The sequence below is a fragment of the Paenibacillus plantiphilus genome (assembly GCF_927798095.1).
GTDB lineage: Bacteria > Bacillota > Bacilli > Paenibacillales > Paenibacillaceae > Paenibacillus_Z > Paenibacillus_Z plantiphilus.
In genome coordinates this window covers 1-57,671 of record NZ_CAKMMF010000008.1, presented here as the reverse complement: position 1 = coordinate 57,671, position 57,671 = coordinate 1, and the positions used below count along the sequence as shown (strand labels likewise).

Here is a 57,671-nt window from a genome sequence, read left to right as displayed (position 1 = left end):
AGGCTGATGCGCTTCATGCTCTGAAAGCGTGTTTTGGGCGCTTACAGCTGACTTCTCGCAGCTCAGATACGCTGTAAAGCGGATTTTCGTGCTTACAGCTCATTTTCGGGCAGCGCACCAGGGCATCGAGATATGAATCGCTTCTCGATACGGCACTGAATTCGTTACTGTTTTCACTACTAGGTTCGATATTCGATTCGGCCAAAATGTGCTAGGCTCTCGGTGGTTCGCTCTTGGTTCGCTCTCGGTTCGCTCTCGGTTCGCTATTGGTTCGCTCTTGGTTCGCTCTCGCTGGGCTCTTGGTTCGCTCTCGTCCCCTCACACGCCCGATACGTGTGACAGCGGAACATCGACAAACTTATTAATCGGCCTGTTCAGGCCGTAATGCTCACGCAGTGTTCTCCCTGTGTACTGCGTGCGGAACAGCCCTCTACGCTGCAGCTCGGGAATGACTTGCTCTGCAAATTCCTCCAGCCCTGCCGGCAAATACGGCGGCATTACATTAAAGCCATCGCTGCCGCCTTGCGTGAACCATTCCTCCAGCTCATCTGCAATCTGCACGGCTGTACCGGCAAAGGTGCGATGTCCCCGTCCGCCAGCCAGACGCTGGATCAATTGGCGAATCGTCAAATTATCGCGCTGCGCCAGATCGGCAACTAATTGAAACCGGCTTTTGTTGCCGTTTATATCCTCAACATTCGGCAGCTCAGGAAGCGGTCCGTCCAGCGGATACGTGAACAGATCCACCTTCAGCATATTGGAGAGCTGGTTCAGTCCATACTCCGGGATGATCAGCTCATTCAGCTCCTGCTCTCGCTCCTTCGCCTCGGCCTCAGTCTTTCCAACAACTGCGGATATGCCCGGCAAAATGGCCAGCTCATCAGGATGGCGTCCGTATTTGCCCAATCTTCCTTTCACATCGGTGTAGAACCGCTGCGCTTCACCCAACGTCTGCTGAGCTGTGAAGATCGCTTCCGCATAACGGGCCGCGAATTCCTTGCCATCCTCAGAGGAGCCCGCTTGCACGAGAACAGGATATCCCTGCGGCGAGCGCGGAACGTTGAGCGGTCCACGCACCTTGAACGATTCTCCGGCATGATTGATCTCATGAACCTTCGCGCTATCGGAAAATGTGCCGCTGCCCCGATCAACAACGATCGCATCATCCTCCCAGCTGTCCCACAGACTTGTCGTAACCTCCAGAAATTCAGCAGCGCGATCATAACGCTTGCTATGCTCAAGATGCGTGTCTTGATTGAAATTGTTCGCTTCAATCTCACTGCCGGAGGTGACGATATTCCATCCTGCCCGCCCCTTGCTGATATGATCCAGAGAGGCGAATTTGCGCGCTACATGGAACGGTTCATTGTAGGTCGTCGATACGGTGCCGATCAATCCGATATGCTCGGTAACTGCTGCGAGAGCGGATAGTAAGGTGAAGGGCTCCAGCCCTGCCAAGGCCGCGCCATGCTTCACATTTTTGCCTACTGCCAATACATCTGCCAGAAACAGCGAGTCGAACTTGGCTTCCTCTGCGATCCGTGCCAGCTTGGTGAAATAACTAAGATCGGTAATATGACGGGGCTCCGTATCGGGATGCCGCCAGGCCGCCTCATGGTGACCGACATTCATAATAAATACATTCAAATTCATTTGCCGTTTATGTTTACTCATCGTCATCGTCATCGCACTCCCTCTCGTTATGTTCGAATTACTCACTCTGGAATTGTCGAATTACTCGCTGTACGATTGCTTCCATGATGTCAGCCTCTTCTCAAGCAGCACTAGCAGAAAGTTGATGATGACCCCAATGACAGAGATCGAAATAATGCCAGCATACATCTCCGGAATTTGAAAGCTGAATTGTGTATATTGAATCAAATACCCAAGACCTTCTTTGGCCCCGACCATCTCGGCCGCCACCAGCACCAGTATCGAGCTTGCGCCTGCCTGCCGAATGCCGACGAAGATCGTTGGGACGGAAGCAGGCAATATCACTTTGCGAAACAGGCTCAGCGGCGACAGCCCCATCGAACGCGCCGACTTGATCAGCAGCGGATCAACATTCCTCACCCCACTGATCGTATTGAGCAGAAGCGGAAAGGCGCAGGCATAGAATACGATGGCTATCTTCGACGTTTCTCCAAGTCCGAGCAGCAGGATGAACACGGGCAAAATCGCCAGGGCAGCCGTATTGCGGAACAGCTCCAGCAGCGGGTTCAAATATTGCGCCACCGGCTTCCACCAGCCTATCGCCAGCCCGATCGGAATACTGGCGGCAATGGCGAGGAGGAAGCCCCCAATAGATCGTGTCAGACTTGCACCTGCATGATCCGCCAAATCGCCTGAGAGCAGCAGTCGCCACCAAGCCTGCAGAACCTCGCTCAATGGAGGCAGGAAGGTCGTATTGACCAAGCCGAGCCGGGGCGCAGTCTCCCAGAGCAAGAGAAACACGAGGATCGCCACAGAAACCTTGAAGCCTCTGCTCAATTGAAATATCGACCATCTCAGAACATTAGCGCTATTGCTGCCCGCCCGCTTGTCGTTGTCTAGCCGAACGAGAATCTCTCCTGTGCCCCAGTTAGCCATCGGAAGCCACCCCTTTAACTTTGGATTTCGAGCCTGTTGCCTTTAAGCTTTTATCCTTTTCCTGCTCCTGCGCACGATGCACCTCATCCTTGAGCAAATCCCATATCTGATGCCTGATCCTCACAAATTCTGGGTTGGAGCGCAAATCCTCCTCCGTCGTTCGCGATTCGAACGGAACCTCGATTACTTCTTTAATTCGCCCCGGACGCGAGGTCATGACCGCCACCCTTTGCCCCAGATAGACGGCTTCCTCGATCCCATGCGTGATGAAAATAATCGTCTTCCTCGTCGTCTCCCATATGCGGAGCAGTTCACTCTGCAGCGTCTCCCGCGTCTGTGCATCCAGGGCGGCGAACGGCTCATCCATCAGCAGCACCTCAGGGTCATAGGCGAGGCTGCGCGCAATGGCGACCCGCTGCTTCATTCCGCCTGACAGCTCATGCGGATATCGGTGCTCGAAGCCGGCCAGACCAACGAGGTTGATATATTCCTGCGCAATTTGCTTGCGTTCCTTCCACCCGACACCCTTCGTCTCCAGACCGAATTCGACATTGGCAAGCGCCGTCTTCCATGGAAATAAGGCATACTGCTGAAACACAATTCCTCTGTCCAGATTCGGCCCGGCAATCGCTTTGCCGTCCAGCAATATTTGTCCGCTGTTCGGCTTCGTCAATCCGGCTAGCAGGTCGAGCAGAGTCGATTTGCCGCAGCCGCTCGGTCCAACGATAACCATAAATTCTCCCTGCTTCACATCCAGATTAATATCCTGAAGTGCGGATACCGGCTGAAGAACCTCCTTCAGATGGCCCAGATTGCGTTTAATCCGAAACGTCTTCTGAACGTGTTGAATGCTTATTTTCGCTGTCATTGTGAAGCACCTCTCCCCGATTATTTCTTTTCATTCAGAAATGGGTTGAACTCATTCGTAAACAGCTTCTTGCCGTCCAGCTCGCCTTTCGTGATGGTCTCCTCTTTCACCAGCCAGTTCACCCAGGTGTCGAACTCCTTGTCATTGATCAAGCCGCCCTTGCCCGCGATCCCTGTACTTTTCCAGTACTTAATGTTGCTGGCGTCCTCTTTCCGTCCGCGCTCTGCGATGATTTTCTCGAAGCGGGCCACAACCTCATCACGAGGCGTTGTCCGCGCCCATTCGATCGCTTTGGCCGTCGCTTCCACAAATTTGCGCGCCGCATTGGGATTATCCTCGATGAATTCATTCTTCAGCACATAGCTGCCTGCGCTAAATATGCCGAACAGATCCTTGTCCGTGAACAGCGGTTTAATGCCGCCCCGTTCCAATGCCTTATCGCGAAGCACGCCGCCGAGTGTCGCCACATCCACCTGATTGGCTCGAAGCGTCTGCTCGCCGGTAATCGGCGGTACGACCACCAGGGTTACCTGCTTGATCTCATCAGCCGTCAATCCGGCACGGTGCAAATATTCTTTGATAACAAACTCATGATGAGCGCCCAGCGTATTCACCGCTATTTTCTTGCCGATCAGATCTCTGGCAGACTTGATGGGGCTGCCCTCCAGCACGTAGTAGCCATTCCACGTATTCTCATCAACGCCGTAATAAGAAATAACTGGTGTAATCGGCGCCTTGGCTGCCAGCAGCTTGACGATGGCCCCATTGAACGCCCCGCCGAAATCCGTATCGCCCGTCACAACCGATTGGATATCCTGTGGTCCACTTATAGTCGTGCCGATAAAATTAAGCTTCAAGGGCGCCAAATACCCCAGATCTTCCGCCAGCTCTGGATAAGTTACCGTTCCGACGCCGCCTTGATAACGCAGCTCCGTTACCTCCAGCCCATCTTTACTGGCTGAGCCTGCTCCTGATGCTTCTTTATTGCCGCATCCTGTCAGAAGGATGGATGTAGTGAGAATAAGTGCTGCCGCTGCGCTTAATAGCAATGAAGCTGATTTCTTCATAATTGACGACCTCCCGAGTGTTCATGTATTGGATGCGGGATAGATAATCCCGGCTGCTGGGCCGAAAAGGGTATAAAAAAAGACGCATGCATCTCTACGATGATCGTCTCTCCGGAAGTCCGGTCGGTTTATTTTTATAATTCCTATCGACTTACTTTGATTTAATGAACATCCTACCTTTACAGGAAGGTCATGTCAACAGTTTTTTTCATGGCTTTGTCCCTCTTTTTCCCGAGTGTACAGCCTTGCTTTCGTTCCAAAATTGCGCATTAATGAAGGGATATATTGAGGTTGACACCTCAAATAAGTGTGCTATGATAAAATCCACAGTTATCCAATTGCACCAATTGGAATTAATAATCGACCGGTCTACTGGAGACATGACATTGTCAATGATGACATAGCTATGTCTCTTTTTGCATGCTCATCAAGGGGTGATCTCACTGACTGCGAATACGATGCGCGCCACCAAAGATGCTGCGGAGGCCAGCGCCTGGCCTCTATTAGCGATCTTGATTCTGGGGTCCTTCATTTCCATTTACAACATCTGCTCGATGAACGTCGGACTGCCGGCCTTCATGCGGATATTCGATTCCGATCTGGCGACCGTGCAATGGCTAATGACAGGCTTCACGCTAACGACCGGCGTCATTACGCCAGTTGCTGGCTATCTCGGCGATCGTTACAGCAACAAAAACTTGTTCTTGTTCTCGATTGCCAGCTTGTTGATCAGCTCGATTCTGTGCGCTGCTGCATGGAACATTTACAGTCTGATCCTCTTCCGAATGCTTCAAGGTCTGTTCTGCGGCTTGATTCAGCCTGTTACGCTGACCATTATTTTTCAGGTGATTCCGGCAGCCAAACGGACGATGGCCATTAGCTTATGGTCGGCTTCCACCATATTGGGACCTGCTCTTGCCCCTACGATTAGCGGCTGGCTGATGGAGCATAACTGGCATTGGATGTTTCTAGTGCTTATCCCCGTCTGCCTGTTCACCTTGTTCATGGGCTGGAGAATCATTCCTTATTACCGTTCCAACGCCGCACGCCGCATGGATAGTCTGGGATTGGCATACGCAGTAATCGGAAGTCTTGCCTTACTATTCTTCTTGGGGAAAGTCCATGACTGGGGGTGGACTTCGTGGCGGTCAGCCTGTTTGCTGGCTTTCGGTATCGGAGCGCTGTTCCTGTTTATTCGACATGAACTGCGTATCAAAGAGCCGCTGCTGCAGCTTCGGCTTTTTCGCAATCGCATCTTCACGGCAAGCATCTCTGTGTCTGCGGTCCTAATCGTAGCCCTATACTCCGGCATCTATTTCATACCGCTATATTTGCAGGAAATACACGGGATGTCCCCGTTTCATGTCGGCTTGCTGCTGCTGCTTCCTTCGTTGACGCTTGGCGCGGCTACTCTCTTATCCGGCTATTGGTATGATCGGATCGGCCCGCTTCGGCTAGTTCTGGCAGGGGCTTCTCTCGTTGTGCTGGCCTCGTGGAAATTCAGCTTCCTGGAGCTCGACACGAGCCATGGCTATGTAGCCTTGTGGATGGCGGTCAGGTATATAGGCATCGGTCTATCCTTGACCCCTGCTATGAATGCAGGGATGCGGGCTGTTCCCGCTGAGTTCTACAGCCACGCTTCGGCATTGATTAACTGGCTTCGCCAAATATTCGGCGCATTAGCGCTCGGTCTGTTCACCTCCATCTTCTACGCGCGAATGGATTCGCATACCGCGACTTTGCAGCAATCGACAGAATCCGAGAGCGTGCAATGGATTCATTCGACAGCCTATACACTCAGTATTGATGATGCTTTTCTGTTCGCAGCTGCCTTTGCCGTTGTAGGGCTACCCTTGGCATTGCTGCTGAGAAGGGGTTTGACTTCGTCTTCTTAATATTTTTCCGCGGGGAGTTGGGGGATAGCATTATCGTGAGACTGACCGGATATATTGCTACTGCAATTCAACTATTTTCTCGCCGTCTTTCGTATTAAACTTAACTGTCGATTCATTCAGCCATATGGGTTCCCCAATCTCATTGGGGGCTAACTCTTCATCATATGAAGTCATAATTTTAAAATCTTGTCCCTCGATTCTTCTCATTAACAAGCCTAGTGAATCGACTCTCTTATAAAAACTATACATGTGATCGCCTCTTAACGATGCCACTCGACTTTTTACTATTAATGTTTCTTGTTTGTTGGGAGAATCCATGAACTCGTAATCGGATTGAGCAAGCTCAAAATAAAAATAAGCCGCCCCAACCGCGAACATAAGAGGAGCAATTAAAATTACAGCTCCCATAAATATCAGTTGACGGGGTATTCTGAGAAGAAAGATAAGCAGAAAGATAAAGGTTATATTCACCACACTTAAATAAAAGTAACCCCCCGACTCCAAGGGTATGATGTAATAGTTATTATTGCTCATTAGAATAAGAGCTGCATCAATGAATAGAAGCAGCGCGAATAATAGAAGATAGATCACTTTTAGTTTTTTGTAGGGACTTGTCTTCTCCATGTTTATTTGATCCCCTTTCTGGAACATTACACGACTTTCTTGAGTATAAGTATCGCCCTAATTTGTCCATCACTGAGCAGAGATCAGAAAAAGACCTTGAGAGATAGATACCTCAAGGTCAAAGTCTCAATCACGTTAATTTAATAAAGTTGAGAAATGAATTCATCACGTTTCAGTCTATCAATATCAAATATTATAAGATTAATTCACTGCTTCATATTCAATTAGCCCGGTATTATCAGTAAAAAAACAACTATACGTAGTCGAACTGATAAATTTCATCTCCTGTATGTCGATCCACATAAATGTACTTTTCCCCCAATTGAAATCTAATTAACTTCTGTTTAGAGGATTGGGTATCGGTTCCTGTATATTTCGGCTCAATAATATACTCACCAAGTTTGTTAATGATCCCATACTGTTCTTTCACAACAACGTAGGCTGTTCCTTCGTGAAATTTTGAAGCATAGTCAAAAAGCGGTGGAATGACTACATCACCCGTTTTATTGATATACCCTGTCTTTCCATTTCGTTCAAAGGTACATAGACCCTCCGAAAAAAAACCAATCGAGTCATAAACAGGTTCGATGACAATGTCACCGCTTGTGTTAATGACGCACTGTTTGTCGGCGGAATAATGCCAAGCAGGGGCCAGCCCCTCGGTGAACTGATAACCTGAACTAAATAATGATGAGGAGATAACCAATTCTCCTTCTTTATTAATATAACCATTACGTTCAGTCTTTTTATCCGTAAAAAAAGCTAATCCGTGTGAAAAATGGCCCACACTGACATCAGTGTACTGAAGCTGCACAACCCCTTCTGCATCCAAGAACTGAATGACATTTTCGATTGTTTTAGCCTGCACCCATCCTTCTGAAAAATGCCAAACACGTTGATAAATCGGTGAAATAATAACTTCATCCCTCTTATTAATGGCTCCCCAAAGATTATCGATCTTAATTGGACAAAGACCTTCGTTAAACTCTCCTGCAGCATCATATTTTATAGGAATATTACTATTTTCAATTGATAAAAAACCTTCTTTATCATTTTTCTTAACTCCAAATAACCCCTCGCTACCGTAGTAAGCATTATCAAACTGTGGGGATACAACTACATTTCCTCGTTGGTCAATATATCCCCAGGTTCCATTCTCATGTATCGGAAACATACTTCTCACCTCGTCAATAATACTAGTTAGATTGCTGCTTGTATAATTTTTATTATTACTCCGGGTACTCTAGCTATTCCTCCAGGTCCAGGAGTAAAATTTGGCGTAGGTAAAGATGGTAGAGTTTTTCTTACTTCCTTATAAAAAGATGCCGCTTGGACAATATTCTTAAAGGATTTTCTTTTTTTATTTTCATCATCATAATACACCGAATACTTAACATCACCACCCGAGTATGAGTAAACACTCATTTTGAACTCGGCTTTACCAAATCTATCTATAGTCTCATCTCTTGCTACTATACCATAAGGAGTCCCATTTTTTTGAACTTGTTGTTTACCAACAATTTTACCGCCTTTTAAATTCCCCTCCTTCTGATAAAGTGTCAGTTGAGGGAACGGATCCTGACCAAACGGCTTAATCTCCCACACTTGCCCATCAAGTACAACATCAGCCCTATAGCTTCCTATTTTATATTCCAAAGTTGCATGTTTCCCTGTTTCTTCGTACAATTGCGCAGCCAATAGTAGTTGAGCAACTTGGTGAAAGCCAAGACTTATATTCTCTCCTACTGAGTTCAGTACTTTCCTTGCAGCCTTAATTAGATTGGTTTTTCCTGTATTTAGTTCTTCTGAAAGCTCATTAAGCTTCTCATATCCCATATGTCCGCTAGGGTCTATATAACGAAGCGGGTTGTTATATACATACGTATAAAAATTCTGACTCAGCGGATTCGTCAATTCCCCCTCATACGAATCCTCATTAATAAACCGTCCCATTGAAGGGTCGTAATATCGAGCACGCAAGTAGATGTACCCCGACTCGTCATCCTGTATCTCTCCGGTGTAGCGGAACGGATTGCTCATCCCCTCGCTCTTCTCGGTCACATTGCCCCATATGTCGTACGCATAACGGTTGATCTCGGTTCCGCTGGCGTCCGTGATCTGTACCACATCTCCGTGTCCATTATACCAATAATAACCAGACTTTTGCGACGCATTGTCCTGCCGCCACAGCAGCTCGTTCCCCCAGATGTTCCGCGCCTTCACATTGCCGCTGCCATCGAGCTCCTCAATCACGCGACCGTTCACATATACATAGCGTGTCAGCGTCCCGTTCACCGTCTTCGTCGCCCGAAGACCGTCGCCGTAATACGTATACGAGGCTTCTACCGTCCCGGTCGAGGTTCCCGTTTGCTCGAAGCTGCTCAGCATATCCATCGCATTGTACGTCAGCTTCCGTTCTCCCATCGGCAAATGCGATGGCTGCGTCGTCGCATTCGTGACTCGGTTGCCCTTCCCGTCATAGCCGTACTCGCTTGTTCCCTCAGGCGTCACTTCCTTCTGAATCCGGTTCAGTGGATCGTAGCGGAAACTGGATTGCTTCGTTGCCGCTCCCGTCGTCTCTGTTAGCGTGGTGATGTTGGAGAACCCGTCATGGGCAAACGTCTCTACCTTGCTGGCAGCGCCGTTGTTCGTATGCTCGGTACGCTTGATTTCGCCAAACGCATTGCGATTAAAGGTTTGCTTCAAGGCGCTGCTGTATGCCACGGTGTAGCCATTGCTGTCTGCCCCCTTCGTATACGTGTAGTTCACCGTATTCATGCCGGGGTATTGCACCGACTCGATCCGGCTCAGTGGATCATACGTATACACCTGCTCCTTCTGATCCGGGAACTGGATTCCCTTCAATCGATCATAGGCATCGTATCGAAATGTATACGTCCGACCAGCCACTTGTTTCGTGCGAGGACGATTCCATTCATCGTACCCGTAGGTTAACGTTTCGTTCTCACTGGTGCGGGTTTGCGTGAGTAACCGCGTCGTTGGCGCATAGTCATTTTCCTGCCAATAGATCTCTCCCGTTGCATCGGATACGGAGACACGGCTCGGCTCCATATACGGCGTATACGTAAATGCCTTCGTCTGCCCGTTCCGGTCCACTGTGGATGTCAATAAACCGTTGCTGTTATAGGCGAATGTTTCCTTTTTGCCGTCTCCGTCCAGACCGGTCAACTGCCAGCCCAGCTCATTGTAACCCTTCTGGCTCTGAAGCTTGCCGTTCACCAAGGTCATCACTACCTGGCCTTGATGGTTATATACGTACTGGGTTTTGTGACCTGCCGCATCCTGCACATACGTCAGGTTTCCGAGTGCATCATAGCGGTAATGCGTCGTTTCCGTCTGTTCACTGCCGCTGCTGCCCAGCGCCTTGACATCTTTCCGAGCCAACTCTCCTGCTGGTGAATAGGTGAAGGTGGTGGTGCGGGTTTGCGAGGTGCTTTTCTCCAGCAAGCGTTCCAGCTGTCCAAATCGATTATAGTAACTCGTTTCGGTTTTTCCATCGGGATAGCTGACTTCCACTGTATCTTTCATTTCGAATACGCTGCCCGTTTGGACACCGTTCGAATACGCGTAGCTTGTCACTTGACCGATGCTGTCCGTAGCCGTTTTCGGCCTTCCACTGGAATCGTAGGTATACGCGGTCTGCAAGGTGCTTTCTCCATAAGGCAAGCTCGCCCGCACCTGCTGACCATCATTCGTTTCGTTCTTCATGATGACTCGTGTCGTTCCGTTCACCGTTCGCTGCTGTTTCAGCGCAAGCCCAAACGGCGAATAGAAGGACTCCAGCAGCTCACCATCCGGCGTCGTAACTGCTACTTTTCGCTTGGCATCGTCATACTGGATCGAATAAGCTTTATTAGCGCTTACACCGTCTCCTGGGATAAACGTACTGGAGCGAATACGGTCAAGATGATCGTACGTATACTCCGCTTTTCCCGAATCTGGATACGTCTCCTGCTGCAAACGCCCAGTTGCATCGTACTGGTACGACAGCGTAACCGGAGCCGGCTGCTCATTTTCCTTCAAACGAACCCATATCGTCTCTTGCTCCAGCTGTCCCTTGGACGTGTAGGCAAAGGTGCTTTTCATCGTGCTGCTATCCGTATTCACACTGCCCTGTGCCCGTTCTTCCACAGCAGCCACTTGATGCTCCGCCGTATAGGCGGTAAAAGCTTTCGTGACCGTCTCGCTCTGCTGCTCAACGGGATTGGCAGGATTCGGATACTGCTGCACCTGCGTGACGGTGGTGGGCAAATACTGGTACTTGTGACCAGCAGGGTAGTACGCCGTCTCCGTCTTCACGGTCGTCTTCTGATCGGCGCTTCGTGTCGTTTGACGGCTCACTTGGTGGAAAGGTCCCCCGTATTCCATCGTCGTCGTTGTGTCCAGCGCATTCTTGACGGTCAGCGGCTGCCCCCAGTTGTCATAGCTGGTCTGCTGAATCCAGTCTGTCGACTTGTAAAGGGGCGGATTCTGGTTGTCTGTGACGTTCCCCGCATAGCTGTACACTTTGCTTGGCTGCGAGAGCATGAGTTCGAGGGCTGGATCGGCAGCCATCGGGTATTCAAATGCGCTTAGTACATGGTCTTTGTTGGTATAGGTGGCTCCTGATCCGGTTCCTTCCCACTGCAAATAGTTCCATGGCTGCGTCCAGCTGAACTTCAGCAAGTATCCGGCTGCATGCGGCTCGATACGGTACTGCTGATACGAGGCCTCAGTCGATTCTCCCTGCTGGATATCTTTGCGCAGCGTCTGCTTGTCCCCGAACCGCGAGCTGGTCTTCAGGCGCGGTAGCTCTTGCTTAGGTACTTTCCAGTACTCGTTAAACTGCCAGCCATGATCGGGATGCTCGTTCGTGTAGTAATCCGACAGCAGCTTCGTCGTCCCGTCCTGTTGATACAGGTAATCGACCCGTTCCACCGCATGGTAGCCGAAATATTGTAGGGCGTGCTTATCCTGATACAGCCTTGTCGTGCCTCTATACTGCTCGCGCTGGGTCAGATTCGTATTCATTCCCCAGCTAGCGTTGTAATTCTGGTAGTTGAATTTCATCGTCAGTCCATTGGTGGTGTTCACTTTGTTCAGCAGCAGGTAGGCGATTTCTCCGTAGCGCTCCCCATTCTGCTGCACGACATCGCCCATTTCCGCAAGCTTGCCGTCCCCCCAGCTCCATGCTTCTCCGAAGCAGGTTTTGAGCGGGTCTGTACAGGTGCCGGTAACCGGCACGCCCTGCGCATCGGAGCTGTAGGTGACGCCATCTGGCTTGAAGTTGAAGTCGGCCATTTTCGTGCTGTCTACCGGATAATAGGTATACGATTCCAACGTGTGATTGCCTGCGGTCACATCCCGCACTCGGTCCAACTGCCAATAACCGATATGTTTATCAACAACGCCAACGGCTCCGTTATTCTCGGTCCAGGTTCGAATGATGAGGTCCGCTGCGGCACGCGTCACATCGTATTGTATCTTTTTAGTAACGATGCCACCCTCGCGTACTTCAAACCCCGTCACGACCCACTTGTTAGCGGTACTCGATAGGGAGGTGTCCCGCGTACGGAATATCGTAATGGTCCGGCCGTAAGAATCCGTGATGATGATATTCGGATTTCCCTCGGGGTAGGTATAGGTGACCGACTCTCCGAAGGCATTTGTTTTTTTCAAAATCCGTCCGTCAGGCGAGAAGGTATAGGTGAGCCAACCGCCCTGAACGGCTAGTACATAGTTTCCTTCTGCATCTAAGGTGTAGGATGCATCCTTGTACGGGTAGCGATAGGGCTCTCCGTTGCGGAATTCGATGCTGCTGCCATCGTCAAGGGTAAAGGCGACTTTCAGGTAAAAGGTTTCCAGCAGTTCCTTCGCATAGGTCGTTTGATAGCCACTCGTTTGCACGTTAACATTGCCCGCTGTTTGGCAAGGGTTGTTCGTTGGCGAGCACGCCACTGTTGTCGCTTTCACTTCTTCGATAATCGGCTCCGCATGAGCATAAGGCAGGTTTAAATGCCAGCCTGTGGCGATAAAGCCTGTCCGATACGGTTGGTCCGGTTTTTCACCGAAGTTCCCCCGGTCGCCTTCGCCTCCGTTCTCGCCGCCAAACAGGTTTTGGCTGATGTATTGCGGCTCCAGTATGTTGCTGTCCAGCGAGTTGTACGAGCGGGCGAGGTTGATCGCCAGTCCCGTCTTCCCAGATAAGGACAGGTCGGTGACCGCCTGATTCGCCGTTCGGTAGAGCGGGTCGACCAATTGATCGGTGTTGACACGGTAGCTGTACTCGTTCGTAAAGGGACTGTACACGTACTTGTCATTGGCTGGGGTCGATAAGACAGAGACTGTGCTTTTGCTCTTCGGTTTGTTCGATGCTGGCGCTTTCTCGGCTTCGCTGCGCTCTTCCTCCGTTGTCTCGTACAGGGGCGCATGCTTGGCTTTGTACCCCTTCTTATTCTGATGAAAGTCCCGGTGCTCGATAGCAATGGGCGCAAGCGCTTCGAGCTGCTTGAGTTGGGCTGCGGTGAGGGAGTTAATCGCTAGATTGACCTCCTTCGTCTCCCAGCTTAGGACGATCAGCTTTTCACTGTTCTGCAGTTCGTTCAACCACTCGGGATAGAAATAAGCCACGATTTGTTTCATGATGGCTGGAAGCTTCTCGATGGCTTTGGACCGTTCGGAAGGCAGCAGGTCTTCTTTCTTTAGCAAATCCTTCCGATCTACCTGATCTTCGAACGATTGCAAGGCATCCCCGCTTTTCATCCGTGATTCCTTCTGCTGCGCGGATTCCTTTTGCTGCTTGGTCGTTTGTTTCTTCTTGTTGTCTTCCACGGTCTTGCTATCTTCTACGGGCTGGGCTGGTTTGCTTGCTTCCTGCTGCTGTCCCACTGCCTTCCCTTGGGCATCGGCCACTCCGGCAAAGGAAGGGACAAGGAGCGTGATCGCGAGTATGATAAGTGCAACTCTTCTGAACATAATGAGCCTCCAATATGGGAGAAAGCAGCTTGATTCCTGCTTTCTCCGTTTCTATGTGCGTGGATGTTGTTCATTTAATTATGGATAGGTGCAAGAAACCAGCCCGTGAAGGGATTTGAAGCCTCTTTATTACTGAAAGCAGCAGGCATTCTCCAGAAAGGATGGAGGATAGCGCTCGCTTCAGTCGCCCCGTGGGGAGCGCTGAACGTCTGAGGGTCAGCGGGACTCTGCGTGAAGCTCATCGCATCTACTTCGAAGCTGCCTGCGCCGCCTGCTCCAGTTCCCCGAAGGATGGCGTATACCTTCGCTTTGACAGCCGTTGTCGGGCTCACGCCGGATTTCTCAAGCGTGATGTAGCCGCTTGTGGTAGCCAGTTGTTCCACTCTGGCTGTTCCTACAATGGCGTTGCCCGCATCCAGGAAATCGACATAGAGCTGAACCTTGGTCGCCGTCAAGCTGCCGACCATGAACTGACCGCTGACGGTGTATGGCGAATTCGGTTCTATGGCTGTGATCTGGTGGATCTTAACGGTGTCTCCACTCGCCAGACCAGAGCCGGTTATTTGCTGTGCCTGACCGCCTTCGGCAACAGGTGTACTCACCATTTGGAAGGATGCCGTGACACCTGCGGTGAAGGATTTGATCCAGTTATCCCCCACACCGCCGCTTCCTGTATAGGTTTCAAACCCGCCGTTAAGAAGCAGATTAGGATTGCTCGGCGCAGCCGCTGTCGTGACACTTAGTGGATCACTTACTGCCGAGATGTTTCCTGCCGCATCCTTCGCTTTTACGGTAAAGGTGTACGGTGTGCCTGCTGTCAGATTCGTAACGGTAAAGGTAGTTGCCCCGCCATTCACACTGCCTGTAAGCGTGCTGCCATTGTAGATGTCATAGCCGGTCACGCCGATGTTGTCGGCCGATGTCGTCCAGGACAGATTCACCGTCGATTCGGTTGTTTCCATGGCGATCAGGTTCGTCGGAGCGCTTGGAGCTTGAGTGTCTCCTGACGGAGCCGCTTGGATGAAACGCATATCATCCACGATAAAACTGCCCGTGCCGCCTGCTCCAGTTCCTCGAAGGATCGCATAGACTTTCGCTTTGGCCGTCGACGCCGGGACAACGCCGGATTTTTCAAGGGTGATGTAGCCGCTTGTCACAGCGGAATGTTCGGCTCTGGCTGTGCCAACGATGGCGTTGCTTGCATCCAGAAAATCGACATAGAGCTGCACCTTGGCCGCCGTCAGGCTCTCCACTTTGAATTGGCCGCTGACTGTGTACGGCGAGTTTGGCTCAATAGCTGCGATCTGATGGATTTTGACGTTGTCTCCGCTCGCCAGACCAGAGCCGGATAGCTGCTGCGCCTGACTGCCTTCGGCAACAGGTGTACTCACCGGCTGAAAGGCTGCCGTAACACCAGTGGTAAAGGATTTGGTCCAGTTGTCTGCCACACCGCCGCTTCCTGTGTAGGTTTCAAACCCGCCGTTGAGTAGCAGATTAGAGTTGCTCGGTGCGGTCGTTGTTGTGACGCTGAGCGGCTCACTCGCTGCCGAGACATTGCCCGCTGCGTCTTTGGCTTTGACGGTAAAGGTGTATGACGTGCCTGCCGTCAGGTTCGTGACGGTAAAGGCCGTTGCCGCACCATTAACACTGCCGACTACCGTGCTTCCGTTGTAAATGTCATAGCCAGTTATACCGATATTGTCGGTCGAGGCCGTCCATGATAATTGAACGGTCGTTTCGGTTATCACCGCTGCGGTCAGGTTCGTCGGAGCGCTTGGCGCTTCGGTATCCACCGTATCGCCCCCAATATGCAGCGCCGAGCTAGAAGCCGACCAGTTGCCTGCGGCATCTTGCGCCCGAACGGTGAAAGAGTACGCCGTTTCTGCGTCTATCTGGTTGAAGGTAAATCGGTTTGTCGCGCTCGTACCGAGCAGCGTTGTTCCATCGTAAATCTCATAGCTGCTAACGCTAACATTGTCCGTGGAAGGCAGCCAGACGAGATCAAGGCTTGACTCCGTCCGATTCTCGACCGCCAAACTTTGCGGGATGGACGGCGCTTCCTGGTCGGCTACGGCATCTCCCCGTGTGGAGACTGTCACACCTGGACTAACAGGGGACAGGTTGCCTGCCATATCCTTCGCCTGCACGGTGTATGTGTAGGCCGTTCCGGACTGCAAGTCCACATCGGTGAAGGTCTCGATACTGCTTGTGCCCACTTCCTCGTTGTTTCGAAGGATGGTGTAGGACACCACACCAACATTGTCTGTCGCTGGCTGCCAGCGCAAAGTCACTTCCCGTTCGCCCCGCACGTCGGCCTCTAGCTCGTTCGGGATGGACGGTGCTTCGGTATCTGGGATGATGTGGGCCGTGAAAGGCTCGCTGAAAGCTGAGCTATGGCCAACGGCATCTTTTGCCTTGATCGTAAAAGTGTAAGTCACATTCGGCTGCAACCCGACGACGACATAAGTCGGCAGCAGGCTGGACCCTGCCAGCACGCCATCCCGATAGATATCATAACCCGCGACTACGGTGTTATCTGTCGAAGCCTTCCAAGTGAGGCTGATGCTATCCGTGGTGTAGCTGTTAATTTGGATACCCGTCGGTACGCTTGGCGCGGTATTGTCGACCATCGTTGTCACCTGCACGGTGCCCGCTGCGGAACGGTTGCCCGACCTGTCTAGGGCAGTGACGGCGAAGGTGTAGAGCGTGTTCGGCTTCAAATCCGTAACGACCAAGCTTGTTTTGTTTTTGAGCTGTGTCGCTATTACGGTTTGATTCTGCTTGATTTCATAGGCCACGACATCTACATTGTCTCTGGCTGGCTGCCAGTTCAAGGTCACGCCGCTTTCGGTAATCTGCTCCGCCTGCACGATAGGTGTAGTCGGGATCGTTGTGTCAGGCAGCAATCTAGACACGATCGCTGCGCTCGCATTTGAACGGTTTCCGGCTGCATCATAGGCGCGGACGGCTATAATATATGTACGGTTGGCTTCCAGGCCTGTGATCATTCCGCTCGTGTTCGTGAAAGTCCCTTTGACTACACCATCGACAAGCACTTCATAACCAACTATACCAATGTTATCAGTACTAGCATTCCAAACAAGATGGGCATAGGTCCCCCACTTGTTTAAGAGCTGTAAGCCGGTTGGTGCCATTGGGTTAGTTATATCAGGTGTTGTACTGATCGGAATAAGGCCGCTCTCGGCCACTACCTGCCCAGCCGCATTTTTTCCTTTCACACGAAATAAGTACCTTGTAGCAGGGTTCAAACCGGTGACCTGAAATTGCTTGGCTGTTGATTCCGCTACTCGTTCTAACCCTTGATAGATCTCATAAGCTACAATTTCAGCTTCATTAACTTCACTAACGAGCCAGCTTAATGAAATATTAGTTTCCGTTTTAGTATGCGTTACATGAACATTTTGTGATGAGAAATAAGTGCCTTCCAATTGACGAAAAATGTTCCCAAAGTTGAGCCGATGCTCCTGATTAGAACCCCATATCCATACCGTTCCATCGCTTTTTATAGCAGTACTGTGCTTATATCCTGCCGAAGCCGTGATAATTGAGTCTAATGTTTTTACTTTAATGGGAGATGATTTCGATATAGATGTACCATCACCCAGTTGACCACTGGAGTTCAGCCCCCAAGTCCAGAGTGTCCCATCGTTTTTTAACGCTATACTGCTTCTACCATAGGTCGAAATTTCAGATATTGAATTTAAACCTGTAATTTGAACAGGTGAACTTCTATTGACTGTTGTTCCATCTCCCAATTGACCATCACTATTATTTCCCCATGACCATACTGTTCCATCGCTCTTCAGAGCCAAGCTATGAGAAGAACCTCCTGCGATTCCTATAACAGATGTTAGCCCGTAAACTTGTCCATATATGGAATAACTCCCCCTTTGACCAAATGTATTTGATCCCCAGCCCCATACCGTACCATCACTTTTTACTGCTAGACTATGTGAGTATCCTGCTGATATTGCAACAACATCATTACTAAATACGCGCGTAGGAATTCTCGCATAGTCACCTAACACTGAAGATCCTACTTGCTCACTGCCGTTATACCCCCATCCCCAAACGGTTCCATTTCTTTTAAGGGCAAGCGTATGATAGCCTCCTGATGATATCGATACAACGGAATCTATTCCCAGCACATGCACTGGAGAGCTCTTATTATCAAAAGTTCCATCGCCTAATCCATTTCCGCCATTATACCCCCAAGCCCAAACGGTTCCATCGCTTTTAAGAGCCACACTGAAATTACTTCCCACACTAACTGCAATAACTGAATTTAAATCATTCACTTTAACAGGTGCTCCCCTGCGTATAGTTGTACCGTCACCTAGTTGTCCGTATGTATTGTCACCCCATGCCCATACAGTACCGTCGCTCTCAATCCCAAGGCTATGAGATTCACCTGCCGCAACCATTACGAATGAATCTGGTGATTCAAGTTGAATCGGAACTTTTTTATTGTTTGAAATACCATTACCAAGCTGCCCGAAATCATCAGATCCCCAACCCCATATCGTTCCGTCACTTTTAAGCGCTATACTATGAGTTTTTCCTGATGAGACGGAAATAACTGAATCCAGATTTGAAATCTGAGCTGGCTGGCTTCTATTAGTCATAGTTCCATCTCCGAGTTGACCAAAATCATTTACTCCCCATGTCCATACCGTTCCATCGCTTCTTACTGCGATACTAAAATATGACCCTGCAGAAGCTGCTACAAAGTCGTTCAAATCAGCCCATTTGAACGGAAATCTATTAACATTATTATATGAGTATCCCCATTCCCACACTGATCCATCACTCTTCAACACGATACCATGTTCTTTTCCTGTTGATAAGGCTACTGCATTTTTATATAAGCTAGTTAGCTTAATAGGAACTGCTCGGCTGAGATCTCCACCCATCCACTCATAATTTAAATTTCTTCCCCATGTCCAAACTTCGCCACTTTTATCTATTGCAGTACTGTGGTAGCTACGAGCAGATATTTCCGAAATTCCATTCAATCCGGATACTTGTACTGGAGTGGCTGAGTTGGCTTCAGTACCATTACCTAGTTGACCGTAGTTATTAAGACCCCAAGCCCATACTGTCCCGTCACTCTTAACTACGATGCTGTGATCTTGTCCTGCCGATATTTTCACAATAGAGCTCAGACCCTGCACTTGAACTGGTGACCTCCTATATTCGGTCGTTCCATCGCCCAACTGTCCATAACCATTCCAGCCCCATGCCCATACTGTGCCATCCTTTTTCAATACAAGATTGTGATTATAACCGGCTGATATTGCTCGGACTTCGTTTAGCTCTTTTACCTGTAAAGGGGAGGCGCTATTTATTGTCGTACCATCTCCAAGCTGGCTATAATTATTTTTTCCCCAGGCCCACACTGTTCCATCGTCTTGTAGCGCCAAACTATGTTCCTGACCAGCTGATATTGCTATAACTGAATTTAGTTGCTTGACTCGAATCGGTAAGCCTTGACTGATAGAAGTTTCTGCGCCTATTTGACCATAAGACCCCCAAGTCCATGCTGTTCCATCATTTTGAATCACCATGCTATGATTACTGCCTACTGAAATATCGATTACGGAGCTTAGTTCCAACACTTGTACAGGAGAACTCCTATTAATCGTTGTCCCATCACCTAGTTGACCAGATCCGTTAACTCCCCATGCCCACACTTCCCCATCACTATTCACAGCAACACTATGACTTTCACCTGCAGATACTGTTCGGATTGAATGAAGGCCATTAACCTGAACGGGCATGCTAGTATCCGTAGTTGTCCCATTGCCAAGCTTACCATTATCATTATTTCCCCAAGCCCACACTGTTCCATCGCGTTTAACTGCTATACTATGACTATTGCCTGCTGCTATCTTCGTAACATCACTTATACCCAATACCTGTACAGGAATACTAGTATTTATGGTCGTACCATTACCGATTTGACCAAAGGCATTATCTCCCCAGTTCCATACTGTACCATCACTCTTTATGGCAATCGTATGCGTTTCCCCGGCAGATATGGCTACTACAGAACTGATCCCTGACACTTGTACAGGAATGCTTCTGTTCGTCGTCGTTCCATCGCCAAGCTGACCTGAGTCGTTAGCTCCCCATGACCAGACAGTACCATCAGATTTCAGAGCAATACTGTAATTGTTGCCTGCGGCAACTGCCGCAACGCCACTCAAGCTTGTCACTTGCTCAGGCAAGGTTTTCAAAGTATGCGTACCGATACCCAATTGCCCATAATCATTATTTCCCCATGCCCACACAGTACCATCCTGTTTCAAAGAAATTGTGTGCTCCAACCCTGCCGATACTTCTTCTACTTCTTGAATACCTTCAACCAGCACTGGAAGCTTCCTTTGGGTATCATTCATTCTTTCTGGACCAAGACCTAATTGGCCGGAGAGATTGTCTCCCCAGCCCCAAAGAGTGCCATCGTCTTTAATGCCGAATGAATTATTCGGGCCAGCACTTATTTTCTTAAAGTCACCCACTGAGATTAACGTTGAGCTTCCTTCAATCTCCTCCGTAATTTGATTCACCATATTCCCGCTATTATCATACGTATAGCTTGTCCGGTACTGCTTCCCATCCTTCTCGAACTCAATATGCGTCAGTCTGTTATTCTCATCGTAGACATAGAGATCAGGCTGCGCATAAGCAAGCGTTTGAAACGATAAAACAATAATCATAAACAAGAGCAGAATCCGCTTGATTTTCAACTTCATACCCTCCAATTTTCATTTTCAATACAATTACCAATAAATTCAATTAATTATATATGAAAATTGGATAAATTGAGTGATTTTATTATAAATTTTAGAAAAATTTTATCATGGATATTTAGCTTATGATATTTGTTTAATGAATCTGTTCAAACGGGAACGTATCTATAGCTATGGAGAGCATATATGGATGGCAATCAAGCAGTCAGCAAGAGCTAGTTCAGTTCATTTCTAGTCATCTCTCATATGAGACCTGACAATAGTCTCATTCAACCAGCCATAGCAGCTTTCCGAATCACCGTATTCTAATTCTTCATTTATTAAACATTCATTTTTCAACACGGCTCCTGACTAGCCGTATCTATTGTAAAAGGAGTGCATATGACTTCCTTCTCCTAATGTTAGAGTCATACTTTTAAGGGGCAGACTTTCTCTACAAAATCCATCTTTATTATCAAAATCAACAGCTAAACATGACCCATTTGCTGCGAGATGAGGTATAATAAACTATAGGTATTTTTGACCATAGGAGGCGTTATGATGGCTCAACATATTCTGCGGAATGAAAGAGGAACGACGCTTATACAAGTGCTTGGAGCGGTCATTATTCTGACAATGATTATTTTGTCTTTTGTCGGAATTTCTCAATATACTACAGCTTCGAATAGAGATACAGATAAACGGGATAAAGCATTGTTTATTGCCGAGGAAATAGTGAATAATCTGCGGGCTGGTGTGACGACATATGATTTAAGTGGAACAGAAACTGAAACCACTACATCTGGTTTCAAGTATCGAATCAAAACAGAGACTCTTTCCACAGGCGTTACAGACATTGAACCTTTCAAAGCTACTCCTATTACTACAAGAAACCAACTGACGCTTACTTTTGTTACAGGAGGAACTCCTGAGTTATATGCGGTTACTGTTATATGGGGAGGTTGACACAATGAAGAACTATTTGAAAAACGAACGTGGGTTGACGTTAATTGAATTGCTTGGGGCAATTTCACTTACAGCAATTGTTATTACTGTGGCCATTGCCTTGTTTACAAGCGTATCTGGCTTTACATACTCCAATAGCGAAGGACGCAGCGCCCAGCGCAACGCCAAATATGCGCTTTCGCAAATTTCAGCGCGTCTTCATGATAGTGATGCTATTTTTCAACCTACTTCTGCAAATGAGCTGCGTTACTCCACTTTTGCCAACGGACTAATTGCATATAAAGCCATTTGTTATGAAACTTCCGGTGTGCTTAAATTATATGATTTTCAGGCTAGTACAAATGATGAATGGAAACAAGATTCTGTTAGCATTTCTACACACTCAAGCTATTACAAAAATGGTATTGAATTGACCTACGGATTATCGCAAGCGCCTGACTATATAGAAAAAAACGTCGGAGATAAAAAATATGTGAATATAACACTCCATTATGTACCAACAAGAAAAACCGCCACTGGCGGTTTCGTAAGTTCTGATGAGCAAACCGTTTCTACGAGAGTAAAACTTTTTAAACAAATAAAATAGATGACTTAGCGTCTTTTTGGTTCAATATTCAAACCTGTAGAACAATCACCAAAGATTGACGTTCCAGCAGCTTCCTCGCCGCCACCACATTGAAGAATAGTAGATGTGCCGGAACCGCTAAAAACATTACCAGAGTTAAAGTTTTGGATATGCAGCCCTTTATGACTCGTTGTTTCTCCTCCAGCTGCTATCAAACCCTGCGCTTCCATCGAAAAAGTCCCATTTCCGGTGGTTCTTTGGATATATTCGGAAGCTAGTATATCTGTACCGGCAGTTACGATGACACGATTACTTGTAAAATTAATTCTTCTTGCTGCAATATGTTTGGTAACAGTTAGTTGTATTAATGAATCTATATTGAGGGCATTTTGTTTCACAACAATTGATCCCGCACTTATGAGACTTGTTATTTTTTGATCTGAGCTTCTAACATGAAAGTTATCTCCCACATATAGCAGATTAGTAATGTCAATAGCATCAGCATCCTTATTAAAATCAATTTTATCTGTGACAAATAGATTACCATATTGCTCTGTATCAGGGTCCTTATCTACATCTCTTATATACAAACTTCCCTGTTGATTCGAAGTAATATTACCAACTACAACATTTCCAAATAACTCCATTCCTGCGCCTGGTATATTTAATTTAATTTTACTAGCTTTTAATATTACTGGCTTAGTTGTTTCTCCGAATGTATATGTACCTGTACTATTGAATTCTATATCATTGGCTTCAATATAAACTGGATTTTCAGTTGATTTCTTTATTTCATCAATGATTTGATCTACATCACAACTTTTACAATCAATCACTTTAGTTCCAGCATTTTTTATTTGAGTATCAAGAATCGTATAAGGACCATTAAGCCCCTCAATAGAATCTATATATTTTTTAATCGCAGTTTCCAGTCCATTAATCCCAAAAACTTTTGCGTCCCAGCCAGAAGGCTTGTGTCCAGATTTTGAAATTAGTAATTTGTCATCAGGACTTGGTCCTATAGGAAATTTAGGATTAACTACAATTTCGCCCTTTGTACCTTTCAGAAGATATTTATACTCTTTTACAAAATTTCCGCTAGTTGCTTTAATAGATACTTCTATACCGGCACCTGTAATATTCGCTTCGGTCACAGCACTCGGTACAGCAGTTTGCTCAAGCTCCACTTTTTTACCGCTTGGTAATCGAATTTTTTTGATTCCCCATCCTTTGTAGCCCGCTATTGCTGTTATAGTTTTATTGGTATCTATGTAATTCAAAAACTCCTCCATCGCACTAGATGCTAATGTATTAACTTGAATATTATCCTCCATTTTCGTGCTTGTTAATTTCTCCGTGGAGACATTCATCATAACCATCGGTGTAACAACCATCAGCACCATGACAATTAAGAGGCAATATAGAAGAACATTGCCTCTCTCATTATTAATCAGCGAGTATTTCTCATGCTCATTCATGTTAATCCCCTTCCCGTTCCATCATCATTGCTCCGTATCAGCGCTTGCGCTTGATTCATCGGTAGGTTCCGATTTCGGGGCAAGTGCTTCGGCATATCCGGGAGCCCAATAACGGTTTAGCTGAATGGACATTGCCGATTCTCCATCCTCGTTGACATTGATAGAGAATTGCTCTACCCTTGTGATTCTTTCGAACTGCAATAGTGAATTAAGGAATCCTTTAAGCTGCTCAAGCTCGCCCGTGAGTGACAAGCTCATACTCTGATTCATCATTTGCTTCATACTTGTTGAAGGTACGGAATTAACACCATCCGCATCCGTACTCGGTTCAACTACTGACTCTGATGTGATGGCAGCTTTTTCGGCTTGCTGCTCCGGGCCCGTAGTAATTTGAAAATCTGCCGGCTCAGTTAAGTTCAGACTCAGAATCTCTGCACCATTCTCACTTTCGATTTCTGTCAATTTTGTCAAATAAGGAGACAGTTCTGCGGTAAGTGGTACTTTAACAAGCAGCCTCTTCAAATCTGCCTCGTTCACGACTGGAGCTTCCTTCTGTTGCTCCAGTACATTAATTCTTCGTTCCAGACGATCACGTTCTAGCATATAATCATCCACAATTACTGATTTCGAATTGTAAATATAGTACATCACCAGATTCATTCCAACGCCAATTACAATGACCACAATTAACAGGATAATCGACTTGTTTGCAAACTCTCGTCCGTTCAATAAAGATTTGGTATTCATCGGAGATCACCCTGCTTATCTTGATTTATGATGAAAGAAGACATCGATATTGACAGTATGGTTGGAGGTCAGTTCTAAATTATCTTCCGTTGCAGATTCTCCGCTCTTTGTAATTGAACTAAGCTTCACCGCTTCAATACCCGGCTCCTTCTCCAATCGAGCGATGTAAGTGATCACGTCGCTCATTCTTTCAAATACAAAGCCGATTTGCAAGCCCTGATTCCCTTGGCTGGTAAGGCTAGTGTACTTGGCTCCACCTGGCAAATGAATCTCGATTCGGTTAATAAAATAGTTCCAGTCTGTGCGTGAAAGCTCAAGCTGATCGGCCACTTTCTTCATTTCCTCATAACCGACATACACCTGATTGCTTTGCAGCCTTTTGCTCATCCCTTGCACCCGATTGTCCATGTCCGATATTTCCGCCTTCAAGGATGACTCACTGATCGAATCAGAAATATAATTCACCAGCATAACGGAGAAAGGAACGATAGCAAGCACCACAACTGATGACAAAATGGGTCTAAACAAACGTTTGAAAAACGGCTTACGCGGCAGCAAATTAAGATTTAGATTACTCATGCTTCCTTCCCCCTTATAGCCATACCTAACGGGGCTGCAAAAGCGGGGAAATCTGAATCCAAATCAGGATACATCGTTTCAATAATTGCAGGGTTAGGAAGCAAGAATACTTCTTGCTGCATCTGCTCATTCAGATAGTCCTTGATCTCTTCCAGTTGATCGATATCTCCACAGAGATAGACATTGGACATCTCATGATCCCGATGATCCAAGGTATACATATAAAATTTGATAAGGCGATCAATCTCGTCGGCTAGCTCAAGACATATTTCATTCAGCATTTCTCTTTCCTTCGAGAAGAGTCCTTTACTAGCTGTTGTCAAGAACCGCAGAGAGATGTTTCGGGAAATCTTAAGCTCGCCCTGATGAATAATTAGAAGGTCTACATTATTTCTCCCTATGTCCGCAACCAAAATCGTTTGATCCTTGTTCGCAAGATATACCTGTGTCATCAAGCGATACAAGGCTAATGGCTTCACTTCAAAGCTTAGGAGCTGCAATCCAGCCGCTTCCAACACCTCGGCATATTCCTGAACACGTTCGCTAGGAGCTGCGGCCAGCAAAACATCGCACATATTCTGCTCATCACTCTCTGATGAATCCAACGAACCAGACGGCAATACCATCGGCCGCTGTCCTTTCTTCCGCGAGAACAAATCCTTGACCGATATTTCCTTGCGAAGCATATCAGAAGGCTTAGCCTGCTGATATTTACCATTCAACTTGACAAAATCATGACAAGGATGTTCAAAAGGAAGCTGTAAATTATGCTCAATTTCGAATTGAATCATTTTTCGCAAATCCTGCTGGGAGATATCTGGAAATTTCAAGAAACGAATAAGAACAAGATGCGTAGGTAATGCGAAATGAACATTCCTACTCTTCACTTTATGATCAGAAAGTAATTGCTTGAGTGAACGTACGACCGATGCCGAATCCGCTATAATGCCATTTGTTACAGCGTCGTTGGCGAGCGGCTCCAAGATACATCGTTTTATAGCAGGCAGTCCAGCCTGCTGTGGCTCGATCTCCACAAGCTTGATACAATAATCAGTTATTTCTATCCCCAGGTAGCTGCGCTGCAAACGTTGACGGAGGCCTGTTTTCTCGAATAATTGTTGTATCATAAGTTCGTCAACCCCTTCTGTTAACCATACAGGCTCCAGTACCAGTCAAATAATTGGTTCCCCCATAAATAAGCGAACACGCCCGCAACCGCGATATAAGGACCAAACGGAATGCTTTTGTCTCCAGTGCCTCTCCGACGCAACCTGCCTAACATGCCGAACAGATAGCCGATTAAGCTTGCTGCAAACAAGGCCAGCAATGTTGCTTTAAGACCGATAAACAAGCCGATCAAAGCAAATAGCTTAATGTCTCCCCCTCCGAAGCCACCTTTGCTGATTACAGCAAGAGCATATAACAGACACCCTACCAGCAAACTAGCTACTGCATAATCCCATAGGGGAAGAGGATAGGTAATGAACAGTCTTATCGGAACGATGACTAATAATCCGAACAGTATCACACGGTCTGGAATGATTCTTGCCTTGAGATCTGTATGGACAATGACAATCATAACGGACACGAATATTAATCCCGGCAGCAATTCCAACTGCCAGCCAAGCTTCCATGCAAAAAGTATAAACAGAAGCGCAGCGCTCGCTTCCCCGATTGGATATACAGGACTTATCGACGTCTTGCAGATTCTACATTTGCCTCTCAGAAACAAATAACTGAGAACAGGAATTAACTCATATGATTTAAGTTCGATTTTGCATGTCATACAATGCGAAGCTGGAAAAGCAATTGAAGTCCCCTCAAGCAAGCGAATTGCAACAACATTCAGAAAGCTTCCGATTATTAAACCTGCTAAACCGACCACTGCAATGAACCCAACCTCTAAAATAAACATAGAGCGCTCCTACTAAAATGTTAGAAAAAGGCAACTCAGCTGAGTTACCTTTTATCTTAATGATTAACCTTCTAAAAAATCTATGGTGTTTCCCATGTTATTTTAACGAATTTCCAGTTAGTTCCGGTTTTTTCGAATACAACTGTAGCTGGTATTTGTCCGGCCACTGCTCCATCTCCATTACCTGTGGCTCCTGTCTTAGTTTCCGCTTTATCTGCTTGCCTTACAGGAGCCTCTTTAATATATCCACCATCTACTAAATGAGTCCCCACATCAATTGTTGCAGTAGTACCACTAATATAAGAAGTAACCGACTCATGTTCAGTTATATACCTTACAGACGCTTCAACTATTAAAGTTTCGTTCGTTTTATCGGTTTTCTCTTTGGAATTATTAATACCGCCAATAACTAGCGGAATCGCAATCGCTGCAATAATACCTATAATAACAACAACTGCTAATAGTTCAATCAGTGTTAACCCTCTCTCATTCTTCACCCATTTTAATCTCAATGCTTGCATCATAATAACTCCTCCTAAAAGCTTATATTGGTTATTCGGAATTTTTATTTGATCCGAATTAATCCCTCTCTTGTACGTTATTCCATATTCTCCATTAGCGTAAAGCTCGGGAGCATAATCGCCAGCACAATGGTTCCTACTGCTACTGTCATTACAATGATAAGCAGCGGCTCTATCAATGCCTTGAGACGATCCGCCATCATTTCCACATCAGATTCGTAGTAGTCGGCCAGCTTTCCCAACATAACATCCAGCGTACCGGTTCTCTCACCTGCTGCCATCATTTCCACAACCATTGGTGGAAAATGACGACTCTTCCTTATCGGCTCAATTATGGAGTGGCCTCCGCTGATGTTCCCTCTCATCTGCAGCAATATTCTACCTATTGCTTCATTGCCAACTACCTTCGATACAATCGTCAGTATTTGTAGCATCGGTACAGATGCCCCATGCAAGGAGCAGAAGGTTCTGCTGAATCGTGCAATCGCTTGCTTATGCCATAAAGTCCCAAATATCGGCACTTTAAGCTTGTAGTAGTCCAAGGTATGCTTGCCATTCTCCGTCTTTTGGAAATAAGCCGTTGCAACTACCAATACTATCAGTCCAGCCAGCAGCAAATACCAGTATCCGAGAAGAATGTCGCTGACCGCTACCACAATTCGTGTTGGAAGCGGAAGCTCCACACCCATATTCGTAAAATTCTCCATATAAGTCGGAACTACAAAAAGCATCATGAAGATGATAACAAATGTTATAGCAACCATCATCACAGCCGGATAAATCATCGCCGACTTCACTTTTTCCTTCGTGTTGTGCTCCTTCTCGAACATTGTCGCAACACGCTGCAGCATTTCATCCAGCTTGCCGCTCGCTTCGCCCGCCTCGATCATATGTACGAACACGGTGTTGAACACTTTGGGATGATCGGCGGCAGCGGCGGAGAAGGACGTTCCGCTCTTCATATCCTGGATGATCTCAGTCAACACAGCCTTCAACGGCTTGCTTGAGCTCTGCCTCGCTACAATCTCGATTGCCTCTACCAGATTCACTCCCGCTGAATACATCGTTGCCAGCTGTCGACAGAAAAGTGTGAACTGGTCCTTCTTGACCTTAGCCGATAGGAACCCAATATCACGACTCCAAATACTCTGCTGTGGATCTGCCAATTCCACAACCCACAATCGCCTTGATCGAAGCTGCTCAGAGGCCAATTGCAGGTTCTCTGATTCTATGAAACCTTTCTGATAGGAGCCGCTGGTGTCCACAACTGTGTATTTATATTTAGGCAGCTAGGACCACCTCCTTACAGATAATATGAAAGCGTTTACAGTATAGAAATAATACCACTTTACAGCACGAATTGTAAACAGTTATTTGGGCCTATCATCCTATATCTGGATGACCTAACAGCTCTTGTGTTTACACAGTAACTCTCAGCACCTCTTGCACGGTTGTAAGCCCTTTCGCAGCCTTCTGAAGTCCATCCTCCAGCATCAAAACCAGCCCGTATTTGAGCGCATATTCGCTATATTCGGTATCGGCCCGTCTCTGCAAAATCATCGAGCGCAGCGTATCATCCAGCAGCAGCACCTCATGAATCGGCATCCTGCCCTTATACCCAGTCTGTGAGCATTTGATACAGCCCGCTCCGCGCCGCAGCTTCGTCACAGGTACGCCGTTCTTATCGAACCATTCACGCTCATCCGCCGTTGGCTCATGATCCTGTCCGCATTCTGTACACACCCGCCGGACAAGCCTCTGGGCGACGACACATAACAGCGAGCTGGCAACAAGAAAGGGCTCAACACCCATATCTATCAAACGGTTAATCGCATTGATAGAATTATTGGCATGCAGTGTGCTTAATACAAGATGCCCCGTCATCGCCGCGCGAACGGATATTTCCGCTGTTTCCACATCCCGCATTTCTCCGACCATCGCGATATCCGGATCCTGCCGCAGCAGCGATCTCAACCCTTTGGCAAAGGTCAGTCCAGGCCCCGGATTCACCTGCACCTGATTGATGCCCAGCAGCTGGTATTCGACAGGGTCCTCAATCGTTACTATATTAACGTCCTCCGAGTTCAGATGCGTTAGCGCGGAATACAGCGTTGTCGTCTTGCCGCTTCCCGTAGGTCCGACTATAACGACCATGCCGTAAGCGCGTTCAATACTCTGTTTGAAACGAAGCAGGTTATGCCCTGTAAAATCCAGGTCCGTAATTTTATTGTTTTTGTTGCTGGAATCCAGTATACGCATAACGATCTTCTCACCGTACATCGTAGGCAATGTCGAAATACGGAAATCGATCTTCCGGTTCAGAATGGTCAGCTCGACCCTGCCGTCAAGCGGCAGCCTTCGTTCGGCGACGTCAAGCTGCGCCATAATTTTTATCCGGGCGGCGATTACCTTCTGCATGTGATAAGGCAGCTTCTTCTCTGTTCTCAGCACGCCATCCACACGATAGCGAATGCGAAGGCTGTCCTCCTGCGGATCGAAATGAATATCGCTGGCTCCGATCGACACAGCCTGCTCGATGATTTGGTTAACCGTCTTGACAACGGGTGAATACACTTCATCCTGCAGCATGGAAGGATCGTCAATCTCCCTCTCCTCCAGCCGTTTGACAATCTGGTCCACCGACTCCTGAAAGCCATAGAATCTGGCAATCGCGCGATCCAGCTCATTCTTGGATGTAATAACCGGCGTAATATTCATGCCTGTCGTCATCCGTAATTCATCGATTGCAAAATAGTCCAGCGGATCATTCATCGCTACGATGAGCTTGCCGTCCTCAATCCTTATCGGCAGCACCTTCTGACGCTCCGCAAGCTTCTGAGGGATCAGCGCAATGATTTTGGGATCCATCTCCTGATGATTGATTTGCACATAAGAGACGCCAAGCTGAATCTCCAAGGTTTCGATAATTTGCTGCTCGGTAACATAGTTTTTGGATACTAATAAATCACCCAGCCTCAATTTCAATACCTTTTGTTCATCAAGCGCACTGCTCAACTGTTCCTGAGTAATCACGCCAGCTTCAATCAACAAGTCGCCTAGTCGTTTTCTCTTCAGCATTCTCATGACCTCCACGTTCAGCTTTTTCACTGCCAAACTGGCTAAAGACCTATTCCCCGCAGCCTTTAATCTTGATCCTGCTTATCCAGGACTACAGTTGCATTCGTTTTATGTAGGTGCTGCTGTGCAAGGTGTAGCAAAAAAGTGGTTTTTTATCTAATAAAAAGAAATTATGTTACAGTTCGTATCCCTTTATGGAAATATTACTTCATGCATTTCCTTTTAGCAATACTTATTTTTGAAAATAACATTAATATTACAGTTTTATTAAGATTATACACAATGGTATCGCTTACCACAATTAATTTTATGTCATTTGAACTATTTTATGGTGATTCCCAGGACCTATTTTATCATTTTTTGTCGAATGTTATAATGCACAGTTTACACGATCCTACTCACCAAATTCTGACCAGCACCCATAGTTTATCACAAGCTTTGACCATCCGCCTCTATCCCAAGGACTATACCGTCTGCTATCGACAACGTAGTCAGATAGAAACATACAAAAATAAGCATTTTTGTGAAATTAAAAGAAAAACGGAGTTAGGCGAAGTTTGTCACTCGTCCATATTCCCGTAAAACAGGATGGCAGAGCCAACGATGGGTGATTCCACAACATGCGAACATGTGTTTTTTGACGTTTGACCCTGTTCACCGAATCAAATTACTATTATATCGAATTGATTCTGAATACAGGGGTGCGCTTCTCATCGTGAAATTACCGGAATGGCTGCTTTTTTTTGTTAGACAAATTATGCGTTATCAAGGTGCGTTCTGGCTTGTCCTTATGCTGACGGCAATGATTACTGCCTGCAGTGCCTTTTCTCCTATTCTTGCCGGCAGATTAATCGACAGCATTGCTTTGGGAGATGGTCCGCACTTATGGCAGCTGGTGCTTCTGCTGCTCGGCATTATTCTTGCTGCCGAGTTCATTATCATCCTTCGAAACGATGTGTCCCGCAGAGTTATGATTCAATTAACACATGAGCTGACTGCCGATTCAGTGGCCTCCGTTTTGCGCACGACGACCGCTTTTTTCGCACGAACTTCAAGGGGTGAGCTGCTGCAGCGATGTATTCAGGACACGCGGGCAATTCAGCAGTTCGGTCTGTTTGCGATTCCCGGATTTATGCAGGACCTCGTTCTGGCATGCACCGCCATCATCGTCATTAGCGGAATCTATTGGCCAGTCGCAGTTATGATCGCCACCCTCTATCTCTTTCTGCTGATTCCGTTATTCTATATTGGCAATAAACGCGGAGCGGCAAGAAAGAAGCTGGCTAAGCAGGATGCCAGGATACGGCACAGCCTATTGGAAAAGCTGGAGTCGATCAAGCAGATCAAAATTTTCGGGACAGAGAAACGGGAATACGAGGATTATCGCAAGCAGCAGGAGGCTGGCGCGGAGCTTGCCTTCCAGAACGGGGTTCTGATCGACTTGTACAATGGATTCTCGCGCATACCGGATTCTATGGCCCCCGCATTAACCTTTCTCATTCTTGGCTGGCAGGTCGTGCACGGACGGGCGACCATCGGTGAACTTCTGACGGTCACTGCATTCATCCCAGCCATGATTGCGCCTGTGCGGTCCTTCTTCACGCTATATGTCACACTGGCAGAAATCCGAGTCCGACTGACTGGTGTTCTCGAATATGCCAAGCTTCCGGTCGAAGCCGGCAAAGCCGAAGGTTTGCTGAAACCGCCACATTATCGTGAAATGGCATTGTCATTGAACAATGTATCTGTGGGAGGGGATGGAGACAGAGGCGACCTTCTAAGAAATATTACCTGCCGAATTGAACCTGGCATGCATGCAGCAATCGTCGGGCCAAGCGGTGCAGGCAAGAGCACGCTGCTGCATGTGCTCACTAGACAGTTGGAGCCCTCTGAGGGCACAATCTATTATGGCGGCTATCCGCTTGCGCAATTGGATGCCTCACAGCTGCGAAGCCGTATCGGCTACATGACGCAGGAAGGCTTTCTGTTCCATCAAACGCTGCTGTACAACCTGACCTACTTCAAGGAAGTCGAACACGAAGTGCTGGATCATTGGATGTCAGCGCTAGGAGCAGCGGATATTGTCAATCTCCTGCCGCAAGGTTATGCGTCCATCATTGGGAATAGCGGGACCCAGCTCTCTGGCGGACAGCGGCAATTGGTAGAGCTGGTTCGAACGATGGTGAAAGATCCGGACCTGCTCATACTGGATGAAGCCACTTCCGCGCTTGATCCGGCTAGCGAAGCGCTAGTCTATCACGCTCTGCAGCAATATGCCGGACAGGTAACGAGAATTACAGTGAATCATCGTCTCCACAGTGTCAAGCAGGCGGATCTGATTCTTGTCATGGATCACGGAGAAATTGTTGATCAAGGCACACATGAAGAGCTGCTGTGCAACTCCTCCAGCTTGTATGCCAGACTCTGGAGCAGCCAGCTTCAGGGTGAACAGGAGATAGAAGCAAGCAGGGAGGTGCACGATGCTCTCTACTCATAGAAGGACCATTCTTTCCTACGCGGCAAAGCAACTGAATCCGCATAAGTGGAAAATCATCGCCAATATAGCGAATGGTATCATTCGAAGCATACTCTTCCTGACACCGCCTGTCATGATCAAATATATTCTCGAATGGGTGCTGCCTCAAAAGGATTGGAATCTGCTGCTGATCATCTGCTGTTGTGTTATCCTTGCTCCGATCGCAGGAAGCATCATGGTCGCTTTCGAAACCTATTTATCCCGATTCCTGTACCGCTTATATGGAATTGGACAAGGGGACCTGTATCAGCGTGTCCAGCATCGGTCTTTTGCCTGGTTTCAGCGTACCCGGACAGGTGATTTGATAACACGAATGCTTGATGATACGCGAACGCTATACCAATTTGTCGATGGCACGATCAGCTTCATGCTCGTCCTGGGCGTCACAATTATAATCGGTTCAATCGTGCTGCTCACCTATCATTTCATATTAGGCGTGGCGATCATCCTGCTGTGGGGCATTCAATCGCTCATCATTGCCAGATACGGCGATGCAGTCAAGCGACGAACAGCAGCTATCCAGCGCCAAACCTCGAATATAACGGAGACAGCCAGAGAGCTGCTGTCCGGCGCGCATTGGATTACGATGTCCGGTCAAGAGGACAAGGCGATGAGTGCGTTGCACGTTTGTCTACATGAGGAATGGAAGCTTACCAGACGGTCGCTTCTTACGGAGAATATGCTGCAACTCTTAGATGCGCTGCTGCATGCGTGCTGCCTTGCTATCATGTATTATTACGGCGGGCGGCTCGTGATGGACGGTGATATGACGCTTGGCTCGCTCATTTCCTTTATCGCCATTTACACCTGGCTGCGCCCCTTCGGGGTCTCGTTCTATAACATGTTTATCGAAGCCAAGAAAACAAGTCCATCTATCGAGAGAATTATCGATATTGCAGCAGTTGTCCCTAGCAAAGCAGGAATTCAACCAGAGGATAGATTGACCACGATTGATATCGAGGATGTCGGCTTGCAGCACGGGGGCAGAACCATTCTGCATCGCATTAACCTTCATCTAGCCGCTCCCTCTGTCATTTCTATCGTCGGTCAGCGAGGAAGCGGCAAATCTACTCTGGCAGACCTTCTGCTTCGGCTCCAAACGCCTACAAGCGGAAGCATTCGAATCAACGGAATACCGCTTGACAGTCTTGATGAAGGCTGGATACGCCGGCATATGCTAGCTGTCACCCAGGACATTTATTTGCGCAGCGGCACATTAATGGAGAACATTACATTTGGCTGCGATAATATTGATCCTGCCGCCCTTCATCAAGCGATCTCGATTGCCGAGCTTGAAGATTGGATTGATCGGCTTCCCCAAGGTTTGCAGACGGAGGTCGGACAGCAGGGCATGTCGGTTTCAGGCGGCGAGAGGCAAAGGATCAGCATTGCCAGAGCTCTTCTCCGCCAGCCCTCCCTGCTCATTATGGATGAAGCGACCTCCGCGCTGGATACCGGCACAGAGATGAGGCTGCTCACGAACTTAATCAATCGGTTGCCTCACACGACGCTTATTTTCATCACACACCGGATGGCCGCAGCCAAGCTCTCCCATCGCACGTACATCATGAGAAACGGCGCTTTAGCGGATTCGAGGCAGCCGCAATAAACAGCAAGAGGCTCTCCCCCATTAAGCAGCTTGAACTGCCAGGAGAAGAGCCTCTTGCTGTGCATCCATTATGTTGACGCTGTTCTTCTATCTAAAACGCTGACCCAGAGGGCAAGCAGCAAGCCAAGCAGGGAAAGGAGTGCGCCAACCCAAGGGAGCGCAGCTAATCCAATTTGCGTAATTACAGCCCCTCCGAGAAAAGCGCCCCCTGCATTGCCTAAGTTCAAAGCAGAATGATTGGAGGTCGAAGCCAGCGCAGGCGCATCCTTGCCCAGCCGCATAATTCGCACCTGCAAGCCAGGGAGTACGGCGAATGAAACCACTCCCCAGATGAAAACAGTAGCGACAGCCAGCGGCGGAATTTCTACAGTAAAGGTGAAGAGGCCCAGAATAAGCGCCAATGCCGCGAAGCTGCCGATTATGACGGGCATCAGCTTCCAATCTGCCAGCTTGCCGCCAATGATATTGCCTGCCGTAACCCCAATCCCGAACAGCACCAGAATCCATGTTACGTTCCCCTCGGAGAAGCCCGTTACATGCTGAAGCAGCGGCGCAATATAGGTAAATACAGTAAAAAGACTGCTGCAGCCAATAGCTCCCGTAAGCAGGACGAGCAGCAGCTTGGGCTGGGCAAGCGCCCGAAATTGCCGCATAATGCCTGTTTGCTGCCCTTTCGGTATTACCGGCACAAGCGCAAGAATGCCGATCAGCGAAATGATGCCCATAATAACAACCGCGCCGAAGGACGACCTCCAGCCCAAATGCTGACCGATGAATGTGCCGAAGGGAACGCCGATAATATTGGCAATTGTGAGCCCCGCCATCATAATCGAGACAGCTGCCGCTTGTTTATTCGGGCTGACCAGCCTGGCAGCAATCACGGAACCAACGCCAAAAAATGTTCCATGCGCCAATGCTGTCAACAATCTGGCTCCCATCAGAATCGTATAATTGGGCGCAATAGCTGCTATTCCGTTGCCGATAATAAAAATAACCATCAGCAGACAGAGCAGCTTCTTCTGAGGAAGCCGATGTGTGGCCACAGCTAGAATCGGCGCGCCAATGGCGACGCCAAGCGCATAGCTGGTAATCAGCTGTCCCGCCTCGGAAATCGTCACATGCAGATCTTCCGAAATGTTAAGAAGCAGCCCCATAATTACAAATTCCGTCATCCCGATTGCAAATGCCCCGCATGTTAATGAAATGAGAGCAATAGGAAACCGGTCCCTCTTCGTCTTCGTGTCTTGCTTCTGCAATTGCTTCATGCTGACTGAATTATCCTCCTTGGATACGCACATACGCGCGTCCCCTATGCTTGTCTACGATAACTGGCGACTGAAAAAAGTCGCTCAACACCGTATCTTCCATGATGCGTTCTGTTCTGCCGCTCTCAACGACCGCACCCTGCCGCAGCAGCAATGTATGGCTGAATACGGGGAGTATCTCCTCAGTATGATGCGTGACATATATCAATGTGGGAGTCTGCTCCTTCTGCGTCAGCTCCTGAATGCTGTCGAGCAGCCGCTCGCGCGAGAACAGATCCAGCCCGTTGCAGGGCTCATCCAGAATGAGAATACGCGGATCAGCCATTAATGCGCGTGCGATCAGCACCTTCTGCTTCTCCCCTTGCGAGCAGGTCCGAAATTCACGATCCCATAGATGCTCGCAGCCAAGCGTCCGCATCCATTCACGCGCATGCCCCAAATCATCTTCGTTAAGACGCTCATACAGTCCGATGGTGGCATATTTGCCGCTAATAATAACATGCTGGACCTTATCCGTTCCGTACAGCTGCTCCTGCAGGGAAGAGCTGACCCAGCCGATCGACTTGCGAAGATCACGCAAATCAACCTCTCCGAATCGGTGGCCCAAGACAGAAACCGCCCCCGTAGTCGGCCAAATATAGCCGTTGATCATTTTAAGCAGCGTCGTTTTGCCTGAGCCGTTCAGTCCTAGAAGTGCCCAATGCTCCTGCGGCCTAACCTTCCAGCTGACATCCCGGAGCAAATGCTGATCCCCGCTCCTCCAATGTACATTCTGCAGATCGATCACATATTCCATTCGCAAGCCTCGCTTCAACTGAATTATTCGTCGCTGATATGGCACGCGGAGCAGACGCTGATATCCGTACCGCCCCACCGGCTTGAAGCTGCGCGCGGTGCAGACGCGCCCGTTATTCCGCTGCGCTTATCGCAATCGAAGGCAGTTTGTCCGGGTCCAGCTTGGTCATAAGCAGCAGGAGATTGGTCTCCGACATTGCGACACAGCCGTCAGTCGGCTTATCCGGACTGCTCCAGATATGAACGAATATGGCGCTGCCCCTGTTCTTCCTGATTATCGGGTCCATGTTATAACGAATGATCATGGCGTATTTATAGAGTGGAATATGCAGCCGTTCGAAGGACTTCCACCTCTTTGCCGGATCGCCAGAATATCGAATCCATTTATTATAATCAAGCGAGTCCCCATCATCAACCCAATAATCCTGCTTCGAAGCTTGCGCATAGAATAGCCTCAATCCTTCTGGGCGCGGAGCAGTACCGAAAGACTTGCCGATGGCAAAGACGCCCGTAGGCGTCTTCCCATCCCCTTCTCTAGTCTTGTCGATTCCTTGTCTCCCTAGAACGACAGGGATGTCGGAGAGTATGGTTTGCCATTCTCCGTCGATCTTTTCTCGAAGAGAGAGCGTTCCCTTGAATGATTTCTTATGCTGCGCCTTTACGACAATAACCTGTGATGATGGTATGGGGATGATTTTTTTCGTATAGCGAGGATTGCGCTCCTCTGCTGCTGATACACTAGTGGACGATAGAAGCAGGATCAATGTCATAACCAGCAGCATTCGTCTGCTCCTCATTCTACTCTCCTCCTTGACTCCTTAATCGCAATAATGGCTTAGAGAGATAGATATTTTTCACGAATGACATTCAGATGGTGGATTTCATGACCGGCAATGACATATGCCGCCGCACGCGCAGACAGCGGATGACCGTTGAATTCGCCAAGACGAAGCAGCGCGTCGTTCGTCAGGCTCCCTACTAAAGTAATCGTAGATTGCCGTACTGCCGCATAATCCTTCAACACCGCCGCGAATGGAAGACCTTCGAATGGAGAATTTTGCGTGAAAATATCTCGATCATATCCATGCAGCTCATGAACATCGCCGCGTGCAATTCGCAGAATCCGATAGTTCCAAAGCCGCTCGACATCCGCAATATGGCCCATTACCTGCTTCAAGCTCCATTTGCCTTCGGCATAACGATAGGCCGCCTGTTCTTCCGACAGCTCTCCCAACAATTGCAGCGAAGCTTCAAGCTGTTCTTGCAAAATATCTGGAAGCGATCCCCCGGGTACTAAGCTGATATACTTTTCTGCCAATGGCACATATTCGTTCGAATCCGGCCTCGTATTCATCACAATCGACGTCCCCCTTCATCCTGATGTCCCCATAATATACGTTTATCTGTAGTCTGAATAGTCCTTATTAGGCGAGGGCGCGCTTGCTCCTATTACAGAAAAATAGCCATCCAGAGCAACATGCATCTGGCTGGCTATTTTCTCCGCGTATCATTACATGATCCTATTTCTAAGAAAGCCCATTATCCAAATATGATTTCCACTTCTCATAAACCCCTTCAATCGGCTCCTTCAAAATTTCTTCAATCGCATCCGGCTGCCTCAGAATTTCGTTCCATGCATCTTCCCCGTATTTATCCACGATAAACTTAATAATGGTCCCGCTATAGAAATAAGCCGTGTTGCCCGCCTCTTCAAAGTACTCGGGGCTGGTCAATTGATCCATATCCGGCAAATCGAGAAACGCTGTCTTCGACTGAAGCTCTTTCTGAAGCTGATTGGAAGCATAATAAGCGCTCCCTTCATCCAGCCATTTCACATATCCCACGGTAGAATTAACCTGAAGAATGACAGCATGCACAAACTCATGGATGATTTGATCGGTATAATTCTCTTTAACAGCAGCATCGGCTAGATCGGAGGGCGTGAATACCTTAATAATATTTTCTTCGGCTACATAGGTCCCTTCCGTACTTCGGCCTATCATCTTTTCAAATTCGGCTTTATCTGTATACACATGGATCACCGTCTTATCCGCAGCCTCAAAGCGAAACAGCTCCGTAATCCGTTTATAGTTGTTTTCAAATGCCTCTCCTAGAATCGTTACCGCCTCGCTGACATCTTCTTTCGAATCAGGGCTATAAAATTGCGCATGCTCCGTTTCTTGTATCAGCTGTGGCTTCCCCTTGTTGTCGTCTGTCGTTTCATTAGCAGGAGCAGACTCATTGCCAGAGCATGCGGCAAGCAGCACTGTTAATAACAGTATAATTCCCAAACCCTTTGTTAAAGCCAGCTTCTTCATTAATCTTCCTCCATTAAAAAAAGTCATTTCGTTATTGTCAACTTGAACATCATATTCGTAATTCCTAAGATGTCGATAAACTCTATTCATATATTTTACTATATTAGGGCGCGATTTACACGTCTTCCCGCAACCTTTGCATCACCGCAATCGTATCTCTCTTAGAGGTGATCATAGATGGCCAAATCCAGGAAACCAGCAAGAGACGTTTTCATTCGAACATTCGACTTTTTTGAAATCGTAATTAGCTTCATCCCGTTCCTATTCAGAATGATTGTCGGGCTGTTTCGTTTACTTTTCAAACTGTTCGATTAAGTGAAAGTTAACTATCAGCTAAGAGAAAATTAACTTGCAGCCTCTCATGGAAGCAGAAAAGATTATTAATGGAGACTTACAGTTAGCTCTGATATAGGAAGCAAGCGATGCATGACGAGTGTAGAAAAACGCGGGTGAAATGCATGGAGACTCGTGGTTTTTGCCGGATACGATACGAGTAGCGAGCGTGCAAGACGTTCCGAACGCATCAATGACCGCGGTCGGTCGACCACATGATGAAGATCAGTTTCTTACCGGTTCGGTTTAAGAATAGACAAGAACAAATAGAAAGGCTATAAGTGCCGGCAGGCCTTGAGTGAAAAGGATGGATCTCTTCGCCGACAATCCTCCGTAAACTGCGGCTATCAGCACACAACTAAGAAAGAACAATTGTATCTGGCGTCCGATCACAGGATCGGGATACATAAGTCCCCACAACAAGCCTGCCGCTAGAAAACCATTATAAAGCCCCTGATTCGCAGCCAAAGATTTCGTTTCCTCCGCAAACTGCTTGGTTGTTCCAAAAATACGCATTGCCCTTGGCTTGGTCCACATAAACATCTCCAGAACCAAGATGTAAACATGCTCTAACGCAACGATCGCCACAAGGATAGCACTAAACAAGGTCATCGGGCTTCACTGCTCCTTCTTTGATATTTTGGATTATCATACTATTTCAATCATAACAGTCATCAAGCTGTTTGAGCGCTAATCACATCTCATTTACTCCATTTGATCCGTCAATTGTAGTATCCCATATCTGAACATGAATATGAAATAAGACTCATAAAAATATCAAAAGGTATCAATTCGGATACACCACCTCTAAATCATAATGGAACAATTTACTGATAATATTCCGAGAAAGAGTTTGCAACAAAGAATATCGCTTGCTCCTGCATTTCTAATAACTTACCATTCTTGAAATCTTTATCTGAAATATCTTCATGAGCGACTGCCTGTTCATGTTCCCAAAAGATTATTTTCGGATTTTCTCCATTTCTGTAGTCAAAACAGATATAATTTCCAGCGGGGTCCGAAGCAATTGAACGATTGATTCCCTCGATAGGTTTTTTCCCAAACAATACGGTTGGTTTGGGGGGATGCTTCCGTGAACCTGTTGGCGCAGGTTCACATATATGAGAGGCATCCTTTTCCTTTTCTGTGATACGGTCATTATATTCGACAACATTCGGACAGGCAATTCCGTCAGCATTAGGGCGTTTTGATTCAGCGTAAAACAACTAATCTTGAAAACCAATAACAATCCATTCGTCAATAGTATCCCAAAAATTAATATTGTACTCTGGCTGGTCATTCGAAAACCATAAAGTAGCATTATCGTTTTCAGCATTTGTATAATCAATTGCTACGTAGCCACTCATGCCATTTTTAAAAAAGCCAAAAGTTGTTTGAAGATTAATTTGAATTGGCTCGTTCAAACTTTCAATTATCCCCCATTCATCGTCACCAAAAAAAGTCACATTCTCCAAAGGGACTAGCCCCATCGCTTTACTCGCATAGAAGTAAAATCCATTGTGTAGGTTTTCATAAAAATTCCGAATTAATTGTGGGATTTTGCACCAATTATTTTGTAATTCAATGTTATTAAATGGATCTAAAGGATTTCTACCTTCATAATATTGAATTTCACCACTTTGTGATTTCACAGAGTATAAAATAGAATATCGATCATTGAAGTATACTAAATCCACTTCATAAAGATTTTCAGTCAGATATGATATTGTGTTACTTAGTGTAACTGGGGAACAAGTTTTCCATACTTCTAGCAGTAACTCTATTCGCCTATCAGTGTCTTTATGTTCGAAAATATTAAACCACGACTTTGGAATCATCTCTGAACCAATACCCCTAACCTCATGAAATGGAATAATTTTTATATTCTGATTCTCGCTTAAAGTGTATTCTTTCAAAAATTCTAGTTTTGATTCCATATCTAATCCTCCCACTATAAAGTAATGTTTTCTCGTCAGGGCCAGGTGTTTGATTAAGTCTTGACTCATGTGAATTGGCAAATTCAGTTTGCTTGAATGCAGGTCGAGTATCATCAATCTTACCCGTCCACTCAGGTCCCCTATCACCACCAGAGGAACCGGACCCTGAATCCGACCTATTAACACTTTTGTGCGAGGAAGCCATGCGATACATGGCTTAACGTGAAACCCAAAGTCTGCTGCATACGCGGCGAACTTAACATTCACTTTGCCAGCCCTATGCTCGGTTCTAGCTTCATCCTTGATCGTCTTGGGGGACTCCGCCAATGGCTTCAAAAGCCTCTGTCAGGAAGGAGAGCAGCACACTCTGCGACTTCGTTATGCTCATTTGATATATCCGAAAGCATGATTAGGAGAGCAACAACATGCTATCTGTGGATAAAAGTGCAGCTATGATTTCAAAATATTCATCGATCTTCGATCCTTTATCTCGCGATCTTCTCCTAAATGGTTCGACGATCCACCTCTATTGAACGGATCCAATTCCTCACTCCAAAAGCTTCGATGAGTAAGAGACTCAGAGTCTATCTCCTCTAACTTATGAGTAATCCATTCTAAAAAGTCTTTTGTCGCATTTTTTTCAAGGAATGCTTTTCTTCCATTTACAGCTTTAATCTTCTTAATAAAATCCATATAGTTTAACAAGGAATCAGCAAATTGAGCTATAGAGGAATTAATAAAAACTTCTATATTATCTCTGTCATGGTCAATATAAATTATCTCATCATTCTCTTCATCAATACAAATGGGAAACCCATTTCCAGTAAACCCAATATATATTTTTTGAAAATCTAGCGTCCGCATCATCGTATTTCTCAGTTAATTTAATCCCTCCCCCATTAACAGAAGACTCAAAAGTCAAAAACGGAAATGCCGACTCTGGCAAACCTGCCTGAAGCAAAAACTCTTTAGTTTCCTGTGATAAAGAAAATGAGTTAATTACGTTCGTATCAAAATTAACCAGACAATAAGTTTCACTATCCCATTTCTCTAAAAACTCTTGTGGTGTAAGCATCTTTACCTCCATTTTTAATTGCTTTGGTGGTTTCTTCTTTCTTGGCGGTTCCTTACTAGTAGATTGCATTCCAGATGTAAATGTATCACCAATTTCAGTCAACGGGTTGTTATCTCTTATTCTCTTATATTCAAATCTTTCTAAAAGTTGTATATGCCTCCGAAGCCTATCCGTAACTAATCTTGGATCAGCCCGATATTCAATCGGGATTGAAATATCAACATCGACACCACGATAAGCTCTTATCGTACTATAGTCAACTTCCCCTGTTCGCAATTTGAGCATAATCACTGCTGCCCAGCAGTGCAGGAACCATCGATTTCAAAAATTCAATTGCGAGCAAATGATATTTGACCGCTTCGATTTGCTTAATCCGATCCAGATCCTGCGAGGTGAACTTGCGCGCGTATGCTTTTTTAGTCTGCTCAAGCTCCTTCATCCGGCGGAACAACGGTTCAAAGATAAAATCCGCCCGCCATAAGGCTGTGCATTCCACCTTGTCCATCATCCAGTTCTCGTCAAAGGCATCAATTCGATAATGGGGGAATGTTCTCCATAATTCCTGTTCGCAGCAAGGAGATGTACACATAGTGGATCGCGCCCTTCACACCTTGCTCCTGCTGCTCGGCAACCTAACGCCATACGGTATCAACGGTTTGACATAAGCCGTGCTCGATCTCTTCCTTGCGCTCATTCAGCGCATCTCCGATCGGAATGAGATCATCCAGCCATTGGTCAAAAACATGCTCCTCCAGAAATTGGTCCAGAACCGTATCTCTATCCATTTTGCTCTCCCTTAAACGTATTCAAAGTTCGCCATGAGCTTATTTGATGTTGACCTTAGAGCCGCCAATCGTCACTTGATCGGCGATCTGAAGACTAGCGCCCGCTTGCTGAAGATCAATGCCTTCGCTGCCTTGGATCAGCACCTTTGCCCCGCCTGTTATTTCAATATCATCCTCTGCGTTCAACATAATTTTTTTGTCGCTGTTGATTTCAATGCCCCCATCATCTGTCAGTCGCATCAGAAGCTTGCCGCTGCCGATGATTTCCACTGATCCTGGCTGGAACACAATCTGTTTGCCGTATTTGGTGCTAATGCTCTTCACTGCCGGGTCACTGCGCTTGACAGGGTCAGAGGAAGCGGTGTCAACCGAGCTTGCTGCAAAAGCATGCTTTTCCTCTTTATCCGGAAAATACACCCTAACCTCATCCCCTGCCTCCGGCATGCAGTACCAGCCGCTTCCATCTGGAGATGAATATACCGTTGAATAGGCGAACCACATCGAACCGCTCGATTCCCCGTCAATATGCAATTTCACCTTGACTTGATCCTTTGCAACATCAAGAATTTTGCCAAAGAGAGAAGCGCCTACAAGCGCATAGGGATAAATGGTCGGAACATTCATTCCCTCCTTGTCCTTTAGCACATAATGGCTCGTCAATACGCCATTCTCGATTACAGTCTCTGCTCTTGCAACATAGAGTGTTCGCCGCTGAAACTTTACCGGGCAGCCTAGATTTAAGATTGCACTGGCCGTAACCTCATAGCTGATGCTGTTCTGTTCATTCAAGTCACCCATGCCGTTCTCAGACTTCAGCTTATAGCTCTTCAAATCTTTCCTAATCGTATAGTTGAAAGATTCCAGCTTCTTCGGCTCGCCCTGATCCAGCAAGCCCACTGAATATTTCACACCGCTCTGTGTGCAGATCGGGATCAATGGCGCATGCAGTTGAGAGGCAATGCGGCGAGCAAACTGCCAATCTGTCTCCTCATATTGAACGAGCAAGCCCCCGATGCTTTTGCCCCGAGAAGCTTCATCCATCACATCGAAATCCCGATACCCCTCCGTAATCTGTGTAAACAGCTTGCCGTAAGCCAGTTGAGCATTTTGAAACGAACGGGTTCGTTTTTGGAGATCCATCCGCAAAGTCGCACTATAGGCTTCCACCGTAAGCGTTCTGACGCCTCGAACAGCCTGTACACTTACATTGGTTACAATGCCTTGGAATAAAGCGATCGTTCGCTCCCCATCCTGCACAGAGACTTCAATTGTTTCCTGATCATCCGCTCTCTCCACATAGTGATCGAGCTTATCTTCCGGCACGATCCCGCTGATGCGAAGATGCGCATGCTCCCCCACCTGCTGGATAAGGCTGCATGCTTGCAAACTCTCAAATTCATAGGGAGAGATTCTCATATTGGAATACGTATAGATCGGTTGACTCATAGCTCCTTCTCCTCTCTATCTTCCTCTCGTATGACTCGGATCGTGCGAATGACTTGAAACACGAAATCACGCCAATCCGCATATTCGCGATAACTGCAATTAAAGGTGCCTATGATCGTTCGACCGCCAAACTCAAAGAAGAACATCAGCTGGTAAATAAACTCATCCATCGCCGCGCTTTTGAAATCAAAGTACCCGACTTGCTTCTCATCCACCGCTTCTATACCATCGGAGAAAAATACATTCGTCGGATTCACCTTTTTCAACATCATCTTCGTCCCGTCGGTCAGCTCCTTCACCCATTCCTTCGATTTTCGACATGCAAAAAAGCTCATTCCTACTCAGCGTTCGAGTGGGAATAAGCTTTTGACGCTCACAAATGCAGGTCGATTATGGCTGTATCTGACCAACCATGATCGACCTGTATTTTATTGATCTGTAATAATCTGGTTCTTTTTCATCTTAGAGCGGTAATTCTGACAAGCATTGATTCCCCCTTGAAATGATCATATTTTCTTTAATATCTCCTCTCTTACTTCATCATCGAATATTGTATCCTCAATAACTGCACCTTCCCAAACCACATCATCAAGCTTTGCATTCGAAAAGTCAGCTCCCGCAAAATCCCCCTCACGAAAGATAGCTCCGGTCAAATTTCCCCCTATAAAATTAGCATTTCTAGCATTTACACCAGTTAAATTAGCTTTAATAAAATCTGAACCTGCAAAATTACCATCTGAAAGATTAGCTTCTCTCAAATCTGCTTCTTCAAAAAAAGCTTTTTGTGCATTTATTGCAATTAAATTCGCTTGACGAAATGTTGCTCTAATACAAACTGTTCCTCCTAAATTACCGTGTGTAAAAACTACTTCATCGAAACATGCCTCTATACAAGTGCTTATTTTAATTTGTGCGTAATTCATTTGTGACTTTCTAAAGTTTGCTCCACTCAATACACAATCGGCAATGTCAGCCCTCTCAAAATTGCAATTCTCGAAATTAGCCAAATTAAATTCACAATCGCGAAAAGAAACCCCTATAAGAGTTGATGCTCTGAAATTTGCCTCATTTGCAAATATACAATCTGCTTTAACATCAGATAGATCTGTAAAGGAAAAATCAAAACCGTTTATTTCTAATCTTTTAATTAGTTCATTGTTATATTGTGATCGATTTATTATAGAAAGTGCTTTTACTCTTTCTTTGTTTTGATTATCCATAATGCACCCACCAATCCACCAGATTTACCTCCCCAAATAGTTCCTCCATAAAGAGTTGGGACTGAAAGCCACTCCCATATGATCTCTATCAAAACTCGGAATCGCAAATAAATGTGCTTTTTCTAGATGTTGCATGACTTTCATCCAATTATTTAGAAGCTCTTCTGAATCCAACTCCCAGGGATTGTCAGCAAGGTCAATACGTATCCCACCCCAGCTTAAGTCTGTAACTACGGCAGGAATATCAGAAAGGATTTCCCTATCAAACATTTCTAAAACATCTCCACCTAAGTAGGTTCTCATACCCAAACCCAAAGGACCATTCGGGATAAATTTTACTGGTACGGGATATGAACATAAATTCATCCACTTTTGCATCCGCTCAATTTCAGTTTTCCAAGGAGTTTGAGCAGGCCAGAATATATGAGTAACACCAAAACGAGGTTTAACTATTTCTGCAATTTGATCAGACAACATAAAATATGTTGACCAATATTTTTGATGCATAGATTTATCGAATGTAAAACTTAAAAAAGAACGCTTAGTTAAAGTTAAATCAAAGTGACCTGAATATCTGACCGTTTTATCACGATGAAGATAAATTTCTGAAAATTTTGGTTGCTTTAATGATACTCTTTCTATAAGTTCATTGCGATTGTAATTCAAACGAATCATTTCATTATGTCCCCATAGTGTAGGAACAAATTTATCATCCGACTCAAAAACACTCAATAGTTGATCTAATCCCACACTTTCTTCCAAAGATACTGTAGGATACATTAAAGTTGAAAATAAATTAGGTTTTATCTTCATCTCCAAAGATCTTCCCTCCTGTACTAACTTAATAAGCATTCATTCCAAACTATAATTTTCTCCAATATGCTCCACCAGGTAATTCAGGGTCAACCACCCACTGGTGTGTTATTTCACCATTCTTGGGATTTACATAATAAATATCACTCTTTTCTCCTAAAGGGCCACTTGGCCTTGGTTTAGGAGGAATCCCATTTAAATCCGGCTTATCACTTGATATCGTTACAATATGACGGCCATTTATTTTGTCTTCGATCATTTCCTTTTGTGCACGCATCTGTTCATTATTATAAACAACTTGGTCATCAGTACCAGTCTTATGTTTGTGATCATGAACTAAATCAATTTCTCCTTGATCATTTCTCCCTATACTGTCTGGCCGAGTGTCAACTCCTTCAGAAGAAATACGCGTAGTAGTAGGAGCTTCATTATTATTTTCCAATGTTCGACCTAGCTGATTTCCCAATGCTTTTCTACCTTTTTCCTCTTCTACCTTTCCACGATTACTACTATTATCTAATCGTTCCTTTCTTATATCCCAATCTTCGCGTGATAGAGGTTCTTTTCCTAGATTCTTTTGCTTTTCTAAATACTTTTCATATCTAATATCATCTGCTGCTTTTATATCTCCACGAGCTTCAGCTTCATCAATTTTCCGTCGATAGTACTTTTCTTGTTCTGGTGTCAAACCATCTTTATTTAACTTTTCATTATTATCCTTCTGATCTTTATCTTTATCTTTATCTTTATCTCTCTTATCCTTATCCTTCTGATCGTCACCATCACGATCATCACTCTGATCGCCATCCCGATCATCCTTAGGAGGTTTCCCTCCATTTCCACCACCTGGCCCATTACCAGATCCGCCACTGGAGCTACCACCTGATCCACCAGAAGATCCGCCGCTAGATCCGCCACTGGAGCCACCGCTAGATCCTCCACCAGACCCTGAGCTTCGCTTCGATCCCACTACAACATCCAGCAGTATTCCTAACGGAGTATCCATGAATTCACCTGCTACGCTGGATACAACCTCATCGACCACCATATCCTTCGCATATTCCATACCGGCGATAGCCAATTTATCCATATGGAAGCGTGTCAGGCCTTGCTGCATCGCGTTTTTCATCTTGTTCAGCATGTCGAACTGATTCCAATTACTCCCTATGCCTCTTGCTGCTGTGTACATTTTTCCAAGTTGATTGCCGATTGGCTCCAGGAATTTGCTCACATCAATATTCCGGAGGCCAGCCATTGCCATGGATGCTACTTCCTCCACTTTACCGGCAATCTTTATACTTCTTGTTACAATCTTAGCACCTGCCGTTACCCAGCCTGCGAATGGTATCGCTGATGCCAGCGATAGGGCGGCATCAACATAATTTCCGCGCGCCAACGAAATACCGGCATTCGCCAAATCTGCGATTTCGCCCACAACCGGGATCAAGCCCACTACGTCCAGACCTACTTGCAGAACATCCAGCCCGACATCGAGCAGCGAACCCCAGAATCCCTTTTTCTCTTCCTTCTTCTCTTCCGCAAAAGGGACTTCCTCAATCGGCTCCAAGTCTTCTACAAATACCGGCGATTTCGTTTGGCCTTCTATCAGGAGCTGTTCGCCCTGTGCATCCGATTCTCCATCCAAAATGATGCTGCTCTCGCCGCATAGCAGATAGATCGATTCCTGCGCCGTTAACGTTAGCTTCTTCTCCGTATTCAGCTCAATATCCTGCTGCATCTTGACTGTGATCGTCTTCTCACTCTGTATTTCAATACCTTCTCCGGCATCCATCTTGATAAACAAGCTGCCCTCTTGCGCGATGAGCTGCAGATCCGTAGAACCGAACTTCAACTCTTTGCCGAAGCTTGTCCCCCAGTATTTTACACCGGGATCGCTCATTTTAGGCGATTCCTGACCACTCCTCCGCACGGAGCTAAGCGCTACCGCTTCTGCTTCTCTTGGGCTTGGAAAATAAAGCTGTACCGAGTCCCCCGTCTGCGGCATACAATGAAATCCGCTATTGCCCTCGGCCGTATATACCGATGAATACGGCAGCCAGCTGGCCTGGCTCTTCTGCTGGGACGAATCCACATTCAGATGAACACGGACCGTATCCTTCGACACCTCTATAATCTTGCCTTCTAACGAAGCCCCCGAGAGCTTGTCGTTCAAGATCAGGCTTTGAGTGATTCCACCCTCTGGTGTAAGGGTATACGTGAAAGTTAGTACTCCATATCGCAGTTCCCCTACGGAATGCGCAACCGCGAGTCTTTTGCCCCGAAATTTCACGCGGTCCCCAAGATTGAAATAAACGGAGGTCTCCACGATGTAAGAGGTGAAATCCGCTTCATTCAATTCTGATCCAGCACTTGCTTGAGCCGCCGAATAGCCTACCAGATCGCGCCTGATGCTATAGGGTAAATCCGGCAATTCACCTAAGCGGCCTTCCGGCAATCCAATGCATACTTTAGGCGATGATGCCGCTGCTTCCACCAGAATAACAGCATGGAAACGGGATGCTATTCGTTTCAGGAATTGCCAATCTGTCTCTTTATATTGTAATGTAAATTGTCCCAATGCGGTAGTTCCCGATGCGGAATCGATCACATCTGAACGGGGATATGCAGCAAGTACAGACTCTACCACGTCGCCGCATGTCATATCCTTATTTTGAAAGGAACGCGTCCGTGTCTGAATGTCCAGCTTGCTCGAATAGGAGATGGCCTCCAGCTTCAAATAATAAATGCCCTGCACAAAGCTGACGACCATGTGGCTTACCAGACCGGAGAATAAGGTTCTTATCCGTGTTCCATGCTCATCTGTCTGTTCAATTGCCACCTGATCCTCGCTATGGGCTTCAAGAACACAGCGATCCTTCTTATCTTCCGGTAAAATTCCCGTTACGTACAATCTGGCATGCTCGCCAGCTTTCCGCTCGATATGTAATTCGCTCAAGATTTGTACGTCATAGGATGACACGAGCCGAAGCTGGCCATATCCCGCTGACGGATGGAACGTCTTCATAAGCTTCTCCTCTCCAACCTGCAATTTATCGCGTTCCAACACAAGCTGCCGTCATGCCGTCATCCAGATTTCACGATCGTAGTACCGCTCAGATTCTGCCCGTCATTATCGATTAGAATCGCGCCGCCATGGATACAGAAATTACAGCCTTCATTCAGCAAAGCAGGCGCATTCTCGATCAACACATCATGCTGGCCGTTTAGCCATGGATTCGTTATCACCGGCACACATGGCGCTTTTTTCACTCCGTTGATATCCAGCTTTCCATTCTGCTGTACCTCAGGATTAATCGTACTCATGCAATATCCGAACGGAAAAATATTCTCATTCACGACAAAGTCATTCACGTTCATCTGCGCTTTTCCCTTAATAGTTACACCGTGGCTAAGCGGCATCTTGAGTCGTGTCGGCTGCGTGCCTAAGTTGCAAACCAAGACAGCCCCCGCCACAACATAACTTTTCTTATCTTCAACAGGGGGCTTGCTCACTCCTATTGCGGCCATTCCAGCTACTGCCGCGGCTGCTCCCAGCATGATCATCCCTCCTTGAAATATATGCGCTCTTGCTCTAACTCAATGGCATACTGAGTCTTTCCATCTCACTGGCTTTTTCAACCTTCACCAGTTTAATACCAGTAAATCCCCGCCGCAGAATGCCTTCGGCCAGCGCCAAATTGATTACAATCACTTTCTCCCGTAGGCCGGCAATCTGCAGGATCGGACGATTCCCCACTTTGTCTGCATCAATGATCAGCCTCTTGATCGTTCCTGTTGGATGGAACTCACTGTGTATGGACAGGCAGTCTACTCGCGGCGGCAGCGCTAACCAGTATGTGGCTTGTCTCATTCTTCTCTGATCGATCATCCCGGCAGGCCGAAACAGCGATTGTGGAGAGACTTTCTCCAGCAACACCTTGAATGGATCAGACACAAACAGGACAGGATTCTCAATCATATCCACATAAACCACGTTCTTCGACTCCATGATAGGAAACTGGAGATTCATTTCTACTAGCTGCCGCAAACCCTCGCCCGCTAACCATTCCGGTTGAATGACCGATGAGACATCTCTTGGTCTAATTGCATCTGCAATTCGTTCATCCTGCTTTAGAATAAAATGATTCAGACTCATTGCAACTCCGCCTCCTTGCTTGTCCGAAGCGTGATCGAAGCCAATTGCGAGTCTGTGAACTGCACGCCGCTCAAGTCCACGCCGCTGAAATCCACCCCTTGCAAGACGGCGTCTGTAAACACCGCATTCTCAATACTTGCTCCAGTAAACATTGCTCCTCGCAGATTTGCTCCCGTGAAGTCAGCTCCAGTCAGGTCGGAACGGATGAAACGAACCGCCTCGAACCCAGGCATCTCCCACGATGTCGGATTCGGCAACCCCGCAGCACCCTGTGCTGCTCGAAATACCGCGCCGCTCAAATTACAGTCGCTGAATTCAGCGCCGTGAATCATACTTAAAGTGAAATCCACGTTGCTCAACTGGCAGCCTTCCCACCTTGTTCCGAGCAGCATGCTGGCGGCAAATCTGCTATTGGCGGCATTCGTATCGCGAAACAGAGCGTATTGATAATCTACACCGGCATAATCGCCATTCGATAGATCGAGTCCTTGGTAAACGGAATAGGCGTGCTCGTATTCTTTTTTCTCAGACAGCCACGCCCGAACTGCTGCTGAATCATGCGTACGACGGTCCTCTTTATAAACCGCTTCACTATGATCCAGATACTCTCCGACTCGTACTTCCAGCTGTTCTTCCTTGTCCAATCCAGCGAACTCGGCTATTTCTGAAGCTTCAGACATGGCATGACGAATTAGAACCGTGACATATTGGTGAAAATAAACCGCCTCCTGCAGCTTCACCCTCTCCAGCTCCACTCGATTAATGAGCCCCATATAACTCCGACTGGAGCGCTCCACTTCAACGATCATTTCCTCCAGAAATCGATAAGCCCAGCTCGCATCATACATCGTTCTAAGCGGGTGACGATCAAGAAACCATGATGCATCTGTTGCCTCCGCCAGATAGATCCCTCTACCCTCGGCAATTTCCGTACGAAGCATCGAGAAAGTAATATGGCCGATCGGTCCCTTCATTCCTCTCTGCTGACTGTGCTGCAGCGTTCTGCACCAATTGCTGAAGATGTTAAGGAATGCGCCTTTAAGTTCATCACGATTAGACCGATAGTACGCTTCCAGCTTCAACAGAGCGTCAATCCGTGTTGGCTTCACAACATGCTCTGCGAAATGGAGCAGCGATTCTTCCTTAACCATGGTCCACCCTCCCATCCATTCGCTAGTTCGCCAAACCGCCGTCTAAGTAGAAGGCTAGTTTGTTTTGACTTCAAGACCCGTAATCGTCGTGCTGCCATCGAGCTTAATACTGCTCTCTTTGCAGGTCAGATTAATCTCTTCTTTCGCTACGAGATTCAGCTTCTTTCCAGCATCCATGACGATATCCTCTTTGGTCACCAGCTTGATGCTCTTGCTGCTCATAATCTCGATGCCGCTTGCATCATTTAGTTTGATATACGTGTCCCCGTCCTTGGCTGTAATGACGATCTCATCTGGACTGAGCTTAATTTCCTTGCCGGAAGGGGTGCGAAAATATTTAATATCCGGGTTGCTGAATTTGTTCGTATAAATGTCAACATAAACATGTACAGAAATGCTTGTTTAAGGATGATCCAATAATCTGTTCATTGTAGAGCGTCTTCTGACGCAGATCCCGTTTGGAGCCCCATCTGTCGCGACATCCGTCACTTCGAATGCTCTATTAGATGAGCCAATAACGGTAGCCGCCCTCAATTCGGTTTGCTCTTCAGCATTGTATGAAATATGATATTCACCCCAACCAACTTGAAGGAGAAAATAAAAAACAGATCAATTATGGTTGTATCTGACCATAATCGACCTGTTTGATGTAACGGAATTGCACTAATTAGGTTATAAAATTAAAGCATTTGATGTATGACTACCGAAATGAATAAATCTTTACACGGGTATTGAATGGGTATGCTTTGTAAAATACTGATTTCATTGGGAACTAGGTAGAGAGCCATTCACTCATCCCCATAATATAATACAATTTCATTACAAAAGTAAGTCCGATTAAAATCTAGATATTTACATCGGACTACTCAAATTTATTTCTAATGCTTCACCCATTTTGTTCTGCATAAAGCATATCGACAAGCACTCGATCAAGGTTAAACTAATTGATCCTATTTATCATATGATGTTTATTCTTCATAATGGTGCAATTTACCAATAAACTCCGAAAAAGAGTTTGCAACAAAGAATATCGCTTGCTCCTGCATTTCTGATAACTTACCATTCTTGAAGTCTTCATCAGAAATATCTTCATGAGCAACTGCCTGTTCATGTTCCCAAAAGATTATTTTCGGCTTTTCTCCATTTCTGTAGTCAAAACAGATATAGTTTCCAGCGGGATCAGAAGCAATTGGAAACACCATTGAAGGAAGTCTATCCTTTATAGCTTCATAGACTTCGATAATATTCTCTCCTTCTACTTCGTGGGTAAATGATAATAATCCACCAAATACTCTCTCTTTCCCTTGTACATTAAAAACATTTGGGCTAACAGTTGCACCGTCATACTCCATTACAATTCTAGTATATTCTTCAGGGAATTGCACATTTAGTATATCTTCGACTTCAACGATTAAATCCCTCGATACCTCACCAAAAGCTAATTCCCAAATAACATCTTTATTCATCTAATCCCATCTCCCCAAAGAGAATTTCCACCTAAATGATTTGCTTTGTGAACATCAGTCGGAACTAACTGCATTTTCCCTGGAACTTGATGATGATGCCATGTAAGTCCAGGTATTCTGTCTTTTTCTGCCATAATATATTTTAGTTGAAGATCGGTAAATAACTCCTTTGGAACTTTCCCCTCTTCAATTGCTTTTTTAAGTGCCTTCGTACATTCTTTGAATTGAGCCGGGTCTGATGCTTTATACTTTGATTCAGGAAGTTTCATTTCAAATTTACAATTCTCTCCCTTGAAGATAGGGAATCCTAATATATCAAACTTCACCCCATTGTTATGCACTCCCCCTGCTAATGATTTGTTTAAGATATTATTTTTCGGAGATTTATTAAGGTATTCGTCAAGAAATTTGACTGTTTCTTTGAACTCATCAATACTATCATAGCCGTAATCCTTTATTTTTACATCATCAACTTTTGATAAGAAGTCATCAACACTCTCAAATCCTTTAGGAACAACAGATCGGTTTATCAAATTTCCGTTTATATCATAGTCGTTCCTAATAACTTCATCGACTTCGGATCTATGAACGGGATTACTCGTCCACCCGGACCCTGAATCCGACCTATTAACATGCGGATCATGCACATAATCATCAAACGAAACTCTTCCATACCCGGGAATTACCACTTGTGAGCCAGGAAGCTGAAATCCATTCCTTATAGTCTGCGCTGCTGCCTTAGTCCATGCATCTAGTTTAGCATCAATTTTTCCGAGCTGCGTCATTAATTTATCATCTAACATTATTATTTTTATACCGAGTTTCATATTTAGATCCTGTATATGAGTAAGAAACTTTCCTCCTAAGTTGCTCCCCCATTTGCTTAACCCTTGCACAGCGCTGCCGAAGCCATCCAATATAGAACCGAAGCCGCGTTTCAGCCAATCCGGTGTAATTTTCCCGATCCCTGAGCCAAGGTAGTCGCCAATCGTTCTGCGGGCTATCTTGACATCCAATACCCCACCGAAGAGAAAACCGACCCCTCCACTGAACAGCACTTCATCCCAGCTAAACCCTTTCCGATTGTCCGTGAGCTGGCTTACGACATTCTCGAATACCCCTGTTACGCCGCCTACGACCATCTGTCCTGCTACTCTGGCTCCGGCTGCGAATGGGCCGAATATCGCGCCGGACGCCGCCCCGATCATCGATTCTCGAAAGGCATCCGTCATGTAATCCCACGTACTGCTCACTTCGCCTCGCACAATATCTGATACCGCCCTGCTTCCTACCGCTATCGTTCCCGCAGCCATTGCACCCACTACCACTGCGCCAATAACGACGGCTCCGGCTCCCAAGGTTGCAACGGTCACCGCAGCAACGACAGCTACGGCTACTACTACCGCAAGTCCGGCCACTACATTGCCCAGCAGGCTCCCCCAGCTAAACTTCTTCTTCGGTGGGGGCGGAGGCGGCGGAGGCGGCGTTCCCTCCTTAGGCTCATCGTCATAAGGCGGGTAGCTCGTTTGATCCGTTCCTTCCGCCATCACATGATCACCTAGAAAATGGTACTCGTTTTCAATCGCAAACCCGCTTAGCTTGCCCAGCTTATTCGCCATCAGCTGACTCGTTGCCTTAATAATGACCCGCTTGGGCGTAAAGATCGAGATCTCCTCGTCCGCATTCAGCGTCAGCTTCTTGTGACTAGTCAGCGTAATTCCTGTTGCATCGTCAATGCTCAGCTTCAGCGGCTCCTTGTTCCCGCTCACGACATTGATCGCCGTCGGCAGAAGTTCGACCTCACTTCCATGCTCCGTACCAAAATATCTATTGCTCGGATTGCTTGTCTTCTCACAGCTGCCGCCATTGTTTCGAACACAGCCAACTACAAGCGCCCTAGCTCCTGTTGCATCAGGAACATACAAGCTGGCATGCGTTCCCACCTTCGGCATGCAATACATCGCATTGCCCGTTGCCGGAGCAAACGGATACCAGTGGGCCTCCCCTTTGGACTGCTCCTTATCTACATTCAGATGCAGCTTGACCTGCTCGCCCTGAACCGCCAGCACTTCGCCTTCCAGAGAGATGCCTGTCAGCTTCGCATTTTCTGTCCGTTGCCGATGAATCCCTTCCGAGCGCGACAAGCGATAGGTGTACATGAACAGACCACGATCCATGCGCCCCCTGACTTCACTTACGACCATCGATTTCCCCCGGAATTGAACCGTATCCCCAAGGGCTGCGCGCAAGGTGCTTTCGATCTCATAATAGAAGAAATCCGTATCGTGGAGTCCTGCTTCATAGCCGCCAGCCCGCTGGAATGCCAGCAAATCCTTGCCTGCCATATAAGGCGTTTCCTCCGGCAATGTGAAGCGCTTCCCTTTCGGCATTCCAAAATATAGCTTAGGTTTGGCATCCCATATATCACAGGCAACCACCGTGTTAAAATGGCTCGCTAGCCGCTTGAGAAACACCCAGTCTGTCTCATCATATTGGATCACTGGCGATCCCAGACTCACCCCATCCCCAACCAGATTCAACACCTGATGCCCGGCATACGAACCACCAGCGCCGAATAGGACATCGCTGTGTTCTGGTAGGTACGTCGATGACGCTTCATATCCATCAGATAGGTTCCAGACAGACCCTCGATCTCAATTTCATATACGCCGTTGGCATGCTTCGTCTGCACCGTGCTGATCGTACCTTTGAATAATGTCTTTTCTTTCCCGCCATCACTTTCATAGACATGAATCTCATCGCTAGCTGCAGCTTGCAGCACACCGCTAACATTGACAGCCTCATCTACGATGCCTCGCACAAAGAGTCTACCATGCTCGCCTGGTAGTCCATTGAATCGTTAGAAGATCCTGTGAGAAAGCAAGCGGACATAACAAAAAATAGGTCAATCATGGTAGTATCTAACCATAATCGACCTGTTCAATGTAACGGATAAGCGTTATTTAGGTTATGAAACGTTCGGCACTAGGTAGCCCCTAGCCCCACTAACTAAAACTTAAAAGTCATCATCCCAGTTCTCTTTAGCTTCACTGAGTCTTTCGGCTAAAAAATCATAAAAATTTTCTGCTCGCTTCCCGCTGAATCCTGCCACTCTATCCCATGATATTATTGGACATTCTCGCCATCCAATAAATTTCCAGACAATAAAAGAATTCATCGCAGTCTTCCATTACAATGTATTCCAACGGTAACACAAGATTACGGAGTCTATTAGTATTTGATACAACAGAAGGAATTGCTGATTTTCCACACCCTAGAATATCAACGCCAAATAGTCCACCCAAACCATATTTTTCCAGAAACCATCTGTAGCTCTGCGAAAATACAACCTTTAGTTCATCTTCGATTTTTGCAATGTCTTGTCTGAAACTCCACCAGTAAAATCAGTATCATCTGAATGTTCTTCAATAAAGGCATATAATTCATCTCGGTTCAATTTTTATCCCTCCTGAATTCACCAATATTATCTTATTCCTTCAAGTTGTTTTGCTCTCCATCTCCAGTACTTTGACCTAAAATTGTTATACTGTTTTTCTAGTGCAGGGTTGTTTCTAAAACTACCGCCGTTTTCAACTAGACCATGCAATATTTGACAATAGTCATCATGTAAATGTAAGCTAGCAGGTAATTCTACCATTGGACATAAGTCATGTACTAACTAAGCAAACGTCGGATAAACTTAAATCACAGATTTTCTAAATAAATTGGATACATCAATATTCTTCTCATATAGAAGTTCTTCTAATGCTGATGCCCCATTATTCTCAAAATATTCAAGCTCTTCTTGTGAAATTGGAACACACAATAAAAGTTCAATTTCATTCCCAGACATTGTAACAGGGAGCTTTTCATTTTCAAAAAATGTTGGAGTCATAAAGTAGAGATGTTCGAGCTCACCGAATTTTTCATATTTTGAAAACCAATTTATCCAGGCCTCTCCTTTAGAAAGATAGCTGTTCTCGTTGACTAAATAACAACTAATATACATTAAAATATCTGCAGAGAAATTAATCTTATCATCCGGATCACCCGTCAGTTCTTCAAAATCAGTCTCTTCCCTATAGATTGTCATTAATTCGATTCGATTCGGTTGCTTATTATTCTCATGGTCTCGAAGCTCATACTC

General features: G+C 46.4%; 48 protein-coding genes. 5 read left to right on the top strand and 43 right to left on the bottom strand.

Annotated features, from left to right (window positions below; genetic code table 11):
• Positions 1-318: 318 nt before the first annotated feature.
• Genes L6H65_RS09035 through L6H65_RS09020 form a run of 4 tightly spaced genes read right to left on the bottom strand, consistent with a single transcriptional unit; the run spans position 319 to position 4,524 of the window.
• Entirely contained in the window at positions 319-1,674 is a 1,356-nt protein-coding gene (locus tag L6H65_RS09035; RefSeq protein WP_236340658.1) for an LLM class flavin-dependent oxidoreductase, read from the bottom strand.
• Between the two features lie 60 nt (positions 1,675-1,734).
• On the bottom strand, positions 1,735-2,589 hold the full coding sequence (locus L6H65_RS09030; protein ID WP_236340187.1) for an ABC transporter permease: 855 nt from the start codon (positions 2,587-2,589) through the stop codon (positions 1,735-1,737).
• The gene (locus L6H65_RS09025; protein ID WP_236340186.1) at positions 2,582-3,457 is read right to left on the bottom strand and encodes an ABC transporter ATP-binding protein; all 876 of its coding nucleotides are present in this window, start codon (positions 3,455-3,457) and stop codon (positions 2,582-2,584) included. The genes L6H65_RS09030 and L6H65_RS09025 overlap by 8 nt, the downstream gene beginning before the upstream one ends.
• Positions 3,458-3,477: 20 nt before the next feature.
• Positions 3,478-4,524 (bottom strand): ABC transporter substrate-binding protein, encoded by a 1,047-nt coding sequence (locus L6H65_RS09020; protein ID WP_236340184.1) that lies wholly within the window; start codon positions 4,522-4,524, stop codon positions 3,478-3,480.
• 434 nt (positions 4,525-4,958) lie between these two features.
• On the opposite strand from L6H65_RS09020, the gene L6H65_RS09015 reads away from it, so the two are divergent.
• Positions 4,959-6,419: a DHA2 family efflux MFS transporter permease subunit gene (locus tag L6H65_RS09015; protein WP_236340176.1), complete on the top strand. Its 1,461-nt coding sequence runs from the start codon at positions 4,959-4,961 to the stop codon at positions 6,417-6,419.
• Between the two features lie 57 nt (positions 6,420-6,476).
• Here L6H65_RS09015 and L6H65_RS09010 read toward each other — a convergent pair whose 3' ends face one another.
• The 4 genes from L6H65_RS09010 to L6H65_RS08995 form a co-directional block, all read right to left on the bottom strand.
• Complete coding sequence (locus L6H65_RS09010; RefSeq protein WP_236340175.1) at positions 6,477-7,043, bottom strand: hypothetical protein; 567 nt, start codon at positions 7,041-7,043, stop codon at positions 6,477-6,479.
• Between the two features lie 253 nt (positions 7,044-7,296).
• Complete coding sequence (locus tag L6H65_RS09005) at positions 7,297-8,217, bottom strand: WG repeat-containing protein (RefSeq protein WP_236340174.1); 921 nt, start codon at positions 8,215-8,217, stop codon at positions 7,297-7,299.
• Between the two features lie 26 nt (positions 8,218-8,243).
• Positions 8,244-14,018: an RHS repeat domain-containing protein gene (locus tag L6H65_RS09000; protein WP_236340173.1), complete on the bottom strand. Its 5,775-nt coding sequence runs from the start codon at positions 14,016-14,018 to the stop codon at positions 8,244-8,246.
• A gap of 74 nt (positions 14,019-14,092) precedes the next feature.
• Positions 14,093-20,788: an RCC1 domain-containing protein gene (locus tag L6H65_RS08995; protein WP_236340172.1), complete on the bottom strand. Its 6,696-nt coding sequence runs from the start codon at positions 20,786-20,788 to the stop codon at positions 14,093-14,095.
• Positions 20,789-21,328: 540 nt separating this feature from the next.
• Between L6H65_RS08995 and L6H65_RS08990 the strand changes: the two genes are divergently transcribed.
• Both L6H65_RS08990 and L6H65_RS08985 read left to right on the top strand, forming a co-directional pair.
• Complete coding sequence (locus L6H65_RS08990; protein WP_236340171.1) at positions 21,329-21,736, top strand: type IV pilus modification PilV family protein; 408 nt, start codon at positions 21,329-21,331, stop codon at positions 21,734-21,736.
• A 4-nt stretch (positions 21,737-21,740) separates the two neighbouring features.
• Positions 21,741-22,322 (top strand): PilW family protein, encoded by a 582-nt coding sequence (locus L6H65_RS08985; RefSeq protein WP_236340170.1) that lies wholly within the window; start codon positions 21,741-21,743, stop codon positions 22,320-22,322.
• 5 nt (positions 22,323-22,327) lie between these two features.
• Here L6H65_RS08985 and L6H65_RS08980 read toward each other — a convergent pair whose 3' ends face one another.
• The 8 genes from L6H65_RS08980 to L6H65_RS08945 form a co-directional block, all read right to left on the bottom strand.
• Complete coding sequence (locus tag L6H65_RS08980) at positions 22,328-23,779, bottom strand: hypothetical protein (RefSeq protein ID WP_236340169.1); 1,452 nt, start codon at positions 23,777-23,779, stop codon at positions 22,328-22,330.
• A 24-nt stretch (positions 23,780-23,803) separates the two neighbouring features.
• A complete protein-coding gene (locus L6H65_RS08975; RefSeq protein WP_236340168.1) occupies positions 23,804-24,526 on the bottom strand; it encodes a hypothetical protein in 723 nt (240 codons plus the stop codon).
• Positions 24,527-24,541: 15 nt separating this feature from the next.
• Complete coding sequence (locus L6H65_RS08970; protein ID WP_236340167.1) at positions 24,542-25,105, bottom strand: PilN domain-containing protein; 564 nt, start codon at positions 25,103-25,105, stop codon at positions 24,542-24,544.
• Positions 25,102-26,232: a type IV pilus biogenesis protein PilM gene (gene pilM, locus L6H65_RS08965; protein WP_236340166.1), complete on the bottom strand. Its 1,131-nt coding sequence runs from the start codon at positions 26,230-26,232 to the stop codon at positions 25,102-25,104. Before pilM ends, L6H65_RS08970 begins: the two co-directional genes overlap by 4 nt.
• Positions 26,233-26,252: 20 nt before the next feature.
• Positions 26,253-27,020, bottom strand: coding sequence for a prepilin peptidase (locus tag L6H65_RS08960; RefSeq protein WP_236340165.1), 768 nt, complete (start codon positions 27,018-27,020; stop codon positions 26,253-26,255).
• Between the two features lie 80 nt (positions 27,021-27,100).
• Positions 27,101-27,544, bottom strand: coding sequence for a prepilin-type N-terminal cleavage/methylation domain-containing protein (locus L6H65_RS08955; RefSeq protein ID WP_236340164.1), 444 nt, complete (start codon positions 27,542-27,544; stop codon positions 27,101-27,103).
• Positions 27,545-27,618: 74 nt separating this feature from the next.
• Positions 27,619-28,830: a type II secretion system F family protein gene (locus L6H65_RS08950; RefSeq protein ID WP_503827048.1), complete on the bottom strand. Its 1,212-nt coding sequence runs from the start codon at positions 28,828-28,830 to the stop codon at positions 27,619-27,621.
• Between the two features lie 130 nt (positions 28,831-28,960).
• Positions 28,961-30,619 carry a GspE/PulE family protein gene (locus L6H65_RS08945; RefSeq protein ID WP_236340162.1) on the bottom strand — a complete coding sequence of 553 codons (1,659 nt, stop codon included), beginning with the start codon at positions 30,617-30,619 and terminating at the stop codon, positions 28,961-28,963.
• A 715-nt stretch (positions 30,620-31,334) separates the two neighbouring features.
• Between L6H65_RS08945 and L6H65_RS08940 the strand changes: the two genes are divergently transcribed.
• Positions 31,335-33,116 (top strand): ABC transporter ATP-binding protein, encoded by a 1,782-nt coding sequence (locus L6H65_RS08940; protein ID WP_236340161.1) that lies wholly within the window; start codon positions 31,335-31,337, stop codon positions 33,114-33,116.
• Positions 33,100-34,764, top strand: a complete 1,665-nt coding sequence (locus L6H65_RS08935) for an ABC transporter ATP-binding protein (RefSeq protein ID WP_236340160.1) — start codon at positions 33,100-33,102, stop codon at positions 34,762-34,764. Before L6H65_RS08940 ends, L6H65_RS08935 begins: the two co-directional genes overlap by 17 nt.
• Before the next feature lie 68 nt (positions 34,765-34,832).
• Here L6H65_RS08935 and L6H65_RS08930 read toward each other — a convergent pair whose 3' ends face one another.
• From L6H65_RS08930 to L6H65_RS08805, 27 genes are all read right to left on the bottom strand, one after another.
• Complete coding sequence (locus L6H65_RS08930; RefSeq protein ID WP_236340649.1) at positions 34,833-36,029, bottom strand: MFS transporter; 1,197 nt, start codon at positions 36,027-36,029, stop codon at positions 34,833-34,835.
• Between the two features lie 10 nt (positions 36,030-36,039).
• A complete protein-coding gene (locus tag L6H65_RS08925; protein WP_236340159.1) occupies positions 36,040-36,825 on the bottom strand; it encodes an ABC transporter ATP-binding protein in 786 nt (261 codons plus the stop codon).
• A 112-nt stretch (positions 36,826-36,937) separates the two neighbouring features.
• The gene (locus L6H65_RS08920) at positions 36,938-37,621 is read right to left on the bottom strand and encodes a L,D-transpeptidase family protein (RefSeq protein WP_236340158.1); all 684 of its coding nucleotides are present in this window, start codon (positions 37,619-37,621) and stop codon (positions 36,938-36,940) included.
• Positions 37,622-37,659: 38 nt separating this feature from the next.
• Positions 37,660-38,178: a DinB family protein gene (locus L6H65_RS08915; RefSeq protein ID WP_236340647.1), complete on the bottom strand. Its 519-nt coding sequence runs from the start codon at positions 38,176-38,178 to the stop codon at positions 37,660-37,662.
• 172 nt (positions 38,179-38,350) lie between these two features.
• Positions 38,351-39,142 carry a gluzincin family metallopeptidase gene (locus L6H65_RS08910; protein WP_236340157.1) on the bottom strand — a complete coding sequence of 264 codons (792 nt, stop codon included), beginning with the start codon at positions 39,140-39,142 and terminating at the stop codon, positions 38,351-38,353.
• Between the two features lie 579 nt (positions 39,143-39,721).
• Positions 39,722-40,087 carry a DUF1304 domain-containing protein gene (locus L6H65_RS08905; RefSeq protein ID WP_236340156.1) on the bottom strand — a complete coding sequence of 122 codons (366 nt, stop codon included), beginning with the start codon at positions 40,085-40,087 and terminating at the stop codon, positions 39,722-39,724.
• Between the two features lie 215 nt (positions 40,088-40,302).
• Positions 40,303-40,701, bottom strand: coding sequence for an SMI1/KNR4 family protein (locus tag L6H65_RS08900; protein ID WP_236340155.1), 399 nt, complete (start codon positions 40,699-40,701; stop codon positions 40,303-40,305).
• The gene (locus tag L6H65_RS08895) at positions 40,702-41,412 is read right to left on the bottom strand and encodes an SMI1/KNR4 family protein (RefSeq protein ID WP_236340154.1); all 711 of its coding nucleotides are present in this window, start codon (positions 41,410-41,412) and stop codon (positions 40,702-40,704) included.
• 450 nt (positions 41,413-41,862) lie between these two features.
• Positions 41,863-42,276 (bottom strand): SUKH-4 family immunity protein, encoded by a 414-nt coding sequence (locus tag L6H65_RS08890; protein ID WP_236340645.1) that lies wholly within the window; start codon positions 42,274-42,276, stop codon positions 41,863-41,865.
• On the bottom strand, positions 42,209-42,772 hold the full coding sequence (locus tag L6H65_RS08885) for a hypothetical protein (protein WP_236340153.1): 564 nt from the start codon (positions 42,770-42,772) through the stop codon (positions 42,209-42,211). Before L6H65_RS08885 ends, L6H65_RS08890 begins: the two co-directional genes overlap by 68 nt.
• On the bottom strand, positions 42,744-42,995 hold the full coding sequence (locus L6H65_RS08880) for a hypothetical protein (RefSeq protein WP_236340152.1): 252 nt from the start codon (positions 42,993-42,995) through the stop codon (positions 42,744-42,746). The genes L6H65_RS08885 and L6H65_RS08880 overlap by 29 nt, the downstream gene beginning before the upstream one ends.
• Before the next feature lie 124 nt (positions 42,996-43,119).
• Positions 43,120-43,272 (bottom strand): hypothetical protein, encoded by a 153-nt coding sequence (locus tag L6H65_RS08875; protein WP_236340151.1) that lies wholly within the window; start codon positions 43,270-43,272, stop codon positions 43,120-43,122.
• Positions 43,273-43,311: 39 nt separating this feature from the next.
• Complete coding sequence (locus L6H65_RS08870; RefSeq protein ID WP_236340150.1) at positions 43,312-44,718, bottom strand: phage baseplate assembly protein V; 1,407 nt, start codon at positions 44,716-44,718, stop codon at positions 43,312-43,314.
• Complete coding sequence (locus tag L6H65_RS08865; RefSeq protein ID WP_236340149.1) at positions 44,715-45,017, bottom strand: hypothetical protein; 303 nt, start codon at positions 45,015-45,017, stop codon at positions 44,715-44,717. The genes L6H65_RS08870 and L6H65_RS08865 overlap by 4 nt, the downstream gene beginning before the upstream one ends.
• Positions 45,018-45,224: 207 nt before the next feature.
• Positions 45,225-45,938 carry a pentapeptide repeat-containing protein gene (locus tag L6H65_RS08860; RefSeq protein WP_236340148.1) on the bottom strand — a complete coding sequence of 238 codons (714 nt, stop codon included), beginning with the start codon at positions 45,936-45,938 and terminating at the stop codon, positions 45,225-45,227.
• A gap of 24 nt (positions 45,939-45,962) precedes the next feature.
• Positions 45,963-46,745 carry a hypothetical protein gene (locus L6H65_RS08855; protein WP_236340636.1) on the bottom strand — a complete coding sequence of 261 codons (783 nt, stop codon included), beginning with the start codon at positions 46,743-46,745 and terminating at the stop codon, positions 45,963-45,965.
• A gap of 55 nt (positions 46,746-46,800) precedes the next feature.
• Positions 46,801-49,776 carry a contractile injection system protein, VgrG/Pvc8 family gene (locus tag L6H65_RS08850; RefSeq protein ID WP_236340147.1) on the bottom strand — a complete coding sequence of 992 codons (2,976 nt, stop codon included), beginning with the start codon at positions 49,774-49,776 and terminating at the stop codon, positions 46,801-46,803.
• Between the two features lie 59 nt (positions 49,777-49,835).
• On the bottom strand, positions 49,836-50,309 hold the full coding sequence (locus tag L6H65_RS08845) for a DUF4280 domain-containing protein (RefSeq protein ID WP_371877679.1): 474 nt from the start codon (positions 50,307-50,309) through the stop codon (positions 49,836-49,838).
• A gap of 34 nt (positions 50,310-50,343) precedes the next feature.
• On the bottom strand, positions 50,344-50,907 hold the full coding sequence (locus tag L6H65_RS08840; RefSeq protein WP_236340146.1) for a serine protease: 564 nt from the start codon (positions 50,905-50,907) through the stop codon (positions 50,344-50,346).
• Positions 50,904-52,058 carry a pentapeptide repeat-containing protein gene (locus L6H65_RS08835; protein WP_236340145.1) on the bottom strand — a complete coding sequence of 385 codons (1,155 nt, stop codon included), beginning with the start codon at positions 52,056-52,058 and terminating at the stop codon, positions 50,904-50,906. The genes L6H65_RS08840 and L6H65_RS08835 overlap by 4 nt, the downstream gene beginning before the upstream one ends.
• 54 nt (positions 52,059-52,112) lie before the next feature.
• A complete protein-coding gene (locus tag L6H65_RS08830; protein WP_236340144.1) occupies positions 52,113-52,280 on the bottom strand; it encodes a hypothetical protein in 168 nt (55 codons plus the stop codon).
• Positions 52,281-53,026: 746 nt separating this feature from the next.
• On the bottom strand, positions 53,027-53,524 hold the full coding sequence (locus L6H65_RS08825; protein WP_236340143.1) for an SMI1/KNR4 family protein: 498 nt from the start codon (positions 53,522-53,524) through the stop codon (positions 53,027-53,029).
• Positions 53,521-56,067: an HNH endonuclease gene (locus tag L6H65_RS08820; protein ID WP_236340142.1), complete on the bottom strand. Its 2,547-nt coding sequence runs from the start codon at positions 56,065-56,067 to the stop codon at positions 53,521-53,523. Before L6H65_RS08820 ends, L6H65_RS08825 begins: the two co-directional genes overlap by 4 nt.
• A complete protein-coding gene (locus L6H65_RS08815) occupies positions 56,061-56,345 on the bottom strand; it encodes a hypothetical protein (protein WP_236340141.1) in 285 nt (94 codons plus the stop codon). Before L6H65_RS08815 ends, L6H65_RS08820 begins: the two co-directional genes overlap by 7 nt.
• Before the next feature lie 292 nt (positions 56,346-56,637).
• A complete protein-coding gene (locus L6H65_RS26765) occupies positions 56,638-56,892 on the bottom strand; it encodes an SMI1/KNR4 family protein (protein WP_371877682.1) in 255 nt (84 codons plus the stop codon).
• A gap of 116 nt (positions 56,893-57,008) precedes the next feature.
• Positions 57,009-57,182, bottom strand: a complete 174-nt coding sequence (locus L6H65_RS08810; protein WP_236340140.1) for an HNH/ENDO VII family nuclease — start codon at positions 57,180-57,182, stop codon at positions 57,009-57,011.
• 42 nt (positions 57,183-57,224) lie between these two features.
• Positions 57,225-57,671, bottom strand: a 447-nt coding sequence (locus L6H65_RS08805; protein WP_236340139.1) for a suppressor of fused domain protein, incomplete at its 5' end; no start/stop codon positions are given.

Bases quoted from the DNA above. Each gene is read 5' to 3' on its own strand.
- L6H65_RS09035 (WP_236340658.1), bottom strand. From the start codon at position 1,674: ATGAGTAAACATAAACGGCAAATGAATTTGAATGTATTTATTATGAAT.
- L6H65_RS09030 (WP_236340187.1), bottom strand. From the start codon at position 2,589: ATGGCTAACTGGGGCACAGGAGAGATTCTCGTTCGGCTAGACAACGAC.
- L6H65_RS09025 (WP_236340186.1), bottom strand. From the start codon at position 3,457: ATGACAGCGAAAATAAGCATTCAACACGTTCAGAAGACGTTTCGGATT.
- L6H65_RS09020 (WP_236340184.1), bottom strand. From the start codon at position 4,524: ATGAAGAAATCAGCTTCATTGCTATTAAGCGCAGCGGCAGCACTTATT.
- L6H65_RS09010 (WP_236340175.1), bottom strand. From the start codon at position 7,043: ATGGAGAAGACAAGTCCCTACAAAAAACTAAAAGTGATCTATCTTCTA.
- L6H65_RS09005 (WP_236340174.1), bottom strand. From the start codon at position 8,217: ATGTTTCCGATACATGAGAATGGAACCTGGGGATATATTGACCAACGA.
- L6H65_RS09000 (WP_236340173.1), bottom strand. From the start codon at position 14,018: ATGTTCAGAAGAGTTGCACTTATCATACTCGCGATCACGCTCCTTGTC.
- L6H65_RS08990 (WP_236340171.1), top strand. From the start codon at position 21,329: ATGATGGCTCAACATATTCTGCGGAATGAAAGAGGAACGACGCTTATA.
- L6H65_RS08985 (WP_236340170.1), top strand. From the start codon at position 21,741: ATGAAGAACTATTTGAAAAACGAACGTGGGTTGACGTTAATTGAATTG.
- L6H65_RS08980 (WP_236340169.1), bottom strand. From the start codon at position 23,779: ATGAATGAGCATGAGAAATACTCGCTGATTAATAATGAGAGAGGCAAT.
- L6H65_RS08975 (WP_236340168.1), bottom strand. From the start codon at position 24,526: ATGAATACCAAATCTTTATTGAACGGACGAGAGTTTGCAAACAAGTCG.
- L6H65_RS08970 (WP_236340167.1), bottom strand. From the start codon at position 25,105: ATGAGTAATCTAAATCTTAATTTGCTGCCGCGTAAGCCGTTTTTCAAA.
- pilM (WP_236340166.1), bottom strand. From the start codon at position 26,232: ATGATACAACAATTATTCGAGAAAACAGGCCTCCGTCAACGTTTGCAG.
- L6H65_RS08960 (WP_236340165.1), bottom strand. From the start codon at position 27,020: ATGTTTATTTTAGAGGTTGGGTTCATTGCAGTGGTCGGTTTAGCAGGT.
- L6H65_RS08955 (WP_236340164.1), bottom strand. From the start codon at position 27,544: ATGATGCAAGCATTGAGATTAAAATGGGTGAAGAATGAGAGAGGGTTA.
- L6H65_RS08945 (WP_236340162.1), bottom strand. From the start codon at position 30,619: ATGCTGAAGAGAAAACGACTAGGCGACTTGTTGATTGAAGCTGGCGTG.
- L6H65_RS08935 (WP_236340160.1), top strand. From the start codon at position 33,100: ATGCTCTCTACTCATAGAAGGACCATTCTTTCCTACGCGGCAAAGCAA.
- L6H65_RS08930 (WP_236340649.1), bottom strand. From the start codon at position 36,029: ATGAAGCAATTGCAGAAGCAAGACACGAAGACGAAGAGGGACCGGTTT.
- L6H65_RS08925 (WP_236340159.1), bottom strand. From the start codon at position 36,825: ATGGAATATGTGATCGATCTGCAGAATGTACATTGGAGGAGCGGGGAT.
- L6H65_RS08920 (WP_236340158.1), bottom strand. From the start codon at position 37,621: ATGAGGAGCAGACGAATGCTGCTGGTTATGACATTGATCCTGCTTCTA.
- L6H65_RS08915 (WP_236340647.1), bottom strand. From the start codon at position 38,178: ATGAATACGAGGCCGGATTCGAACGAATATGTGCCATTGGCAGAAAAG.
- L6H65_RS08910 (WP_236340157.1), bottom strand. From the start codon at position 39,142: ATGAAGAAGCTGGCTTTAACAAAGGGTTTGGGAATTATACTGTTATTA.
- L6H65_RS08905 (WP_236340156.1), bottom strand. From the start codon at position 40,087: ATGACCTTGTTTAGTGCTATCCTTGTGGCGATCGTTGCGTTAGAGCAT.
- L6H65_RS08895 (WP_236340154.1), bottom strand. From the start codon at position 41,412: ATGGAATCAAAACTAGAATTTTTGAAAGAATACACTTTAAGCGAGAAT.
- L6H65_RS08890 (WP_236340645.1), bottom strand. From the start codon at position 42,276: ATGCGGACGCTAGATTTTCAAAAAATATATATTGGGTTTACTGGAAAT.
- L6H65_RS08885 (WP_236340153.1), bottom strand. From the start codon at position 42,772: ATGCTCAAATTGCGAACAGGGGAAGTTGACTATAGTACGATAAGAGCT.
- L6H65_RS08880 (WP_236340152.1), bottom strand. From the start codon at position 42,995: ATGATGGACAAGGTGGAATGCACAGCCTTATGGCGGGCGGATTTTATC.
- L6H65_RS08875 (WP_236340151.1), bottom strand. From the start codon at position 43,272: ATGGATAGAGATACGGTTCTGGACCAATTTCTGGAGGAGCATGTTTTT.
- L6H65_RS08870 (WP_236340150.1), bottom strand. From the start codon at position 44,718: ATGAGTCAACCGATCTATACGTATTCCAATATGAGAATCTCTCCCTAT.
- L6H65_RS08860 (WP_236340148.1), bottom strand. From the start codon at position 45,938: ATGGATAATCAAAACAAAGAAAGAGTAAAAGCACTTTCTATAATAAAT.
- L6H65_RS08850 (WP_236340147.1), bottom strand. From the start codon at position 49,776: ATGAAGACGTTCCATCCGTCAGCGGGATATGGCCAGCTTCGGCTCGTG.
- L6H65_RS08845 (WP_371877679.1), bottom strand. From the start codon at position 50,309: ATGCTGGGAGCAGCCGCGGCAGTAGCTGGAATGGCCGCAATAGGAGTG.
- L6H65_RS08840 (WP_236340146.1), bottom strand. From the start codon at position 50,907: ATGAGTCTGAATCATTTTATTCTAAAGCAGGATGAACGAATTGCAGAT.
- L6H65_RS08835 (WP_236340145.1), bottom strand. From the start codon at position 52,058: ATGGTTAAGGAAGAATCGCTGCTCCATTTCGCAGAGCATGTTGTGAAG.
- L6H65_RS08830 (WP_236340144.1), bottom strand. From the start codon at position 52,280: ATGAGCAGCAAGAGCATCAAGCTGGTGACCAAAGAGGATATCGTCATG.
- L6H65_RS08825 (WP_236340143.1), bottom strand. From the start codon at position 53,524: ATGAATAAAGATGTTATTTGGGAATTAGCTTTTGGTGAGGTATCGAGG.
- L6H65_RS08810 (WP_236340140.1), bottom strand. From the start codon at position 57,182: ATGGTAGAATTACCTGCTAGCTTACATTTACATGATGACTATTGTCAA.